This window comes from Flavobacterium notoginsengisoli (assembly GCF_042686225.1).
Lineage (GTDB): Bacteria > Bacteroidota > Bacteroidia > Flavobacteriales > Flavobacteriaceae > Flavobacterium > Flavobacterium notoginsengisoli.
Window position 1 is genome coordinate 1095179 of sequence record NZ_JBHUOT010000001.1, and the last position, 57671, is coordinate 1152849.

Annotated in this window: 48 protein-coding genes (2 of these 48 running past the window's edge); 35 read left to right on the plus strand and 13 right to left on the minus strand. The window is 33.8% G+C overall.

Annotated elements, in window-relative coordinates; genetic code table 11:
- Positions 1–579, plus strand: partial view of a hypothetical protein gene (locus tag ACFS3A_RS04650; protein ID WP_379824205.1) — the 3' end only. It extends 588 nt beyond the left edge of the window; the window shows 579 of its 1167 coding nt (coding positions 589–1167); its start codon lies beyond the left edge, outside the window; its stop codon occupies positions 577–579.
- Between the two features lie 372 nt (positions 580–951).
- Here ACFS3A_RS04650 and ytxJ read toward each other — a convergent pair whose 3' ends face one another.
- Positions 952–1341: a bacillithiol system redox-active protein YtxJ gene (gene ytxJ / locus ACFS3A_RS04655; RefSeq protein WP_379824206.1), complete on the minus strand. Its 390-nt coding sequence runs from the start codon at positions 1339–1341 to the stop codon at positions 952–954.
- 205 nt (positions 1342–1546) lie between these two features.
- Here ytxJ and clpB point away from each other — a divergent pair, with 205 nt between their 5' ends.
- From clpB to ACFS3A_RS04680, 5 genes are all read left to right on the plus strand, one after another.
- Positions 1547–4144, plus strand: a complete 2598-nt coding sequence (clpB, locus tag ACFS3A_RS04660; protein ID WP_379824207.1) for an ATP-dependent chaperone ClpB — start codon at positions 1547–1549, stop codon at positions 4142–4144.
- Between the two features lie 398 nt (positions 4145–4542).
- A complete protein-coding gene (locus ACFS3A_RS04665; RefSeq protein WP_379824208.1) occupies positions 4543–5427 on the plus strand; it encodes a DUF808 domain-containing protein in 885 nt (294 codons plus the stop codon).
- 364 nt (positions 5428–5791) lie between these two features.
- Entirely contained in the window at positions 5792–6202 is a 411-nt protein-coding gene (locus tag ACFS3A_RS04670) for a hypothetical protein (protein WP_379824209.1), read from the plus strand.
- Positions 6203–6414: 212 nt separating this feature from the next.
- Positions 6415–9675: a YCF48-related protein gene (locus ACFS3A_RS04675; protein WP_379824210.1), complete on the plus strand. Its 3261-nt coding sequence runs from the start codon at positions 6415–6417 to the stop codon at positions 9673–9675.
- A gap of 78 nt (positions 9676–9753) precedes the next feature.
- Positions 9754–10644, plus strand: coding sequence for a carbon-nitrogen hydrolase (locus ACFS3A_RS04680; protein ID WP_379824211.1), 891 nt, complete (start codon positions 9754–9756; stop codon positions 10642–10644).
- A gap of 342 nt (positions 10645–10986) precedes the next feature.
- Here the strand turns inward: ACFS3A_RS04680 and ACFS3A_RS04685 are convergent, their stop codons facing one another.
- Together ACFS3A_RS04685 and ACFS3A_RS04690 are read right to left on the minus strand one after the other, a co-directional pair.
- Entirely contained in the window at positions 10987–12246 is a 1260-nt protein-coding gene (locus ACFS3A_RS04685) for an OmpA family protein (protein WP_379824212.1), read from the minus strand.
- Between the two features lie 201 nt (positions 12247–12447).
- Entirely contained in the window at positions 12448–13962 is a 1515-nt protein-coding gene (locus tag ACFS3A_RS04690) for a choice-of-anchor I family protein (protein WP_379824213.1), read from the minus strand.
- 184 nt (positions 13963–14146) lie between these two features.
- On the opposite strand from ACFS3A_RS04690, the gene ACFS3A_RS04695 reads away from it, so the two are divergent.
- A complete protein-coding gene (locus ACFS3A_RS04695) occupies positions 14147–15187 on the plus strand; it encodes an agmatine deiminase family protein (protein ID WP_091496906.1) in 1041 nt (346 codons plus the stop codon).
- Between the two features lie 214 nt (positions 15188–15401).
- A complete protein-coding gene (locus ACFS3A_RS04700) occupies positions 15402–16586 on the plus strand; it encodes an endonuclease/exonuclease/phosphatase family protein (protein ID WP_379824214.1) in 1185 nt (394 codons plus the stop codon).
- A 104-nt stretch (positions 16587–16690) separates the two neighbouring features.
- On the opposite strand, the gene fahA is transcribed toward ACFS3A_RS04700, so the two are convergent.
- Complete coding sequence (fahA, locus tag ACFS3A_RS04705) at positions 16691–17974, minus strand: fumarylacetoacetase (RefSeq protein WP_379824215.1); 1284 nt, start codon at positions 17972–17974, stop codon at positions 16691–16693.
- Between the two features lie 109 nt (positions 17975–18083).
- Here fahA and glyA point away from each other — a divergent pair, with 109 nt between their 5' ends.
- The 4 genes from glyA to ACFS3A_RS04725 all read left to right on the plus strand — a co-directional run bounded on the left by glyA (position 18084) and on the right by ACFS3A_RS04725 (position 21853).
- The gene (gene glyA / locus ACFS3A_RS04710) at positions 18084–19358 is read left to right on the plus strand and encodes a serine hydroxymethyltransferase (protein WP_379824216.1); all 1275 of its coding nucleotides are present in this window, start codon (positions 18084–18086) and stop codon (positions 19356–19358) included.
- A 136-nt stretch (positions 19359–19494) separates the two neighbouring features.
- Entirely contained in the window at positions 19495–20088 is a 594-nt protein-coding gene (gene miaE, locus ACFS3A_RS04715; RefSeq protein ID WP_379824217.1) for a tRNA-(ms[2]io[6]A)-hydroxylase, read from the plus strand.
- A gap of 225 nt (positions 20089–20313) precedes the next feature.
- Positions 20314–21354, plus strand: coding sequence for a GMP reductase (locus tag ACFS3A_RS04720; RefSeq protein WP_379824218.1), 1041 nt, complete (start codon positions 20314–20316; stop codon positions 21352–21354).
- 1 nt (position 21355) lies between these two features.
- Positions 21356–21853 carry a GNAT family N-acetyltransferase gene (locus ACFS3A_RS04725; protein WP_379824220.1) on the plus strand — a complete coding sequence of 166 codons (498 nt, stop codon included), beginning with the start codon at positions 21356–21358 and terminating at the stop codon, positions 21851–21853.
- Positions 21854–21993: 140 nt separating this feature from the next.
- On the opposite strand, the gene ACFS3A_RS04730 is transcribed toward ACFS3A_RS04725, so the two are convergent.
- A complete protein-coding gene (locus ACFS3A_RS04730) occupies positions 21994–22572 on the minus strand; it encodes a pentapeptide repeat-containing protein (protein ID WP_379824222.1) in 579 nt (192 codons plus the stop codon).
- 156 nt (positions 22573–22728) lie between these two features.
- Here ACFS3A_RS04730 and aspA point away from each other — a divergent pair, with 156 nt between their 5' ends.
- From aspA to ACFS3A_RS04765, 7 genes are all read left to right on the plus strand, one after another.
- The gene (aspA, locus tag ACFS3A_RS04735; protein WP_379824224.1) at positions 22729–24138 is read left to right on the plus strand and encodes an aspartate ammonia-lyase; all 1410 of its coding nucleotides are present in this window, start codon (positions 22729–22731) and stop codon (positions 24136–24138) included.
- A gap of 241 nt (positions 24139–24379) precedes the next feature.
- A complete protein-coding gene (locus tag ACFS3A_RS04740) occupies positions 24380–25552 on the plus strand; it encodes a BamA/TamA family outer membrane protein (protein ID WP_379824225.1) in 1173 nt (390 codons plus the stop codon).
- Between the two features lie 111 nt (positions 25553–25663).
- Positions 25664–26281, plus strand: coding sequence for an outer membrane beta-barrel protein (locus tag ACFS3A_RS04745; protein WP_379824226.1), 618 nt, complete (start codon positions 25664–25666; stop codon positions 26279–26281).
- Positions 26282–26444: 163 nt separating this feature from the next.
- Positions 26445–27119 (plus strand): response regulator transcription factor, encoded by a 675-nt coding sequence (locus ACFS3A_RS04750; RefSeq protein WP_379824227.1) that lies wholly within the window; start codon positions 26445–26447, stop codon positions 27117–27119.
- Between the two features lies 1 nt (position 27120).
- Positions 27121–28503, plus strand: a complete 1383-nt coding sequence (locus ACFS3A_RS04755) for a HAMP domain-containing sensor histidine kinase (RefSeq protein WP_379824229.1) — start codon at positions 27121–27123, stop codon at positions 28501–28503.
- 83 nt (positions 28504–28586) lie between these two features.
- A complete protein-coding gene (locus ACFS3A_RS04760) occupies positions 28587–29309 on the plus strand; it encodes a hypothetical protein (protein WP_091496877.1) in 723 nt (240 codons plus the stop codon).
- Between the two features lie 114 nt (positions 29310–29423).
- Positions 29424–30371: a bestrophin family protein gene (locus ACFS3A_RS04765; RefSeq protein ID WP_379824231.1), complete on the plus strand. Its 948-nt coding sequence runs from the start codon at positions 29424–29426 to the stop codon at positions 30369–30371.
- Between the two features lie 207 nt (positions 30372–30578).
- On the opposite strand, the gene ACFS3A_RS04770 is transcribed toward ACFS3A_RS04765, so the two are convergent.
- Positions 30579–32000, minus strand: a complete 1422-nt coding sequence (locus ACFS3A_RS04770) for an aminotransferase-like domain-containing protein (RefSeq protein WP_379824232.1) — start codon at positions 31998–32000, stop codon at positions 30579–30581.
- 108 nt (positions 32001–32108) lie between these two features.
- Here ACFS3A_RS04770 and ACFS3A_RS04775 point away from each other — a divergent pair, with 108 nt between their 5' ends.
- The 6 genes from ACFS3A_RS04775 (at position 32109) to ACFS3A_RS04800 (ending at position 41865) form a co-directional block, all read left to right on the plus strand.
- Positions 32109–33023 (plus strand): EamA family transporter, encoded by a 915-nt coding sequence (locus ACFS3A_RS04775; protein WP_379824233.1) that lies wholly within the window; start codon positions 32109–32111, stop codon positions 33021–33023.
- Positions 33024–33341: 318 nt separating this feature from the next.
- Entirely contained in the window at positions 33342–35606 is a 2265-nt protein-coding gene (locus tag ACFS3A_RS04780; RefSeq protein ID WP_379824234.1) for an acyl-CoA dehydrogenase family protein, read from the plus strand.
- A gap of 209 nt (positions 35607–35815) precedes the next feature.
- Positions 35816–37462, plus strand: coding sequence for a DUF6377 domain-containing protein (locus ACFS3A_RS04785; protein WP_379824235.1), 1647 nt, complete (start codon positions 35816–35818; stop codon positions 37460–37462).
- Between the two features lie 211 nt (positions 37463–37673).
- Positions 37674–39890, plus strand: coding sequence for a glycoside hydrolase family 3 C-terminal domain-containing protein (locus tag ACFS3A_RS04790; protein ID WP_379824237.1), 2217 nt, complete (start codon positions 37674–37676; stop codon positions 39888–39890).
- Between the two features lie 139 nt (positions 39891–40029).
- Positions 40030–40677 (plus strand): DUF1349 domain-containing protein, encoded by a 648-nt coding sequence (locus tag ACFS3A_RS04795; RefSeq protein WP_379824238.1) that lies wholly within the window; start codon positions 40030–40032, stop codon positions 40675–40677.
- Positions 40678–40731: 54 nt separating this feature from the next.
- Positions 40732–41865 carry an acyltransferase family protein gene (locus ACFS3A_RS04800; RefSeq protein WP_379824239.1) on the plus strand — a complete coding sequence of 378 codons (1134 nt, stop codon included), beginning with the start codon at positions 40732–40734 and terminating at the stop codon, positions 41863–41865.
- A gap of 214 nt (positions 41866–42079) precedes the next feature.
- Here ACFS3A_RS04800 and tyrS read toward each other — a convergent pair whose 3' ends face one another.
- From tyrS to ACFS3A_RS04815, 3 genes are all read right to left on the minus strand, one after another.
- Entirely contained in the window at positions 42080–43282 is a 1203-nt protein-coding gene (gene tyrS, locus ACFS3A_RS04805) for a tyrosine--tRNA ligase (RefSeq protein WP_379824240.1), read from the minus strand.
- A gap of 264 nt (positions 43283–43546) precedes the next feature.
- On the minus strand, positions 43547–44653 hold the full coding sequence (locus ACFS3A_RS04810; RefSeq protein ID WP_379824242.1) for an NADH:flavin oxidoreductase: 1107 nt from the start codon (positions 44651–44653) through the stop codon (positions 43547–43549).
- A gap of 7 nt (positions 44654–44660) precedes the next feature.
- Positions 44661–44963 (minus strand): ArsR/SmtB family transcription factor, encoded by a 303-nt coding sequence (locus tag ACFS3A_RS04815; protein ID WP_091496855.1) that lies wholly within the window; start codon positions 44961–44963, stop codon positions 44661–44663.
- A gap of 224 nt (positions 44964–45187) precedes the next feature.
- On the opposite strand from ACFS3A_RS04815, the gene ACFS3A_RS04820 reads away from it, so the two are divergent.
- Positions 45188–45679 (plus strand): TlpA family protein disulfide reductase, encoded by a 492-nt coding sequence (locus tag ACFS3A_RS04820; protein WP_379824243.1) that lies wholly within the window; start codon positions 45188–45190, stop codon positions 45677–45679.
- A 523-nt stretch (positions 45680–46202) separates the two neighbouring features.
- Here ACFS3A_RS04820 and ACFS3A_RS04825 read toward each other — a convergent pair.
- Genes ACFS3A_RS04825 through ACFS3A_RS04835 form a run of 3 tightly spaced genes read right to left on the minus strand, consistent with a single transcriptional unit; the run spans position 46203 to position 48031 of the window.
- Positions 46203–46703, minus strand: a complete 501-nt coding sequence (locus tag ACFS3A_RS04825) for a hypothetical protein (protein WP_379824246.1) — start codon at positions 46701–46703, stop codon at positions 46203–46205.
- A gap of 59 nt (positions 46704–46762) precedes the next feature.
- On the minus strand, positions 46763–47629 hold the full coding sequence (locus tag ACFS3A_RS04830) for a chromate resistance protein ChrB domain-containing protein (RefSeq protein WP_379824247.1): 867 nt from the start codon (positions 47627–47629) through the stop codon (positions 46763–46765).
- Positions 47630–47647: 18 nt separating this feature from the next.
- Positions 47648–48031 carry a hypothetical protein gene (locus ACFS3A_RS04835; RefSeq protein WP_379824248.1) on the minus strand — a complete coding sequence of 128 codons (384 nt, stop codon included), beginning with the start codon at positions 48029–48031 and terminating at the stop codon, positions 47648–47650.
- A gap of 212 nt (positions 48032–48243) precedes the next feature.
- On the opposite strand from ACFS3A_RS04835, the gene galA reads away from it, so the two are divergent.
- From galA to ACFS3A_RS04860, 5 genes are all read left to right on the plus strand, one after another.
- On the plus strand, positions 48244–51063 hold the full coding sequence (gene galA, locus ACFS3A_RS04840; protein ID WP_379824250.1) for a beta-galactosidase GalA: 2820 nt from the start codon (positions 48244–48246) through the stop codon (positions 51061–51063).
- 120 nt (positions 51064–51183) lie between these two features.
- Complete coding sequence (locus tag ACFS3A_RS04845; protein WP_379824251.1) at positions 51184–52053, plus strand: helix-turn-helix domain-containing protein; 870 nt, start codon at positions 51184–51186, stop codon at positions 52051–52053.
- A 229-nt stretch (positions 52054–52282) separates the two neighbouring features.
- Positions 52283–52690, plus strand: a complete 408-nt coding sequence (locus ACFS3A_RS04850; RefSeq protein WP_379824252.1) for a cupin domain-containing protein — start codon at positions 52283–52285, stop codon at positions 52688–52690.
- A gap of 130 nt (positions 52691–52820) precedes the next feature.
- Entirely contained in the window at positions 52821–53804 is a 984-nt protein-coding gene (locus tag ACFS3A_RS04855; RefSeq protein ID WP_379824253.1) for an aldo/keto reductase, read from the plus strand.
- 63 nt (positions 53805–53867) lie between these two features.
- Positions 53868–54920, plus strand: coding sequence for an NAD(P)-dependent alcohol dehydrogenase (locus ACFS3A_RS04860; RefSeq protein WP_379824254.1), 1053 nt, complete (start codon positions 53868–53870; stop codon positions 54918–54920).
- A gap of 171 nt (positions 54921–55091) precedes the next feature.
- Here ACFS3A_RS04860 and ACFS3A_RS04865 read toward each other — a convergent pair whose 3' ends face one another.
- Positions 55092–55679, minus strand: a complete 588-nt coding sequence (locus ACFS3A_RS04865; protein WP_379824255.1) for a DUF4142 domain-containing protein — start codon at positions 55677–55679, stop codon at positions 55092–55094.
- A 165-nt stretch (positions 55680–55844) separates the two neighbouring features.
- On the opposite strand from ACFS3A_RS04865, the gene ACFS3A_RS04870 reads away from it, so the two are divergent.
- The 4 genes from ACFS3A_RS04870 to ACFS3A_RS04885 form a co-directional block, all read left to right on the plus strand.
- Positions 55845–56432: a hypothetical protein gene (locus ACFS3A_RS04870; RefSeq protein ID WP_379824257.1), complete on the plus strand. Its 588-nt coding sequence runs from the start codon at positions 55845–55847 to the stop codon at positions 56430–56432.
- Positions 56433–56440: 8 nt separating this feature from the next.
- Complete coding sequence (locus ACFS3A_RS04875) at positions 56441–57169, plus strand: hypothetical protein (RefSeq protein WP_379824258.1); 729 nt, start codon at positions 56441–56443, stop codon at positions 57167–57169.
- A 188-nt stretch (positions 57170–57357) separates the two neighbouring features.
- On the plus strand, positions 57358–57597 hold the full coding sequence (locus ACFS3A_RS04880) for a DUF7218 family protein (RefSeq protein ID WP_379824259.1): 240 nt from the start codon (positions 57358–57360) through the stop codon (positions 57595–57597).
- Between the two features lie 41 nt (positions 57598–57638).
- Positions 57639–57671: the 5' end (the start) of a DNA topoisomerase IB gene (locus ACFS3A_RS04885; RefSeq protein ID WP_379824260.1), read on the plus strand. Its footprint extends 1065 nt past the window's final position; 33 of the gene's 1098 nt are visible here — the first part of the coding sequence; the start codon lies at positions 57639–57641; its stop codon lies off the right edge, out of view.

Below are 57671 nucleotides of genomic sequence, written 5' to 3' on the forward strand. Positions count from 1 at the left end.
GTGACAAAGAAATTAATTGATAAACTAAACAAGAGTTACTATTATAACGGATTTTTATTAGCCAACAGCTTTTGCCTGGTTTTGTTTTACCTTTCTTGTAATTATATGGTTGTGAGAGAGCTTTCAGAAGAACTTTTAGGTACTGAAGTAAAACCAGGAACAGATATTCCGTTTTCTTTTTTCTTTTATGCTTTTACTTTTATCGTTCCGGTTGTTTACTTGGTTCAGGCATTAAGAACCAAAGATAGAATTATGCTGTGGATAAGCTTTTTAGCAATTGGATTCTCAATTTATACCATTCGATTTTACTATGCAGTTCTACCGGTAGAAGTGGCTTTAACTTTGGGCGGACTTATATTATTTGCGATAGCATATTTCTCAATCAAAAAATTAAAAGAAAAAGAAAGTGGTTTGACATTTAAACCAGATAGAATCAACCATTCGGATGCTATTTTAAATGCAGAAGCTTTAGTTGTAGCTTCAACTTTTGGAATGAAACCGGAAGTAAAACCACAAGATTCTCCAATGGAATTTGGAGGAGGGGGTTTTAGTGGCGGCGGATCTGGAGAAAGTTTTTAAATTATTTTGCCACAGATTAAAGGATTAAAATGATTTTTTCAGCCACGAATTACACGAATTTTCACGAATTAATTTTTGCTTAATTATTTTTATTAAAAGCGTGTAGATAAAGATTTGAAATCTTTTTAATCCATTTAATTAGGTATAACTTTTTTGGAAACTTTAAATAATTAGTGCAAAATTTTCTCAAAAATATTCGATATAGCCCGTGGTTTCAACCACGGGAAACGCATTGTATTAATATAATATATCCCTGCGGTTGAAACCGCAGGCTATGTTTTTTATGTGGATTATTTGTAAGATTTTTTCTCAATTTAGCAACTCTTTGTAAAAGTAGCAAACCACTTTCTTTAAATCTTTGGCAGAAGAAAACTATACTTTGCTTTTTAATGCTGTAGCATCAATATCACTATGCGAAACATCATAAACTGCTTTTCCATTTTTGATTAAAATCAATTGAGGAGATTCATGATAAACATCAAATCTACTTGCGATTTCATTTGAAATATCGCGGTGTGCAATCAAATCAAGGAAATAGGCGTCAACAACATCTTCGAGATCAAATTCTCTTTCAAATTGTTTTAAAGCCATTCGACTAATGCTGCATCTTGTACTATGTTTAAAAATAACGACTGGTTTTTCTTTTGAGATAGCTTCAATTTCCATTAATTGAAGAATATCGGTTAATTCTGTCCAGTTTACTTTACTTTTTGGAGCTTCTGAGTTCTCTGAACTTCCGAAGATTGAATTAAAAAAACTCATATTTGACTTGTTTTGTGACTTTTTGACATTTAAAAATGATAAAAATCAATTTTTTAATGCCGTTTTGTCTGTTTTTTTGATGTGGAATATAATTTGTCTATTCGAATACAAAGTTAGATTATTTGAGTTAAAAATGTACTTCAATAAATCGTAACTTTAATCTTATAGAATATTAAACAAATAAAATCAATCAAATCATAAAAATATGAACATAAATAAATTTACTATTAAATCGCAGGAAGCCATTCAGTTGTCCCAGCAATTAGCGCAACGAAATGGCCAGCAGCAAATTGAAAATGAACACATTTTCAAAGCTATTTTTGAAGTGGATGAAAACGTGGCGCCGTTTATTTTGAAAAAATTAAATGTAAATGTGCCTTTGTTTTTACAAATTTTAGACAGTACAATTCAGAGTTTTCCAAAAGTTTCCGGAGGAGATGTAATGCTTTCCAGAGACGCAAATAAAGCTTTGAATGAAGCTGAAATTATTGCACAAAAAATGAACGATGAATACGTTTCGATCGAGCATTTAATCCTTGCTATTTTTGATTCAAAAAGTAAAGTTTCTCAAATTTTAAAAGATCAGGGAGTTACTGGAAAAGGTTTGAAAGCAGCAATCGAGGAATTGCGTAAAGGAGAAAGAGTTACATCAGCTTCAGCAGAAGAGACGTATAATTCTTTAAATAAATACGCTAAAAACTTAAACGAATTAGCAAGAACAGGAAAGTTAGATCCAGTTATCGGGCGTGATGAAGAAATCCGTCGTGTATTGCAGATTCTGACTCGTAGAACAAAAAATAATCCAATGTTAATTGGTGAACCAGGAGTTGGTAAAACGGCAATTGCAGAAGGTTTAGCGCATAGAATTGTAGACGGAGACGTTCCGGAAAACTTAAAAGATAAAATCGTTTTCTCTTTAGATATGGGAGCTTTGATTGCAGGAGCGAAATACAAAGGAGAATTTGAAGAACGTTTGAAATCGGTTGTAAAAGAAGTTACAGCTGCAGATGGAGATATCGTTTTGTTTATTGACGAGATTCATACGCTTGTAGGAGCAGGTGGAGGAGAAGGCGCGATGGATGCGGCTAATATCCTGAAACCAGCTTTGGCTCGTGGAGAGTTAAGAGCAATTGGAGCAACAACTTTGGATGAATATCAAAAATACTTCGAAAAAGACAAAGCGCTTGAAAGACGTTTCCAAAAAGTATTAATCGATGAGCCAGATACAGAAAGTGCAATTTCGATTTTACGTGGAATCAAAGAGAAATACGAAACGCATCATAAAGTTCAAATTAAAGACGAAGCAATTATTGCAGCCGTAGAACTTTCTCAGCGTTATATTACCAATCGTTTCTTGCCAGATAAAGCGATTGACTTAATGGATGAAGCAGCTTCTAAACTGCGTATGGAAATCAATTCAAAGCCTGAGGAATTAGATGTTTTGGATCGTAAAATCATGCAGTTGGAAATCGAAATCGAAGCCATCAAACGCGAAAAAGAAGAAAGCAAGCTGAAAATTTTAGGAATGGAATTGGCCAACCTAAAAGAAGAACGCAACGAAATCTATGCAAAATGGAAACAGGAAAAAGATATCGTTGACGGAATTCAGGCGGTAAAACACGAAATAGAAGACTTTAAATACGAAGCAGAACGCGCAGAACGCGACGGTGATTACGGAAAAGTAGCTGAAATTCGTTACGGAAAAATAAAAGAAGCCCAGGAACGTCAGGAATCTTTGCAAAAACAATTGTTAGAATTCCAATCTGGAAATTCTTTGATCAAAGAAGAAGTAACCAGAGAAGATATTGCAGAAGTTGTAGCAAAATGGACAGGAATTCCGGTAACCAAAATGCTTCAAACAGAGAGAGAAAAATTATTGCATCTGGAAGACGAATTGCACAAACGTGTAGTAGGTCAGGAAGAAGCGATAGAAGCGGTGAGTGATGCAGTTCGTAGAAGCCGCGCCGGTTTGCAGGATATGAAAAAACCTGTTGGATCGTTCTTGTTCTTAGGAACAACCGGAGTTGGTAAAACAGAGTTGGCAAAAGCCTTAGCAGAATATCTTTTTGATGATGAAAATGCGATGACGCGTATAGATATGAGTGAGTATCAGGAACGCCACAGTGTGAGCCGTTTAGTTGGTGCACCTCCGGGATATGTAGGATATGATGAAGGTGGTCAATTGACCGAAGCCGTTCGTAGAAAACCATATTCTGTTGTATTGTTAGATGAGATCGAAAAAGCGCATCCGGATACGTTCAATATTTTGTTACAGGTTCTGGATGAAGGACGTTTGACTGACAACAAAGGACGTTTGGCAGATTTCAGAAATACGATTATTATTATGACCTCAAATATGGGAAGTACTATTATTCAGGAAAAATTTGAAAACCTAAAAGGTGGAGTAGAAGCAGCAACAGAAGCAGCTAAAAACGAAGTTTTAGGATTATTAAAACAAACTGTTCGTCCTGAATTTATTAACCGTATTGACGAAATTGTAATGTTTACACCGCTTACAGTAGAGAATATTTCAAGAATTGTAAGTCTACAGTTAAAAAGTGTTACTAAAATGCTGGCTTTACAAGGCATTACGATGGATGCAACTCCGGAAGCAATTGCTTATCTGGCAGACAAAGGTTACGATCCTCATTTTGGTGCAAGACCGGTGAAACGTGTGGTTCAGAGAGAAGTTTTAAACCAATTGTCAAAAGAAATTCTGGCAGGAAATATCACAACAGATAGTATCATATTACTTGATGCTTTCGATGGTCAATTGGTCTTTAGAAACCAGACAGCTAAATAATTTTTTCATGTTAATCTTATGAAAAGCATCAGTTTGTAACTGGTGCTTTTTTTTATCCGTGAATTCTGAAACTTTTTACTCAATTCTTATAACAACAAATTTTGAAGAAATAATCAATTTTAAGCTTATATAAAAATCAGCAAATTATTAATTAAAAAATCAAAATCATGAACAATATTTTCAGAGGATTACTGGCAGGATACGGTGCTAAAAAGTTAGGAGGCGGATGTTTCGGAACTATCATTGTTTTTATTATTCTGTGGGTTCTGTTAGGACAATGCAGCTAAAAAATGTAATACAGAAAAATACGAATAAAAAGCGCAAATTTTGATGCCTGATTATTGGGCAGATTAAGGCAAATTGTCTAGATTCGCATCACTAAAAATAAATTTAAAAAAATGGGTTCAGGTTTTTTCGCCTTATTAGACGATATAGCTGCAATTATGGATGATGTTGCAGTAATGAGTAAAGTTGCTGCAAAGAAAACAGCTGGAATTCTTGGTGATGACTTAGCTGTAAATGCAGAAAAAGCTTCTGGATTTGCATCTTCAAGAGAGTTGCCGGTTTTATGGGCAATTAGTAAAGGTTCTTTGTTGAATAAAATTATTATTCTTCCAATTGCATTTTTATTAAGTGCATTTTTTCCGATAGCTATTATAATAATTTTAGTTTTAGGAGGACTTTTTTTAGCTTATGAAGGAGCCGAAAAGATTTACGAATTTATTTTTCCTCACAATCATGAAGAATCTGAAGGAATCACCGATGAGGTTTTGACTGAAGAACAAATTTTATTAATCGAAAAAGACAAAGTAAAATCAGCCATTGTAACCGATTTCATTCTTTCGGTTGAAATCGTAATTATCGCATTAGGTACTGTAATGGAAGAACCACTAATACAGAAGATAATTGTAACTTCGATAATCGCGTTAGTGGCAACAATCGGAGTTTACGGAATTGTGGCACTTATCGTTAGGATGGATGAAGCAGGTTTTAAGCTTATAAAACATAGTAAAAGCGAAAAAAGCATTTCAAGATTTATTGGAAATTTATTAGTAAAAGCTCTTCCGTTAGTAATAAAAGGTTTGACAGTAATTGGTACAATTGCATTACTTTTAGTCGCTGGAGGAATCTTTGTGCACTATATTCCTTATTTCCATCATTTATCAGAAGAAATTAAGATCCCAGCTATTATCAAAGAATTTACAATCGGTTTAGTTCTCGGATTTATTGTTTTACTTTTTGTAAATCTCTTCAAAAAGATTTTTAAAAAGAAAGCAGCTTAATAAAACATCAAAATATATTTCAAGAAACATCAGTTAACGCTGGTGTTTTTTTGTTTTTAGGAGCAGATCAAATCGTTTTCAAAAGAACCTTTTGTCCCGCTATCCACTAAATTCCCGATTAACAAAAACTACGGCTGAAAAAGCCTTGTTTTTCTAAATCGGGAGATACCGTTCCTATCGGGGCTAAGCTACAACTTTTTTATTTTCATAAGAAATAACGGTATTTTTTAAATATTTTTTTATCAAATAAGGTGTTGATTTATAATTGTTTAATCTTTATTTGAAACTTTTTAACATTTTTTCTAAGCAACCATTGTAACCAAGGCACGTCTTCATAGTAATTAACAATTAATTATTATTTTGTATGAAAAGTTTTAGATTAAAATCAGTTTTGGTAGTATTATTTTTATCAATTGCATTTGTTTCATGCAGTAATGACGACGATGAAAAAACACCAACTCCAACTACAAAAGCTGCTTTAGTAACAGAAATCAAAGGACCGGCAACCGGAAAAGTAAATGACGAATTGAGTTATGATGTAACTTACACGGTTGATAACGCTTGTGCACAATTCGATAAAATCTCAGAAGTAACAATTGGAGATGTAAAAGGTTTACAAGTAATTGCAAAATATCCATCAGAAGTTTGTACTCAACAAGTACCGGAACCTCAAAAAACAGTTTATAAATTCAAAGCAACTGCAAAAGGAACTATTGAAATCAAATTCAAAAAATCAGAAACTGAATTCTTAATTCAGAAAGTTGTAATCGAATAGCAACTACTTTAGTTGATATTTTTTTAGGTTGATAAGCCATTTTACAGAGGTTTTGTTTTAAACTGATGTGAAATGGTTTTTTCTTTAAGGCACTGTTTCTATTTTTTAAGTAGTTGTAAAAAAATAATTCAAGTTTAAATTAACAAAGTTTTTCTGCATGTAATAAAATCTTATTTTTGAAATTATTATTTAAATCTGCTTAAACTATTTATATGGTAAAAACTTTACACTGTTGGTCGCTAACATTAATTTTATTTTTTGGATTTAGTTTAAATATATTTTCACAGCAAAATTGGGAATTATTAAATCCTACACCTACATTCAAAACGGGCAAAAATGTGCAGTTTGTATCCAATAATACAGGGTACATAATAACTGATACCGAAATACTCGAAACGACAGATTCCGGCGCTTCATGGACGAAAAAACAGAATATCGTTAGCGGTAACGATTTGAAATTTTATAATAATATTGGATTTATAGTGGGAAATTCAGGCTATGTATTAAAATCTGTTGATTCAGGAGCTTCCTGGAAACAAATAAATACAGGCTTTTATGATCACATTAATACCGTAAATGTTATCAATACGAATACAATTATAATTTCAGGCTCAAATAGTTTAATTAAATCTCAGGATGGAGGAACTACTTGGAATCGTTTAGAAATATCAAAAGGAACTGTTGTAAAAACATTTTTCACGAGTGATTTGACAGGTCATGCCGCTTGTAAAAACGGAACAATGCTAAAAACTACAGATGGTGGAGTCAGTTGGTATGCTACTATGACTTCAAATTCTAGTCCGTCTGATTTTTATACAATTCATTTTATTAGTGAAAAGATTGGTTTTGCTACAAGAGAACATGATAATTTATATAAAACAATAGATGGAGGTGAAACCTGGACTCCGATTAATAATATAGGTGATGCATTTTTTTCATTTTCTTTTTTGAACGAAAATGTAGGTTATGCAGCAGGTGAACATGGAGTTATCTTTAAAACTATTGACGGAGGATTAACCTGGAATTGGGTAAGTTTTCAAAATGGGAGAATTGCGGATACTCATATGTACGGAATACATTTTTTAGATCAAAATACAGGATTTGCAACGGGTCAAAGAGGTAGAATTGTAAAAACTACGGATGGTGGGAAAACCTGGACCGAAAATTCGCCTACCTACAATAGTATAAATAAGCTCGATTTTTTAACTAAAGATATTGGCTATGCACAAGTTGGTAATTCATTTTATAAAACGACAAATGCCGGTAAAAAATGGAATTTTGTAGGAGAGATTAACGAACAAAGCTTTTACACTGTAAGGACTTATAAATTTATCGATGAAAATAATGGTTACGCCGCAACCGGAGGAAGTTACGGAGGACAGTTTTTTAAAACAACAAATGGAGGAGCTACCTGGGTGATGTTAAAAGATGTTATTGATGAAGGAATTAATACAATGACTGTAATAAATCCTCAAACAATTTATATAAGCGGAGGCTTTAATCAGCCGAAAGTTATGAAAAGTACAGATGGAGGAAATACATGGGAAGAACGCTCCAGATATAGTTTTTATAACATGAAGTTTTTAAATGAAAATGTAGCGTATGCTCATAATCTTTATGATAAAAAAGTATATAAAACAATTAACGGAGGTTACAATTGGTCTGTTGTTTTTACGGGTGATGAAAATGTGCAGTCAATTGATTTTACAGATATCAATAACGGATATATTGTGGGGTCAAATGCATTAATTTATAAAACAAAAAATGGTGGTTTAAACTGGGAAAAGCTTAGTATTCCTTATGAATATTATAATTACGTAAAGTTTTTTTCTACTAGCGTTGGTTATATTCTGGATGAAGAAGGTCAGTTGTTTAAAACAGATAACGGAGGAAAAACCTGGGAAAAGAATATCAATTTTATAACAGGTTTTACTAATCTTCAGAGTATTTACATTATTGATAAAGATATTTATTTAGCGGGGCTTAATGGTAAAATAATGAAAAGTCAGATTGATTTTAAACCGTATTATCTGCAATTAGATCCTGCGGTTGATGTAAAAAACAGATTTGCTAATTTGCCGGGAAGTATTATAGCAAATGATGGAGACATTGAGAATATTAGAATAGAGGTTTTACAAAATAATTCTATTATAAAAACAGTGGAATTAGAACCGAATAAAGTAAATTCAAACTCAACATTAGATTTTAAGATTCCAGTTTGGGATTTAACCCCAAATACATATTACCAATATAGAATAATTGGCGTTCGTAATAATAGTACGATTTATAGTGAATCTTCCTATTTTACAACCTCACCAAATTATGAAATTACGATAAATCCAATAAGTGATTTTACGGCTTCGAGCGGAGTTGCTTCTGGTTCAGTATTATCTTATGAAGGCGATATTTCAAATATTGAATTCGAGTACAGCACCAAACTGGATTTTTCAGAACTTAGTTTAAAAAACAGTACAATTGTTAAAGCGAATACAACAGAAAGTATTTCTGGAGTTTTGTCGGATTTGAAGCCAAAAACACTTTATTATGTTAGAATAAAAGCAGTTCAGAATGGGAATAACATCTATAGTGATTTCGTCTCTTTTACTACAAAATCAGACTATGAGATATCTCTGTATTATCCAAATGAAACTTTAAACGGAGCTGTTCTGAATGCTTATATTATTGCAAATGATAAAAATATTTCGAATATTACTTTCGAATATGGGCTAGCAAATTTTGAAAAAAGTATACCGGCTACAGTAAGTGAAGTTTTAGTTGGAAATGGAAGTTTTGTTGCTGCAGAATTAACGAATTTAGATAAAACCAAAATATATTTTTACAGAATAAAAGCATTACATGGAGATAAGGTAATTTATAGTAATACAGAAGTATTGAATTATTCGCGAAAGATAGTTTTAATTCCTGAAAAAGTAAATGATAGTCAAAATAATGCTGTTGAATTAAAAGGTATTGTAAATCCGGCCAATAATTTTTTGACCAATGTAGTATTTGAGTATGGAACAACGGAAAATTTTGGATTATCTGTGCCGGTAAATTCATCGTATTTTTATGGAACTAGTACTTCATCTGTTAATGTAAAAATTGAAAATCTTCTGCCTAATCAAAAATATTATTATAGAATAAAAGCCTCTAGCGGAAGTACTTTTGTATATTCAGATGTTTTATCATTTATGACAGGAAATTTAGGTACCGATGATTTTAATTATGAAAAAGATGTTTTATTGTATCCAAATCCAACTCACGGAACTGTAAATGTTCAGTTAAATGAAAACAACAAAATAATCTCTTTGCAAATTATAGATCAATCAGGAAGGGTGATTTCTCATAAAAAAAATGTCAAATTAGAAGATTCGAAGCTATTGGATCTTTCAAATAACCCTACAGGAGTTTATTACCTGCAATTCATTTTAGATAATAATGCAATAATCAATAAAAAAGTCATTCTTAAATAGAAAAAATACGAAGAGTCATTTATATAAATTCTAAAATTCCTTTAAAAAGTATTATTTTTGCACTCTAAATTTTATGTCATGCCGAAAAGAAAATATAAAATATCAGTAATTCAGTTAAATCTGAATGATGTTGCTGAAAATAATCTTAAGAAATGTATCAGCTGGGTAAGAGATGCTGCAAGTCAGGGAGCAGAGGTAATCTTACTTCCGGAACTATATAGCAGTCATTATTTCTGCCAAAGCGAAGATGTAGATAATTTTGCATTAGCAGAACCATTGTACAGTACTTCTTTTGTTGCTTTTAGCGAATTGGCAAAAGAATTAGGAGTAGTAATTATTGTTCCTTTCTTCGAGAAAAGAATGGCGGGAATTTATCATAATAGTGCTTATATCATCGATACAGATGGTACAGAAGCAGGTTTGTATCGTAAAATGCACATTCCGGACGATCCTCATTTCTACGAAAAATTCTATTTTACACCAGGAGATTTAGGTTTTCAGGCAATCGAAACTAAAAAGGGAACTATTGGAACTTTAATCTGTTGGGATCAATGGTATCCGGAAGCGGCTCGTATTACAGCACTTAAAGGAGCAGAAGTTTTATTTTATCCAACTGCAATTGGATGGCATCCAAAAGAAAAAGAGCAATACGGAGAAAATCAATATGGTGCCTGGATGAATGTAATGAAAGGTCATGCCGTAGCAAACGGTGTTTTTGTTGCAGCTGCCAACCGAATTGGTTTAGAAAAATACATTGAAGGAACCGAAGGAATCCAATTCTGGGGAGCATCATTTATTGCTGGACCACAAGGAGAGATTTTAGCTCAGGCTTCTCATGATAAAGAAGAAATCTTAATTGCTGAGGTTGATTTAGATCTTCAGGAAAATGTTCGTCAAAACTGGCCATTTTTCAGAGACAGAAGAATTGATGCTTTTGGAGATATTACAAAAAGAGCAATCGATAAATAATTTGATTGAAATGATATAGGGAAGAGCTGTCTGAAAAGACAGCTCTTTTTTTTTGCAAGCTTCGGAGAAGCGATATATTTATAGAATTTCAATTAAGCAAAGAAAAATAGCTCCAGCGGAGCGACATAAATTAGATTGCAAAAATATGTCGCTCCGCTGGAGCTTTATCTTGTAAATGTATTTTCATGGCTATAAATATATCGTTTCTCCGAAGCTTTATGTCAATTGCGCATTAATCAACAATTATTTCTTATAAATTTTTTTTAGGCAGTTCTATTTTAAACAAAAAAGAGCTGTTTCAAAATGAAACAGCTCTTTTTCTCGTTTTTAGCTTTATAGGTATTACTTCACCTGGAAAGTAACTCTTCTCACGATCTGACGTGCCTCTTTAGAATTTTTGTTAACAGAAGTATCTTCTCCGTTAGCAATTACATTCAATCTTGAAGCGTCTATTCCTGCATTTACTGCTACTTTTTTCACAGCTTCCGCTCTTTTTCTAGACAATTCAACATTGTAATTTGTGTTTCCAATTTCATCAGCATAACCAATAATATCAGCAGATTTTCCTGGATTATTTTTTAGATATTTCACTAAGAAATCAACACCAGATAAAGAAGCGTTTGTTGGTTTAGACGAATTGAAGTCGAAATAAACATTTACATAACCTCCATTGATTAATTCTTCAACAGTATTGTTTGTAGCAGTTCCGCTTCCTTTCTTTTCGTACGTTTTATCTAAATAGCTTTCTAACTCATCCGGTACACCGTTTTGATTGGTATCAATAGATTGTCCTTTTGTGTTAACAGCAACTCCGGCAATACTGTTTGGTTCTAAATCGTATAAATCAGCAACTCCGTCTTTGTCTGAATCGATAAGACCAGTTTCGATTAAATCCACTCTTTTTTCCAATTCACCAATTCTGTCTTCTTCGCCAACCCAGTCAGCATGTCTTTCATGTTTACCTAAGTAGAACGTTAAACCAACAGAAGCATTCAGTAAAACTCCATCGAAAGAACCGGTTGTGGTATTACCCATTCCGTCAAAGTTCCAGTTTTGTCTTCCGTTCACAATTCCGGTAAGGTCTCCAGTTAATGCTACTCTGTTACTTAATCTAATTTGACCAGTTAAACCAGCAATTCCGTGCGCCATGTAGTCTTGTCCACCAAAACCTGTTTCAGTACTAATTTGCGAAACTCCAAAACCACCATGTGCCAAAAGACCAATTGTGTTTGTCCAGGTTTCAAAATTTAAAGCGCGTCCAACATTTACAACCCCTTGTAAACTTGCTCTTACGTAACGACTTTCAAAATCAGGAGTGTTTTTTTTCTCTTTAAACTGATCATATCCAACGTCTAGCTTTAAACCAAATTTTGGACTAAACATATATCTTACACCTAAATCTCCGTGAAAGAAATTTGCAGATTCTGTAGTATAACCAGGAGTCATTGTTCTCGTTGGTTTGTTTACACCTCCGTTAAGTTCTATCGACCATTTGTTGAATTCCTGATCTACAGTTGGTTTGGTAGAAGTGGTAGCCATATTTTGTGCGCCAGCGGCAAAGGATAGTAATAATAAAGAGGCTGATACTAATTTCTTTTTCATGATATCAAAAATTAAATTGTTTTTATTTTAAACTCATGAACAAAATTAGAGGTCGAATTTTAGAATGTGTTGTATATGCTGTTACATAATTTCCATCTTTTGGCTTTTAATTATGTAAATCCGTTAAAATAAGCCTAATAGAAACCAAAAAAAAAGAACAAAATTCACATTTTGTTCTTTTAAGGATTTGTTAAAATGGTATTATTTCAAATCTGGTTGGTAAATTTTAACAGTTCCGTCTCCTTCACTGCTTACTACTAATAAGCTTCTTTTTGTTGGACTTTTAGAAGCTGGGATAAATAATAGTCCTTCAGGTGCATCTCCGGTTTTTACAGTTTGTAAATATTGTGGAGCATTTGGATTTGTCACATCATAAGTTAAAAATGCATCTGCTCTTTCAAGACCAACAAACAAAATGTTTTGATTTCCCATTTTAGCTACATAAACTGCTTCTGGTTCAGAACCTTTGTCATCACTTCTTTTATCGTCGTAAAGTCCCATTGCATTAGCCTTTTTGTCAAGGTCATTTTTGCTATCGTAAACAATTTTTCCTGTATTTCCGTTCCAGATAGAGAAAGATCTTGCACCAAAACTTACTAATTCGTCCAAATCTCCATCACCGTCAGTATCTCCCATATCAGTAACAAGATTTAATCTTCCTAAATTGACATCTAGTTTTAAAGTAGCATCAGGAAAAGCCGTTGCATCAAGTTTTACACTTTTCATTCTTTTAATATCAGTGTAAGCATTGTATTCTCTGGCATCTCCTTCATTAGCAGTAACAAAATAAGGAACATTGTTAGCTGAAAAATGACTGATAGCATCTGGCATAAATAATCCTTTTACTTTCCAAGGATTAAAAGCAATTTTATCGTCAAGATCGCTTACATCAATAGCGTTTTCTGCTGTATTATAATCTTTTAGACCTAAAGGATAAATAGCGGTTATAGTTTTAGAAGTTAAATCTACTTTTGCTACACCATTGTTTTCTTGTAAAGTAACCCAGGCAGTTTTAGAATCATCAGAAATAGTAATGTATTCTGGTTCAATATCCTGAGCAAAACTCTTAGCGAATTTAGAAATTCTGAATCCATCTTTTGCTAATGCTGCCGCCTGACTTGCAAAAGAAGTGAAATCTAAAGTTGTTACAGTATAAGTACTTGTTTCAATAATAGAGATTGTTCCGTTTGGATCCTGTGAATAATCAGTGTTTGGCTCCCCTTCGTTAGCCGTCATAATGTATTTTCCATCAGGAGAAAATGTTACCATATCTGGTAAAGCTCCAACGGTTACTTGTTTAATTAAGCTGTAATCTGAAGTGTTAAAAACAACCACTTTTCCATTTCCTTGTTTGTTTGCAGTAGATTCTAAAGCAACGGCTAATTTTCCGTCAAAAACGGAAACGCTGTTTGCAGCACCTTCGTAAGCAGCTAAATCTATTTTTCCAATTTTCATTGGTTTTGTTGGATCTGTGATATCAATAACGTCAATTTGATTAACACCACTATTATTTACTGTAAATAATCTTTTTGTTTTTTCGCAGTAAGCAGAAATTTCCGCAGCAGCTTCTCCGCCAATTGTGATAGAGCCAATTTCTTTAAAAGTTGCCGGATTTTCGTTAACAACAACTTCAGGTTCGTTGTTGGAATTTTCGTCATTATTACAGCTCGCCATAATAAAAAGAGCAGCTAATAAAGAGATAGATAATTTTTTCATGTGTTAGTTTTTAGTTTCGGCAAAAGTAATTACAGCGTTTTTGTTAAATATTAAGAACATATTATATAATCTTTAACTTAAATTTTGCAGGATATTTATTGTGAAATTATATAGGAATTTTAATAGAATGTTTTATAATCCTAACGAATGCTTATCTTTGCACTTTCTAAATTAGAACCTATTTATGTCAACAAATAATAGAAGATTTCCAGCAGAATGGGAAAAACAGCAAGGAATTGTATTGTGTTTTCCACATAATGGCAACGATTGGCCGGGAAAATACGAAGCTGTTCAATGGGCTTTTGTAGAATTTATAAAAAAGGTAGCCACTTTTGAAACCGTTTTCTTAGTAGTAGCTGATGAAAAACTGAAAGAAAAAGTTGCCGATATGCTTGAAAGAGCTCGTGTAAATCTTGAAAACGTTTCTTATATCATTCATAAAACCAACAGAAGCTGGATGCGAGATTCTGGGCCAATTATTGTAAAAAATGGTTCGAAAAGAGAAGCCTTAAATTTCAATTTCAATGGATGGGCGAAATATAAAAACTATCAGTTGGATAAATTCGTTCCGGGAAAAGTAGCCGATTTTATTGATGTTCCGTTAACACAGGTAATGTACAAAGGAAAACCAGTAATTGTAGAAGGCGGAGCAATTGATGTAAATGGAAAAGGAACTTTACTGACTTCTGAAGAATGTTTGATGCATCCAACAATTCAGGTTCGTAATGCTGGTTTTACAAAAGAAGATTACGAAGCTGTTTTTAAAGAATATTTAGGAGTAACTAATGTAATCTGGCTTGGAGATGGAATAGAAGGTGATGATACGCATGGTCATATCGACGATTTATGCCGATTTGTAAATGAAGATACGATTGTAACGATTGTAGAAACAGATAAAAACGATTCAAATTATAAGCCATTGCAGGATAATTTAAAACGTCTGCAAAATGCAAAATTAGAAAATGGAAAATCGCCTGTTATTGTAGCGCTTCCAATGCCAAAACGTGTAGATTTCGAAGATTTAAGATTGCCAGCAAGTTATGCTAATTTCTTAATTCTGAATAACTGCGTTTTAGTACCGACGTTTAATGACAGTAATGATCGTGTTGCATTGAATATTTTGGCAGAATGTTTCCCGGACAGAGAAGTAATCGGAATCAGCTGTATTGATTTCATCTGGGGATTTGGAACTTTGCATTGTTTAAGTCAGCAGATTCCTGCATAAAAATAGTAGCTACAGATTATAAAGTAATAGTTTTGATTTTTTTAATCTGTGATGGAATTGTCAGATATCCAGAGACTTTCTTATATTATTTAAGCTGTCACCAAAAGTGGCAGCTTTTTTTTGTTGTATATTTAACAGACAGATTTATCGTGTGTCCAGACAACCTTCTTATATTCGTATGTTCAATAATGCAGAAATGCAGATTTAATTTTAAATGAAGAAAATATTTTTTATCCTTTCCGTGCTTTCTTCCGGAGTTCTTTTTTCACAGTCTGATTCGCAAGAAAAAATTGAACTTACATTTGCGACCTACAATGTAAGTATGGAATCGGATAATTATTCTCCAAAAGGCGCAATGGGAAAATCGGAGCAGATGTTGATTAATCAACTTAATTCAGGGCATAATGCTCAAATTAAAAATATTGCCCAGATTATTCAAACTGTTAGGCCAGACATTATTTTGCTAAACGAATTTGATTATATTAAAGATCCTGAAATTGGTGTAAAAGCATTTATTAAAAATTATTTGAATGTTAGCCAAGGTGGAGCAGCTGCTATTGATTATCCTTATTACTATTATTCAACAGTGAATACTGGACAGCCAAGTCCTTACGATTTGAACAATGATGGAAAGTTCGATAATTTTGGAAATGATGCATGGGCGTTTGGTATGTATCCTGGGCAATATGGAATGATGCTTTTGTCTAAATATCCTATTGATGTTAAGGCGGTTCGTACTTTTCAGAATTTTAAATGGAAAGATATGCCAGGAGCGTTGCTTACTAAAAAAGCAGATGGATCAGATTGGTATAACAAGAAAGCGTGGAAGGAATTTCCTTTATCTTCAAAATCTCATTGGGATGTTCCTGTTCAGATTGACAATGAAACAGTTCATATTTTAGCCAGTCATCCAACTCCTCCTACTTTTGATGGTACTGAGGATCGTAACGGGAAAAGAAATCATGATGAAATCCGATTCTGGAAAGACTATATTTCAGACAATTCTGCTTCGTATATTTATGATGATAAAGGTGTAAAAGGTGGTTTGTCTCCGAATTCTCGATTCGTTATTTTGGGCGATCAAAACGCTTCGGCAGTTGAGGGCGACGCTATTAGAGAAGGTATAAAGTCTTTAGTAGATGATCCGAAAATTAATAGTGACTTTACACCTGCAAGTAAAGGTGGTGCTGAATTTAGCCCTAAAAATCCTTTTGGAATTAATCATACTGCCTTTTGGAGAATGCGTGCTGATTATGTATTACCATCAAAATTTGGTTTTAAGGTTGTTAACAGTGGAGTGTTCTGGCCTGCTAAAGGTGAGCCAATGTCAGAATTAGTTGAAAAACGTGAATCAAGTTCTGATCATCGTTTGGTTTGGGTAAAGGCGATTCTGGAATAAACAATTTTTTCTTTCAGTTTTGAGATTTATAGAAAAAAGAAAACCTTGGCGAGAACCAAGGTTTTTGTTTTTTATATGTGTTCAGATGATTCTTTATCTGCTCTTCATTGTCTAATAAATGGAGGTAATAATTGACTTGAAACTTCTCCAAATCCAATTCTTACTTCTGCATTTTCACAGAAACCTCTAATGATTACCGTATCATTATCTTCTATAAATTTACGTTCACCTCCGCCATTTAATTTCAACGGATTTTTACCTCCCCAAGTCAATTCCAGCATAGAACCGAAACTGTCAGGAGTTGGCCCTGAAATAGTTCCGGAACCCATCATGTCACCAGAATTTACGCGACATCCGTTTGAAGTATGATGTGCCAATTGCTGACTCATTGACCAGTATAAATATTTGAAATTAGATTTAGAAACGATGGTTTCTTCTTGATCTTCAGGTTTTAAAGAAACTTCTAAATGAATGTCAAAAGCTTTTTTTCCTTTGGTTTGTAAGTAAGGAAGCGGAGTTGGATCTTGTTTAGGCCCTTTAGTTCTAAAAGGTTCTAAAGCATCCATAGTTACAATCCATGGTGAAATTGAAGTTGCAAAGTTTTTAGCTAAGAATGGTCCAAGTGGCACATATTCCCATTTCTGAATGTCACGTGCACTCCAGTCATTCAATAAAACCATTCCGAAAATATAATCCTCAGCTTCGTAAGTTGGGATGTTTTCTCCCATTACATTCACATCAGTTGTAATAAAAGCGGTTTCCAATTCAAAATCTACCAAACGTGAAGCGCCAAAAACAGGAGTGTCATGTCCGGCAGGCAAAGTTTGTCCCATTGGTCTGTGAACTGGAATTCCCGAAGGCACAATTGTAGAACTTCTACCATGATATCCAACCGGAATATGGAGCCAGTTTGGCAACAAGGCATTTTCTGGATCACGGAACATTTTACCTACATTTGTAGCATGTTCTTTACTCGAATAAAAATCAGTGTAATCACCAATTAAAACGGGTAATTGCATCTCTACATCTTCGATTTTAAATATAACAATATCTCGGTGTTTTGTTGAATCTCTAAGCTGCGGATTGTTCTCGTCAAAAATATCAGCGATACGATTTCGAACCAGACGCCATGTTTTTTTTCCGTCAGAAATAAAATCATTCAGCGTATCCTGCATAAACATATCATCGGTTAAATCTATTCCTTCAAAATAGTTTAATTGTTGTAAAGCCCCTAAATCTATAGCATAATCGCCAATTCTTGTTCCTACTGTAACGACATTTTCTTTGGTAAGAAACACGCCAAAAGGGATATTCTGAATAGGGAAGTCGCTATTGTCTGGTACTTCTAACCATGATTTTCTACTGGTATCGTTGGCGGTTATAGGCATGTTTAATGTTAATTATTTGTTGAAAAATTACTTGTCAAATATATCATAATCTAGCAGTTTGACAAACGTTTTTTTGTATTTTTGCGTGAAATTAACGAAAAACATAGAAATGCAACGCGACGAACAAATTTTTGATCTTATCCAGGAGGAAAAAGAAAGACAAATTCACGGACTAGAGCTTATCGCTTCGGAGAATTTTGTAAGTGATGAAGTAATGGAAGCAGCCGGGTCTGTTTTAACAAATAAATATGCTGAGGGATATCCTGGCAAAAGATACTACGGCGGTTGCGAAGTAGTTGACGTTATTGAGCAAATTGCTATTGACAGAGCTAAAGAATTGTTCGGAGCAGAATATGCAAACGTACAACCTCACTCTGGTTCTCAGGCAAACACAGCGGTTTACCATGCTTGTTTGAATCCTGGTGATACTATTTTAGGTTTTGACTTATCTCACGGAGGTCACTTAACTCATGGTTCTCCTGTAAACTTTTCTGGTCGTTTGTACCGTCCGGTTTTTTACGGTGTAGATGCTGAAACAGGTCGTTTAGATTATGATAAAATTCAGGAAATTGCAACTAAAGAACAGCCAAAATTAATCATCGCTGGAGCTTCGGCTTATTCTCGTGATATGGATTTTGCTCGTTTCAGACAAATTGCTGACAGCGTAGGAGCGATCTTATTTGCTGATATTTCGCATCCAGCTGGTCTTATTGCAAAAGGGTTGTTAAGTGATCCAATTCCACATTGCCATATTGTTTCTACAACAACACACAAAACATTAAGAGGACCACGTGGAGGTCTAATCTTAATGGGGAAAGATTTTCCAAATCCACAGGGATTAACAACTCCAAAAGGAGAAATCAGAATGATGTCTTCATTATTAGATTTAGCTGTTTTCCCTGGAAACCAAGGTGGACCTTTAATGCACATCATTGCTGCTAAAGCAGTTGCATTTGGTGAAGCGCTTAAAGATGAGTTTTTTACTTATGCAATGCAATTGCAAAAAAATGCAAATGCAATGGCTGATGCTTTCGTAAAAAGAGGTTATAACATTATCTCTGGCGGAACTGACAACCACATGATGCTTATTGACTTAAGAAATAAAAATATTTCTGGTAAAGAAGCTGAAAATGCATTAGTAAAAGCTGAAATTACAGTAAACAAAAACATGGTTCCTTTTGACGATAAATCTCCATTTATCACTTCTGGAATTCGTGTTGGAACAGCTGCAATCACAACTCGTGGTTTAGTTGAAAAAGATATGGAAACTATCGTAGCTTTAATCGATAAAGTGCTTACAGATCATACAAATGAAGATCTTATCGAAGAAGTTGCTGAAGAAGTAAACGAATTAATGAGCGAAAGACCGATTTTTGCGTATTAATTAGTTTAAAGTTTAAGGTTTCAAGTTTAAAGTTTTGTAATGCGAAAATAAACGTATTATGAAACTTTAAACTTTTTTCGTTTAGAATAGAAAACTTGAAACCTGAAACAAAATAAACCTGAAACAAATTTAAGAAATGGGCGTATTAAGATTACAATTGCCAACTGACCCAAGATGGGTAAATATTGTGGAGAAAAATATAGAAGAAATTCTAACCGATCACGCTTGGTGCGAGCAGAAAGCAGCAACCAACGCGATAACAATTATTACCAATAATTCGGAACATCAAGATTTAGTCAAAGATTTATTGGCTTTAGCCAAAGAAGAAATCGATCATTTTGAACAGGTTCACAATATCATTATCAAAAGGGGATTAAAATTAGGACGTGAACGTAAAGATGATTATGTAAACGAACTATATCAATACATGAAAAGAAGCGGAGACGGAAGTCGTGTTTCCGGTCTTGTAGAAAGATTATTATTTTCTGCGATGATCGAAGCCAGAAGCTGTGAACGTTTTAAAGTACTTTCTGAAAATATCCAAGACGAAGAACTAGCTGTTTTTTATAGAGAATTAATGGAAAGTGAAGCAGGGCATTATACAACATTTATCACATACGCAAGAAAATACGGAACAGGAATCGACGTAGAAAAACGCTGGAGAGAATGGCTGGCTTTTGAAGAATCTATTATTACCAATTACGGAAAAGGAGAAACTATTCACGGATAAGTTTTTGAGTGTTCAGTATTCAGTAGCAGTTTTCAGTTTTTACATTTGTCAGGCTGAGCGAAGTCGAAGCCCAAGCAAAGTACAGAAAAAAAATCCGTTTTAAATCCGCGTCTTCGCGAAAGCGAATCCGTTTAATCCGCGTTCAATATTTTAAGTTTTTATAATCTAAATCTGCAATCTAAATTCTAAAATCCTTACATTTGAGAGTAACCAAAATCTCGAACGATGAGAATAGAAATGGACCTAAAATTAGGGTTTAAAGATGTAATGTTTAGACCAAAAAGATCAACGCTTAAAAGCAGATCAGAAGTTTCCTTAGAACAAAATTTCAAGTTTTTGCACAGCACTGCTAATTGGACAGGAATTCCAATTATGGGTGCGAATATGGATACGGTTGGAACATTTGAAATGGCGCAGGTTTTGGCAAAAGAAAAGCTTTTTACGGCCATTCATAAACACTATACTTTAGAAGAATGGAATAGTTTTCTGCAAAATGTAAGTCCTGATTTCTACAATTATATTGCTGTAAGTACAGGAACAGGAAAAGAAGATTTTGAAAAGGTTGAAAAAATAATCACTGCAAATCCGTTATTAAAATTTATCTGCATTGATGTCGCGAATGGTTATTCAGAACATTTTGTCCAGTTTTTAAAGAAAACCCGAAAACAATATCCTGACAAAATAATTATCGCTGGAAATGTAGTTACAGGCGAAATGACCGAAGAACTATTATTGGCTGGTGCTGATATTGTGAAAGTCGGAATTGGCCCAGGTTCTGTTTGTACCACACGAGTAAAAACAGGTGTTGGTTATCCACAATTATCTGCAATTATTGAATGTGCTGACGCTGCGCACGGTTTGGGTGGACATATTATCAGTGATGGAGGCTGTACAACTCCGGGCGACGTTGCAAAAGCTTTTGGAGCAGGAGCCGATTTCGTAATGTTAGGCGGAATGCTCGCTGGACATACTGAAAGCGGAGGAGAATTGATAGAAGTAAAAGGCGAAAAATTCAAGCAGTTTTACGGAATGAGTTCTAAAACTGCAATGGACAAACATTCTGGCGGAGTTGCAGAATACAGGGCAAGCGAAGGAAAAACAGTTCAGGTTCCTTTTAAAGGAGATGTGATTCATACTGTTTTAGATATTTTAGGTGGCATTAGAAGCACTTGTACTTATGTTGGTGCTTCAAGATTAAAAGAATTAACAAAAAGAACGACTTTCATCCGCGTAAGCGAGCAGGAAAATCAAGTTTTTAAAAAATAATATGATTAAAATTACCGAAGCATCTATTGATAATATTGTTAAAATTCAAGAGATTGCACATATAACTTGGCCAATTACATATGGCGAAATTTTGACTTCAGAACAATTAGAGTATATGTTGGATCTCATTTATTCTAATGAAGCGCTTTCAAAACAAATTCAGAATAAAGAACAATTATTTTATTTGGTTTCAGATTCTGAATCAGTAATTGGTTTTATCGGAATTGAGCACAATTATAAAAATGAAGCTGTAACCAAAATTCATAAAATATATCTTCTGCCAGAAACCCAAGGAAAAGGTTGCGGAAAAATAGTTTTTGAATCAATCGAAAAAATGGCTTTAGAAAATAATTCAAACCAACTTTTATTAAACGTAAACCGATTTAATACTGCTTTGAATTTCTATAAAAAACTCGGTTTTGAAATTAAAGAAACAGTTGATATAGAAATTGGAAACGGGTATTTAATGGAGGATTATGTAATGGGGAAACAAATTTAGGAGTAATTTTTAGTATTTTTTGTCATTCTGAGGAAAGAAGAATCACACTCGAAACTCGACAAAGATTGGCGATTTTCTTTGCGGAAATACTTGTGTGATCCTTCGTTCCTCAGGATGACAAACTGAATGTATTTCTTTATTTAACTCACCACCACATCATGCTTAAACAATAACCCTTTCACTTCCTTCAAAGAAAAAACAGCTTTCTTCAGTTTCGTTTTAGACGGATCAATAGTATAATTATAACTTGTTTTAAAATCGGTTTTGTTGGCGATGGCTTTGTTGAATTCGGAACGGTATAAATCGCAATTGTCAAATAAAACACCAGTTAAATCAGCTGCCATAAAATCTACGGCTATTAAACTGCAATTCGTAAATGGAGTTCCTTTTAATTTTAAAGTATAAAATTTAGAGAAATCCAAAATACAGTCATTAAAGCGAACTTCAAAAATAAGTTTATCGCACATAGCGAAATTTACCTCTTTAATTTCGCATCGATTAAAAGTGACTGTTCTCAAAGCGACGTAATTAATCTTCGCTTCACTAAAAATACAATCATTAAAAATACAGTCGATAAAAGTAACGGCTAGAAAAGTGCAGGCAGAGAAGTTGCAATTATTAAATACGCAGCCTTCAAAGTCCTTAAAATTAAGATCGTCTTTGGCGTAAATAATTGTATTGTATTCTTTATCAAGAAAATATTCGCTCTCTTTTTTCAACTCTTTTCGGTAATTATTTGAGGGTGAAAAGGTAGTAATTTACCATAAAATAAATAGAACTAATCCTAAATCATTTTGATTCTAATTCTATTTTTAATGCTTAAAATGCTGTAGCTTTACGCTTATTTTTAAGTTAAAACAGATCAATTTTATTATATGGAATCAACAAGAAAGGAACATGATTTTTTAGGAGAATTAGAAATTCCGAATCATTTATACTACGGAATCCAGACTTTTAGAGCTGTAGAAAATTTTAATATTACCGGAATTCCCATTTCAAAAGAACCTTTGTTTATCAAAGCTTTGGGTTATGTAAAAAAAGCCGCGGCAATGGCAAATAAAGACTGCGGTGCAATCGATCCTAAAATTGCAGAAGCAATCTGTTACGGAAGTGATCAGGTTATTGCAGGTAAATTTGATCAGGAATTTGTGAGCGATTTAATTCAGGGCGGAGCAGGAACTTCAGTAAATATGAATGCTAACGAAGTTATCGCGAATATTGGACTGGAATATTTAGGTCATAAAAAAGGCGAATACAATTTTCTTCACCCAAATAATCATGTAAACTGTTCACAATCTACAAACGATGCTTATCCATCGGCTTTTAGAATTGCTTTGTATTTGAAAATGGAAAGTTTTATTAAAACTTTTGCAGGTTTAGAAGTTGCTTTCGCTAAAAAAGGAGAAGAATTTAAGGATGTCCTGAAAATGGGAAGAACACAGTTGCAAGATGCTGTTCCGATGACTTTAGGACAAGAATTTAAAGCTTATGCCACTACAATTGGAGAAGATATTCAGCGTTTAAAAAATGCGCAGGAATTATTATTGGAAATCAATATGGGTGCAACGGCAATTGGAACAAAAGTAAATGCACCGGAAGGATATCCTGAAATCTGCGTTAAATATTTGGCAGATGAGGTTGGAATTCCATTAACACTTTCTCCGGATTTAATTGAAGCAACGGTCGATACAGGAGCCTATGTTCAGATTATGGGAACTTTAAAACGTTCTGCGGTTAAGATTTCTAAAATCTGTAACGATTTACGATTGTTGAGTTCAGGACCAAGAACAGGTTTTAATGAAATCAATCTTCCGGCGCGTCAGCCTGGTTCTTCTATCATGCCTGGGAAAGTAAATCCGGTAATTCCGGAAGTAGTAAATCAAACTTGTTTTTATGTTATTGGTCAGGATTTAACGGTTACAATGGCAGCAGAAGCAGGACAATTGCAATTGAATGTAATGGAACCAGTTATTGCTTTTGCTATGTTTACCTCACTGGATTATCTTTCAAATGCCATTCAAACTTTGATTGATAAATGCATTGTTGGGATCACTGCAAACGTTGATCACTGTTATAATATGGTAATGAACAGCATTGGAATTGTAACGCAATTAAACCCAATTATTGGCTACGAAGAAAGCGCGAGTATTGCCGGAGAAGCTTTAAAAACAGGTAAAAGTGTGCATCAAATTGCTGTTTTAGAACGAAAATTAATTACGCAGGAAAAATGGGATGAGATTTATTCTTTAGAGAATTTAATTCATCCAAAGTTTATTACAAAATAGATCATTCTTCAATCATATCAAAAGCCGTTAATTATTTTAGCGGCTTTTTGTTTTGTAATTAGTAAAGTTAATTGTGTAAGATGTTGAAAATTAGAAGTATATTTACGTTAGGTTGCTGGTTTTTAATAAAATAAACTCTTATTAAATGGTGGATTTTTTAAAAAATAATACCTTTTTATATCAATATAAAATCTTAGGGTTGTTGTTTTTTATTTCATTTAATATTTTTTCTCAAGAAGAAATGAAGAATGAATTAATTTGCCCACCTAGAACTATATTTGAGATTTTCAAAAAACAAGATGATGTTTTAGTAGTCAAACCCACAAAAAATAATTTCTTTTTACTAATTCCAGCTATCGGATCTCAGCCGGCAACTGGATTTTTTTTTGGCGCCGTTGCACAATATACTTTCAAAGGAAAAGAAGAAAAAGCGAAGTATTCGATTGCTAATGTGGGAATAACATATACTTTGAAAGAGCAATGGCTTGTGAATATCAAAAACAATATTCTTTTAAAAAATAACAAAATCTTTTTGAGTGGCGATTACCGGCTTTATCTTTTTTCACAACCCAATTACGGTTTAGGAACAGATATAATTCCAAATCGAAGTAAAAGAGAAAATTTCAGCATAGATTCGATCGCTCAGGATATGGATTATAATTATTTCAAGTTTCATCAGACAGTTTCTTTTGAGGTTAAAAAGAACTTTTATGTAGGAGGAGGCATCAACATAGATTGGTATTCGAGCATTAATGACAAGGAATTGGATGTTGAAAATGGAAATCTTACTTACCATTATAATTACAGTCAGAAATATGGATTTAACAATTTAGAGTATTTCCTCAATGGAGTAAGTCTAAATTTAGTTTATGATTCCCGAGATAATCAGGTAAATGCTTCGCGAGGCTGGTTCGCTAATATTAATTACCGATTTAATCCGGTTTTGTTTAATAATCAGGATTATAGCAATGTTTTGTTTGCTGAATACCGGCATTTTATTCCGCTTTCCTATAAAAATCCGAGCTACATTTTAGGAATTTGGACTTACGGACAGTTTGTGACTCGGGGAAAAGTGCCTTACTTAAATCTTCCCGCAATTGGCTGGGATCAGCGAAGCAGGAGTGGAGAAGGTTATACACAAGGATTGTTTAGAGGAAACGGATTAATTTATTTATCAACTGAATTTAGGTTTCCAATTACCTGTAATCAACTGTTGAGCGGGACTGTTTTTACCAACTTTGTTACGGCGAGTAATTCTGATGTTAATCTTTCTCTTTTTAAATCAATTCAGCCTGCTGCAGGAATTGGATTGAGGCTTTTAATTGATAAAGCAACCAAAACCAATTTGATTTTAGACTATGCCTGGGGTAATAATTCAAAAGGATTTTATTTGAATGCAGGAGAAACTTTTTGAAATTATAATTTTGTTTTGTTGTTAAGTGTTTGATTTTATGTATTTTATCGTTTTGTTTACAAGAAAAAACTTAAATTTGATAATCCATTTAACAAACAAAAATCCAAAATTATGAAAAAGTACAGTTTATTATTAGTTGTATTTCTGTCGACGATAGGAATGCAGGCTCAGGATGCCAGGTCATTTTCACTTAATTTGTATGGAGGTTATAATTTTTCAGATAAGCTGGATTATGACGGTTATTCTGCTACAATTGAAGATGGTTTTCAATATGGAGCAGGATTTGAATATTTCTTTTCAACAAATAACTCCGTTGAGTTAAAGTATTTAAGGTCAGATGTAAAAATACCTTTTTATGGTCCTGCTGGAAATCAGTTAAATACGAATGATAAAGGAGCCTTTAATTTCATTCTAGCAGATTTCACCCATTATTTTGATACGGGATCAAATCTTTTACCTTATTTGGGTGCCGGTGCGGGAGTTGGTATTGTAGAATCACCTCAGGGTGGAAGCGGCACTTATTTTGCCTGGGATGTAAAAGGTGGTGTGAAAATTAAAACAGCGTCATCAGTCTCTGTTAACATTAATGCCTATTTACAATCAATGTCGGCTGCAGTAGGAGAAAGCTATTATTGGTCGTATTGGGTTGGACCAGTTGCTGTTGAAGATTATATTTCTACTTTCCAATTTGGGTTGGGGGCAGTATTGAGTTTCAATTTCAAGAATTAGGATTAGAAACTTTAAAAAACATAAATAAATAAGAAAAAGCAGGCTATTTAGTCTGCTTTTTATATTTTGGCTTGAAATGTTCATAATTAAATCATAATTTCTATCCGTAATAAGTACTATTTTTGAAACTCAATCCTTATTTTTGTTGTATATACAAATTACTATGAAGTTACTAATAGTCGAAGACGAACCAAATCTATTATCCATTCTGCGTAAAGGATTTGCCGAAAATAATAATGAAGTTAGTGTAGCTCTTGACGGTAAAACCGCTTTGGAGATGATTCATAATTATACTTTTGACGTTGTAGTTTTAGATGTGATGCTTCCGGATATTAACGGAATTGAAATTTGCAGAAGACTTCGGGCCAGTAAAAATTTTGTCCCAATTTTATTACTGACTGCTTTAGGAACTTCAGAAAACATTGTAACTGGCCTAAATGCCGGTGCCGATGATTATTTGGTAAAGCCTTTTAAATTTGGAGAATTAGATGCCCGAGTAAATGCGCTTTACAGAAGATCACATCAGGAAACAGAAAAAATTGACACTATTGTAATTGGTGATTTAGAAATAAACGGACGAGCAAAATCTGTAAAAAGAGGAAGTGAAAACATTATTTTGACTGCTAAAGAATTCAAACTTTTATATTATCTGGCAAAAAATACAGGACGTATCGTTTCCCGCGATCAGATTTTAGATAATGTCTGGGATATTAATTTTGACATGAATACCAATGTTGTAGATGTGTATATAACCTATTTAAGAAGAAAGATTGATAAGCCTTTTGATACCAAACTAATTCATACCATGAAAGGTTTGGGATATGTTATAAAGCCATAAAATGGATATTAGAAAAAAAATCACTTTTAATTATGTTGCCCTTTCTACCTTTAGTACTTCGCTATTGTGTATCATTGTGTTTTTCTTATTCAGGGAAAACAATCGATATCACTTTTTAAAGCGTTTAGATGACAGGTCTAAAATTGTAGCGTCTATTCATTTTCAAAAAGATCCGGAGAAAATCAAATACTATAAAAATCTTCAAAAAAACGGTCTTGAAGAACTAATTGAGGAGGAAGAATATGTATTAAAAATCAACAGTCATAATTCTTTTGATTATAATACAAATCTAAATCTTCCGAATACTTTTTACACCAACATTTTAAGTACAGGAAAAGATTCTTACGAAAAAGATAATAAATATTATCTGGGCCAGATTTTTCAGGAAAACGGACAAAGATATATTGTCATTGTTGGAGCCAGGGACCGTAAAGGAAAAGATACGACTGTTTATATTGTCAAAATCATGCTTTTTGGCGGAATTGGTTTTGTAATTCTGGCTTTCCTTTTAGGGCGTTTTCTGGCAAAACGTGTTATTAATCCTGTTGCCCGAATTACAAAAGAAGTAAAAAGAATTAGTGCTTCTAACCTTCATAATCGTCTCCCGGAAGTTAAAAATTCGGATGAAATCTCCGATTTGACCAATACATTTAATAATATGCTGGATCGATTGGAAACCTCTTTCGAAATTCAGGCCAATTTTATTAATAATGCTTCACATGAATTAAAAACGCCGATTACTACAATTATTGCCGAGGCAGAAATCATGCTTTTAAAAGAACGGGAAGTAAATGAATATAAGGAATCTCTGGAAAACATATACAGTCAGGCTTCTCGATTAGGAAATCTAACTGAAAGTTTGTTGAAACTTACGCAGACAGGTTACGACGGACAAAAACAAGTTTCGGATGTTGCTAGAATAGACGAACTGTTATTGGATGTAAAATCGGATTTGGACAAAATTTATCCGGACAATCGTGTAAGTATTATAATTAATATTGCTCCTAAAGACTCTAATTTACTCTTACTTCCATGCAACAAACCTTTATTAGAATTAGCGATTAATAATATAATTACAAACGGCGTAAAATATTCAGATAACAACGAAGTATTTGTAAATCTTTCAGCAAATGATGAAATGATCAAAATTACGATCAACGATATTGGTATCGGAATTCCGCCGGAAGATATTCCGCATTTATACGAACCTTTCTTTAGAGGTAAAATCGCAACCAGATATATAGGTTATGGTTTAGGTCTTCCTCTGGCTTCAAAAATTATCAGAATGCATGAAGGAGAATTACAGGTTCAATCCGAACAAAATAAAGGTACAATCGTAACGATTATCTTCACAAAACGAAACATTAAAAAATCTAATGTTTAATCTTAGGAAATTCTAATTTTAGCTTAAGAAGAGTCTAATTCGTTGATTGTTAATTTGTAAGTATAAACTAAACGATTATACTTATGAAAAACTTTCTTATACCTACGACTTTAAAAGATGATACAATTTCGGCTGTTAAATCTGCGGTGAATCAGTCAAAAGATACTGAATCAGAAATTATATTAGTATTAGTTTCAGAAGCACCAGATACATTTTCATCTTCCAGTTTTTTGCGCGAAATGAGATCAGGACTTACTAAAAGTCAGGAAGAAGTTCTGGAAACCTGCAGATATATTATCGACCATACTCCAAACGCAAAATTGAAAGTTCACAACCAATACGGACTTTCGGCACCTATTTTAAAACGCCTTATAGAAGCTTTTTCTGTAAAGCTGGTTATCCTTACCCATTCCTATAAACAGGAAACCAAAAAAATCCATCAATATTTTGTGCAGCTGGCAGGAAATCAAAAATGTCCAATTCTGCATTTAAGCACAGAAATCAACAAAGAAGTTTTCAGTAAAGCACTTTATGTAGAGAATTCAACGGCCAATATTCACGTAAAAGATGTACAGCAATATTTGAGCGAAAATTTCTCTTTTGAAATTGTGAGCCAGACGGCCAATTTTGAAGATAATTATGAGAATGTAGCGCCATTTTTATCAGAAGCCATTTCAAAACATAATATAGACATGCTTGTTGAAACCAGAAAAGGCGAAAAAATCAAATTTAAGAAAGTAAAAAAAGAAAATGTCAATGAGAAATTGGGACTTCCGGTGCTCTCATTGTACGAAGAGATAGTTTAGTAAATAGTTCTTAGTACCCAGTCCTTAGTGAATATTAATTAAGTATAAAGACAAATAACTAGGTACTAAGAACTAATTACTAAACAGCTGCAATATTAATTTAAAACCGAAAATATGTTATTAAGGAAAAGAATACCAATGAAGTACGTTCTCGGGAAAATTAAAGTAGAAATTGCTTTAGTATTGGCTTATACCGTACTATTTGAAATATTTCATCACTATTTTATAAACCTTCCCGTAGATATTCCAATTGCGATTCCAACGATGATTGGAACTATTATTTCCCTATTATTAGCGTTTAAGTCCAATCAGGCTTATGACAGGTGGTGGGAAGCCAGAATTGTCTGGGGAGCTGTTGTAAACGATTCCAGAACTTTAATTCGTCAGGTTTTGACGTTTTATAAAGATCCTGATTTTTCTGTTGAAGCCAGCGAATTCAAAGAGAATTTTGCGAAAAGACAGATTGCGTGGTGTTATAGTTTAGGAGAATCTCTTAGAAACAGAAACGCCATAAAACCGCTAGAAGGTTTGATGAGTGAAGAAGAAATTAAATACATCAAAAACCATCAAAACGTTCCGAATGCTATTTTGATGCTGCATGCAAGAGATTTGCGAAATGCAAAAAACGAAAAGAAAATCAATATGTATCAGCAGGTCGAAATCGATAATACGTTGTCCAGACTTTGTGATGAAATGGGGAAGTGTGAGAGAATTAAAAATACCATTTTTCCAACAACTTACAGTATGTATATCAGATTGACTTTATGTTTATTTATTTTGTTATTGCCTTTTGGATTAACAAGTGTGTTAAGCTGGTTTGCGATTCCGTTAATTACAGCAATTGGTGCCGCTTTCTTTTTGATCGAAAGAATGGCAATTCATTTGCAGGATCCATTTGAAAACAGAGCAACCGATACACCAGTTACGGCTATTGCAAATACTATTGAAAAAAATATCAAGCAAATGCTAAACGAATATCAAAGCGAATTTGATATTCTGAATGAATTTCACTTAGTAGACGAACCTAAGAAAGTCGAGAAAGACGCTTATTTTGTCTTATAACTATTTAATTTTGGTCTTCTTTTAATTGTTGGCTGGACAGTGTGTAGTTGCGCTGTCCAGCTTTTTTTGTTTGATTGCTAAATTCACAAGCATTTTAAACCTAGCCAGTGGTTTCAGCCACTGGAACGCAATAAATATCAAAATCTTCTATATGTCCTCGCGGTTAAAACCACGGGTTATGTTAAAACGAAATGTTTGTTTGTGTATTTACAATTGTTTCGCTAATCTTCCCAAAGTTTGGATAGCAGTTCTCAATTCATTCGACCAAGGCAATCCAAAACTCAATCGCATACAGTTTGAAAATTGATCCTGAAGCGAAAAAATCCTTCCCGGTGCAATGCTGATATTGTGTTTTAAAGCCAAATGATAAAAGGCAGCAGTATCTATTTTTTTATCCATTTCAACCCAAAGAAAAAAACCGCCTTGTGGCTGACTTACTTTTGTTCCCGCCGGAAAAGATTCTAAAACAGTATTGATATAATTGGTGCAGTTTCGATTTAAAATCTGACGAATTTTGCGAAGATGGTTTTCATAACGGCCGTTTTTCAAAAAATCTCCCACCACTTCATGAGTGATAGTTGTATTGGAAATAGTATGATATAATTTGGTTCGCAGAATTTCTTTTTTGAATTTCCCTGGAGAAACCCATCCTACACGATAACCAGGAGCCAAAGATTTAGAAACAGAACTACAGCAAAGTACAATCCCGCTTTCGTCGTAGGTTTTACAATTGGTTGGACGGCTTGTGCCAAAGTACAAATCACCGTGAATATCATCTTCTATTAAAGGAACATTGTAAAATTCCATTAAGCGGACAATTTCTATTTTATGTTCATTCGGCATCATACTGCCAGACGGATTGCTGAAATTACTCATTAAAACACAGGCTTTTACTTTATTGGAAGCCAGTGTCTTTTTAACTGCTTCGAGTTCAATTCCTGTTGTCATATTGGTTGGAAGTTCCATCACATACAACCCTAGAGATCTTGCCAACTGTAAAATTCCAAAATAAACAGGACTTTCTGTAATAATAGTGTCTCCGGGTTTTGTCAAAGTCAGTAAACAGTCTGAAATCGCAGAAATACAGCCGGGAGTTGTAATAATATCGTCTTCGGTCAAAGAACCACCCCAGGTAAACGACCAGCGGGCAATTTCTTTGCGTAAATTGCTATTTCCCTGAATTTCCTCATAACTCGTTCCGCTATTTGGAAGTTGTCGCATCGCCTGAACCATTCCTTTATTCAGTTTTGCAATTGGCAGTAATTCATTTGACGGAAAACCAAGTGAAAGCATCGTAAGGTCTTTTTTACGCATATCGCCATAAACTAAATCTACTAAGTCTTCTCGTTCTATGTTTTCCAACGTTAAAATAGGCGTACTTGCCGATGGTTCGGTAATGGTTCGTGCCGAAATATTACTAACATAATAACCGGATTGAGGACGGGACTCAATCAAAGAACGACTTTCTACTTCATAATACGCTTTACTCACTGTGCTCATGCTGTAGCCCGTTTCGGCACAAACTTCCCGTATGGACGGCAGTTTGTCACCAACATTCAGTAAACCGGATTTGATCTGTTTTTCGATACGATCTGCAAATTGAAGATATAAGTAATTGGAATTTTTCATAAAAAACAAAACTGTTATGGTGCAATTTACAAAAACTGTATCTGTATTGCTGTTTTATTTTTTAGAAATTTGCGTCGTCAAAAGAAAACAATTCAAAACAACGTTTTTGTGAAAACAACAAAGTATTATATAGCGGCTATAATTGCCTTTACTACATGGGGACTTTTCAGTTTGGTCTTAAGACCAATTCATGAATATCCGTCGCTGGATATTTTGTTTTATCGCGTTTTCAGCTGTAGTATTTTGATGCTTTTGATCGCTCTTTTGTTTAAAAGAAAAAAAATAAAAGAGACAGTTGCAATTTTTAAAGCTTTACCAAAAGCTGAAAAAAGAAAATCGGTTTTATTAAATATTGGCGGAAGTGCTTTTTTAATGGGAAACTGGTTTACTTATATTTATGTAATGAATCATGTCAGTGTTAAAGCAACTTCTCTGGCATATCTGGTATGCCCGATTTTGACAACATTATTGGCCTATTTCATATTAAGAGAAAAACTGTCTAAAACACAGTGGATTTCAGTCGGATTAAGTATTTCCGGTTGTATGTTGTTGTCTTATGCTGCCATTATGGATATGGTTTTCAGTATAATTATTGGATTAACATATGCCGCTTATTTAGTAAGTCAGCGTGCTAATAAAGGTTTTGATAAATTTATTGTACTAACTTTTCATATTACCTTGGCAGGATTAGTATTATTACCTTTTTATCCGGTTTTTGGGGGACCGGTACCAACGGAATTTAAGTTTTATCTCTGCATTGAGACCATTGCAATTATGTTTACGATAATTCCGTTGTTTTTAAATTTATATGCGCTTTCCGGAATCAATTCTTCAACGGTTGGTATGCTTTTAAACATCAATCCGATGATTGCATTTGGACTGGCTGCCTTTTTTTTCAAAGAAAATATTACCGCGCTGCAGATTACGGCTTATGGAATCATTTTTACCGCAGTGTTAGTTTTTAATTCACATCATATTTTTGCCATCAGGCAAAAAATGACCGCAATATCCAAAGGTTCATAATCTGAGTTTTCATATTTTTTATTGGTTTAAAATCGAAAATTACAAGAATCTTAACAGGATGTTTAAACAGGAATGAGTATTTTTCATTCCTGTTTTTTTATGCGATAAAGTGTAATAAAAAGATAGCCACGAATTCACGAATTAATGGGATTAAAAATTGTCGCCACAAATTACACGAATTTGCACGAATTATTTTTTTAAGAATAGAGAATTAAATTTGTGAAAATTCGTGGAATTCGTGGCGGACAAAAAAATCTTTTAAATCCTTTTAATCTGTGGCTAAAAAAAATAATACAAACCGAATCCTAATATATTGATATGAAAGCTACCAAACTTCAAGCCTTTACTCCGTTATTTTATTTAGTGTGGTCAGATGATTTACTGACACAGAAAGAATTTTCGACACTAAAAGAGTTTATTAATTCGCTAACTGTTTTATCAGAAGAAGAGAAAGGATATTTATTATCTAAAGTAGATATTTCAAATCCGCCTTCGCGAAATGAACTTACAGAATGGAAATCGGATATTGAAAAAAGCATTCAGGATACTTCTTCTATAAAGTCGATTTTTGATATTGCAAAAGCACTTTCAGGAAACGATTTGGATTTGTCACCAATAGAATCAGATTTTGTAAAGCTGGAAAATGATTTAGGAATTTTAGGAGAAGAAGCACTTCAAAACTTTAAAACCAAAGCAGGCTCCTTTACCGCAGATTCACATACCAACGCCTCTTTCGATATTCAGAAAATTACTAAAATCTTAAACGGAAAAGAAGCGGCAATAATCGAAAAAGTAAAATCGGTCATTTCGAGACCTGAATTTGCTTATGAAACTTCTACAGATATTAATGTCTTCAGACAGACGGTTTATAAATGGTGTAAAATATTAGCCGATGAAAATCTCGGAAATATGGCCTATCCAAAGCAATATGGAGGAGGGGAAAATATAGCCGATTATTTTGCGATTATGGAAACACTGAGTTACCACGATTTAAGTTTGGTAATTAAATTTGGTGTTCAGTTTGGATTGTGGGGAATGAGCGTACAATCTTTAGGAACCGAAAAACACTATGCTAAATATTTAAAAGATATTGGTTCGCTGAAACTTCCGGGTTGTTTTGCTATGACAGAGACACATCACGGATCAAATGTAAAAGGTTTAGAAACTACAGCAACTTACAATCATAACGATCAAACTTTCACTATTCACACACCAAATAAAAATGCTCAAAAAGAATATATCGGTAATGCAGCAGTTCATGGACAAAAGGCCACTGTATTCGCAAAACTGATTATTGATGGACATGATTATGGAGTAAATCCATTTGTTGTGCCATTACGCGATCCAGACGGAAATGTTGTAAAAGGCGTAACAATTGGAGATTGTGGTCATAAAATGGGATTAAACGGAGTAGATAACGGAACGATTAGTTTCGATAATGTGGTGATTCCGAAAGACGATATGCTGGATCGTTTTGCTTCAGTAAATGAAAAGGGAGAATTCGAAAGTCCGATTCCGAGTGATAACAGAAGGTTTTTTACGATGTTAGGAACTTTGGTCGGAGGACGAATCGGAATTCCGCGTTCGGCTTTAGCAGCAGCCAAATCCGGATTGACAGTTGCAATTCGCTACAGCGATCAAAGAAGACAGTTTGGGCCGGAAGGAGGATCAGAAGTTCCGATTTTAAATTATAGAATGCATCAGCGCAGATTATTACCACATTTAGCTAAAACTTATGCTATGCATTTTGCGCTTCAATATCTAACGAATAGATTTTTAAATAGAACCGAAGCCGAAATGCAGGAAATTGAAGCTTTGGCTGCCGGAATGAAATCGTATTCAACCTGGAGCACAAGAGATATTTTGCAAGAGTGCCGTGAAGCTTGCGGTGGAAAAGGTTATTTGTCTGAAAACAGAATCGATGCTTTAAAAAACGATACTGAAATTTATACCACTTTTGAAGGAGATAATACCGTTTTAATGCAATTGGTTGCTAAAAATCGTTTATCTGAATTTAGAAAATCATTTGGAGAAATGGGGTCTTTGGGAATAATCAATTACGTTTATGAAAATGCTAAAACGGCAATTACAGAAAAAAATCCAATAGCAACCAGAAGAACAGACGATGAGCATTTATTGGACGGCGAATTTCATCTTCAGGCTTTTGTTCACAGAGAAAAAACAATTCTGGCTTCGGCTGCAAGACGTATTAAAAAACTGGTTGATGGCGGTTTAGAAGCTTATGACGCCTTTAACGTTGTACAACACCAAATGATTGATGTGGCTCAGGCTTATTTGGAAAGAATAGTTTTAGAGCAATTTCAAACAGCAATTAAAGCAATTGAAGATGAAGAATCAAAAGCGATTTTGACGAAGCAGTGTCAATTATATGCACTTTCGCAAATAGAAAAAAATAAAGCCTGGTATTTGGAAGATGGTTATATGGAAGCCGTGAAAACAAAAGCAGTCCGAAAAATGGTCAATCAGCTTTGTTGGGACATTCGCCCGGATGCAGTGGCTTTGGTAAATTCTTTTGATATTCCTGAAAGTTGTTTGGCAGCGCCAATTGCAGTACATAATTAACTTTAATATAATAAGACATATAAATGATTTCGAGTTTGATTTTGATCAATTCGAAATCATTTTATTTATATCAATTTTGGTTTTTGATTGTTTTATTTATATCAAAATCTAAATCACCCCCATTTTTAGTACATTTTAACCATAGTCAAATAATTCAATTTTTATATTTTCGCTTTGTTATATTTGTAATTCCTTTATATTAAATCAGCTTGAAAAATTATTACTTATTTCTGTTTCTTTTTATTGTTAGTTTTCCGGTGTTTGCATTGGAAAGCAGTGATGTTATTTTAAAACAATTAAATGAAGCAATAAAAAACAAACAGCATTACGTAAAAATAAAGGAAGAAAGAATTCTTAATTTCAAGAAGATAAAATCGGATAATCTAACCAAAGAGCAGGAGTATAATTATAATAGAACGCTGTATCTTGAATATCAGAAGTTGAACTCAGATTCGGCTATTCAATATGTAAAGAAGAATATTAGAATTGCTGAAGAGCTTCAAAATAAAGAACTTTTAAATTTAGCTCAACTTCAATTGGTTACACTTTATTCGTCATCCGGAAAATATCGTGAATCTGAAGCTATTTTAAAAAGTATCAATAAAAAGAATCTGGCTTCATCATTATTGCCTCATTATTACATTTCGTATCGGGAATTTTTCGAACATTATGCTGCCAATAGCGATAATAAAGAATATAGAATACAGATTGGAAAATATCGTGATTCTTTGCTGAATATTTTAGATCCGAATACATTAGAATATCAAATTAACAGAATTCAACAAGATATTTTCATTCATAGAAAATACAAAGAGCCGGAAAAGCAATTACTTTCTTTATTAAACAAAACAAAAGAAGAAAGTCCAAATTATGCTATGATTACCTATTTATTGGGTAAAATTGCAGAGGCAACCCATCAGTTAGAAGACAGAAAAAAATACTATGCTCTTTCTGCCACATCAGATATAAAAAACGCGAATAAAGACAATGCTTCACTTCAGGAATTAGCTTTGGTTTTTTATGAAATTGGTGATGTTGATATGGCATATAAATTAACACAGTCTGCAATTGAAGATGCCTTGTATTGTAATGTTCAGTTTCGAACTTTGTTAATGTCAGAAGTTTATTCGATTATCAATACCGTTTATTTAGAACGGGAAAAACAACGAAAAAGCGAATTGCAGATTTATTTGCTTTGTATCAGTTTGTTGTCTCTTTTTTTATTGGTAGCCATTATTTACGTCTACAAACAGATGAAAAAAGTTTCCCGAATTCGATCAAAATTGTATGAAACCAGTCAGAAACTGGCAGAATTAAATAAAGATATTACTGAAACCAATAGTCAGTTACAGCAAAGTAATCTGCAATTGTCTGAATCTAATTTGGTTAAAGAAGAATACATTGCACATTTTTTCAATTTATGCTCGACTTATATTAATAAATTAGAAAACTACCGTATTATTCTAAACAAAAAAGCAACAGCAAAACAGTTTGATGAAATTTATAAAATTCTGAAGTCAACAACTTTAGTAGATAATGAGTTAGAAGAATTGTACAAAAACTTTGATATTATCTTTTTAAATTTATACCCAACATTTGTAAAAGATTTCAATGCTTTATTAATTCCGGAAGAACAGATTGTTCTCAAACAAAATGAATTGCTGAATACAGAACTTCGAATTTTTGCATTAATCAGACTCGGAATTACAGACAGTGTCAAAATAGCGGCATTTTTACGTTACTCTTTAAGTACAATTTACAACTATAGAACCCGGGCTAGAAATAAGGCGGTAGTTTCCCGAAATGATTTCGAAGAAATGGTCATGAAAATCGGTTCAATAGCTTTGAAAGTATAAATATTTATTTTAAATCTACTACTTTTTTTACTGGTTTATTTTTGTTAAATGTTTGTAAATCAGTTTTTTGTATTTTTAAGCCACTACTTTTTTTAATCTAAAAATGCAACGTGTACGATAACGTTTTAGTTTTACATTATGATAAAAAAGTTCTTTTAGAAGAAACCACATATTATACTATAATAACCTAATGCTTTAATAAATTATTATTATGTTGAAAAACGTTAAAACAGTTGTTGTTTTACTTTTGCTAAGTTCTTTGGGAATGAATGCCCAAAATAAAGTTCCAGTTTATCTTGATGATAAAAAGCCAATTGATGAAAGAGTAGAGGATGCACTTTCGCGAATGACAACAGAAGAAAAGATTGCCATGATTCACGCGCAGTCAAAATTTAGTTCTCCAGGTGTAAAGCGTCTGGGAATTCCGGAAAACTGGATGACAGACGGACCACACGGAATTCGTACAGAGGTAAAATGGGACGAATGGGATCAGGCAGGATGGACAAATGATTCTTGTATCGCTTTCCCGGCACTTACTGCACTTTCGGCAACATGGAACAAAGAATTAGCTTCTTTATATGGTAAATCAATTGGAGAAGAAGCACGTTTTCGTAACAAAAATGTATTATTAGGACCAGGGGTTAATATTTACAGAAGCCCATTAAACGGACGTAACTTCGAATATATGGGAGAAGATCCGTTTTTAACTTCAAAAATGGTAGTTCCATATATTAAAGGTGTTCAGGCAAATGGAGTAGCAGCTTGTGTAAAACATTTCGCTTTAAACAATCAGGAAACCAATCGTAACTCTGTAAACGTAGTAGTTGATGATCGTGCTTTGTACGAAATCTATCTTCCTGCTTTTAAAGCTGCGGTTCAGGACGGAGATGCCTGGGCAATTATGGGGTCTTACAACAAATACAAAGGTCAGCAATGCTGCCACAATGAATATTTATTGAATGATATACTTCGTGGAGAATGGGGCTTCAAAGGAGTTGTAGTTTCTGACTGGGGTGGAGTTCACGATACAAAACAAGCTATTCACAATGGTTTAGATATGGAATTCGGTTCATGGACAAACGGATTATCATGGGGAACAAGTAATGCCTACGATAACTATTATTTGGCAAAACCATATTCTGAAATGATCAGAAAAGGTGAAGTAGGAACAAAAGAATTAGACGAAAAAGTACGTCGTATTTTACGTTTGTCTTTCCTGACGACTATGGACAGAAATCGTCCTTTCGGATCTTTTGGAACAGAGGAACATGCTTTGGCTGGTCGTAAAATTGCAGAAGAAGGAATTGTTTTACTTCAAAACAAAAACAACATATTACCTATCAATCTTTCTAAAACTAAAAAGATTGCTGTAATTGGAGAAAATGCGATTAAAATGATGACAGTTGGTGGAGGAAGTTCTTCACTAAAAGCAAGATACGAAATTACACCGCTTGAAGGTTTAAAGAAAAGAATCGGAAACCAGGCTGAAATTGTATACGCAAGAGGTTATGTTGGTGATCCAACAAGTAATTATAATGGAGTTGTAGCTAAAGTTAGTTTAGAAGATAAACGTTCTCCGGCAGAATTATCTGCAGAAGCTTTAAAAGTAGCTAAAGATGCTGATATCGTTCTTTTTATTGGAGGTTTAAACAAAAGTGACAATCAGGATGCTGAAGGGCATGATCGTAAAGAATTGAACCTTTCTTATGGTCAGGACAAATTAATTGCCGATTTGGCTAAAGTGAACAAAAACATCGTTTTTGTAAATATTTCAGGAAATGCTGTTGCAATGCCGTGGGTTAATGAAGTTCCGGGAATTGTTCAAGGCTGGTTTTTAGGTACAGAAGCAGGAAATGCATTAGCAAATGTTTTAGTTGGAGATGTAAATCCATCAGGGAAATTATCTTTCACTTTCCCTGTAAAATTAGCGGATAACGGAGCTCACGCTTTAGGAGAGTTTCCTGGTGGAGATGAGGTAAAGTATAATGAAGGAATTTTTGTAGGATACCGTTGGGCAGACAAACATAAAATCAAACCATTGTTCTCTTTCGGACACGGTTTAAGCTACACGACTTTTGCTTATGGAAAAGTAACAGCAGATAAAAAACAAATCAATGCCGGAGATCAGATTACATTTTCTGTGAATGTTAAAAATACAGGAAGCAGAGAAGGAGCAGAGGTTGTACAATTGTATATTACAGATTCTAAATCTTCTTTACCACGTCCGGTAAAAGAGTTAAAAGGATTCGAAAAAATAGCTCTTAAAGCCGGAGAAGAAAAAACGGTGACTTTTACAATCGATAAAACAGCTTTAAGTTTCTTTGATGATAAAAAACATGACTGGGTTGCAGAACCTGGTGATTTCGAAGCAGTTATTGGTGCTTCATCAACAGACATAAAATCTAAAGTGGGATTCTCACTTAAATAAGTTTTTATTTCTAAAAATTGGTTGGTTTGTAAAGCTGCAAGTGTAAAAATTTGCAGCTTTGCTTTTGTCTTAAAAAAAGTTAAAGGTTAGGAGTAAAATGTTAGAAGTTTTACTTTTGATAAATTAAGAATCAAATAAAATGAAAAGAATATTATTTTTTACAATTGGTTTGTTTTTGTGCCAAAATATATCAGCACAAACTCTTAGTAAAATGCAATGGTTTAATGAACCTGATAAATGGGAAATTAAAAATAATGCTTTAATTATGAATGTGACGGCAAACAGTGATTACTGGAGAATTTCGCATTACGGATTTACAGTTGATGACGCCCCGTTTTATTATGCAACTTACGGAGGAGAATTTGAAGCTAAAGTAAAATTGACAGGAAATTACATTGCCCGTTTTGATCAAATGGGTTTAATGATCCGCATTGACGAAAAAAACTACATCAAAACCGGTGTTGAGTTTGTGGACGGGAAATTCAATGTAAGTACTGTTGTAACACATGATAAAAGTGATTGGAGCGTAACAACGCTGGAAAAAGCACCTCCATTTATCTGGATTAAAGCTGTACGACGATTAGATGCTGTTGAGGTATTTTATTCTTTTGATGATAAAAACTATATTATGACCAGAAATGCACCTTTGCAAGACAATACGCCTGTAATGGTTGGTTTAATGGCCGCTTCTCCTGACGGAAAAGGATTTGAAGCTAAATTTGAAAACTTCTCTGTAAAACATCTTCCAGATCAGAGAAGATCCGAATGGCTAAAAAATCATCAATAGAATTAATTCCAATATCTTACACTATACTAAAAACTTAACCAAAACTAAATATAAATGAGTTCAATTTCATCTGATATTACACCAAAAAAGCACTATGAAATTTTAGATGGTCTGCGTGGTGTTGCAGCTATTCTGGTAGTTGCTTTTCATATTTTTGAAGCTTTTGCCGGGGGAAACCGTTTCAAACAAATTATCAATCACGGATATTTAGCCGTTGATTTCTTTTTTCTTTTATCCGGATTTGTTGTCGCTTACGCGTATGATGATCGCTGGGGCAAAATGGGACAATGGGAATTTTACAAACGCCGATTGATCCGTTTACAGCCAATGGTAATTATGGGAATGATTATAGGCGCTATATTTTATTATTTTCAGGCATCAGATATATTATTTCCAATGATTGAAGGAATGGAAGTCTGGAAAGTTATTTTGACTATGGTAATCGGTTTTACTTTATTACCGATACCACCTTCATTAGAAATTAGAGGTTGGGGAGAAATGCATCCTTTAAATGGTCCGGCGTGGTCGCTTTTCTTCGAATATATTGCAAACATCTTGTATGCCGTAATCTTTAGAAAATTTTCGAATAAAGTAATGTCAGTTTTCGTATTGATATTTGCAGGACTGTTAATCAATTATACTGTTTTTGGAACAAAAGGAGATGTAATTGGGGGATGGTCTTTGAATCTGGAACAGATGAATGTTGGTTTTACACGTTTACTGTATCCATTTTTTGCCGGTGTTTTGTTATGTCGTTTAGGCAAACTGATTCATGTAAAAAATGCTTTTTGGATTTGTAGTATTTTAATCACTATCATTTTGGCTTTACCACGATTTGGAGATGAAAATAGTCTTTGGATCAATGGTTTATATGAATCTTTCTGTATTATTTTCATGTTTCCACTTATTGTTGCTATTGGTGCAGGAGGAGAAATTAAGAATGAAGTTTCTCTAAAAATCTGTAAAGCTTTGGGAGATATTTCGTATCCAATTTATATCACACATTATCCATTAATTTATTGGTTTACCGCTTGGGTTGTGGACAATAAAGTTTCAATGGCAGATGGATATTTAGAAGGAATCGGAGTTTTAATTGTAAGTATCGTATTGGCTTTTGTATGTTTAAAATTATATGATGAACCAGTTAGAAAATGGCTTGTAAATAAGTTTCAGAAAAGATCTAATTAAGGTACAAAGTAACAAAGTGACAAAGGTGCAGAGTTTTTATGCTTTGTCTCTTTGTCTCTCTGCAACTTTGTACCTCAATAAAAATATTGAATCTCTTAATTTTGTTAGTTATGATATTCAAAAAAGGGATAAATGAGTAAGTTTATCCCTTTGCTTTTAGGTAATCAAAGTAAAACCTTTGTTTCTTTGTTACTTTGCCACTTTGCATCTTAATTTAAAGTAACTCATAAAAATTCCGCTTTCCGATTTTAATTTTTGTTTCTTTTATCAGCGGAATCAATTCGTACGGATTTAAAATCTTTTCGTGATTAATTTGGACGGCGCCACTTTCAATCAGTCTTCTGTTGGCCGATTTTGTAATATCATTTTTAATTATTGCACAGAGATCAATTAAAGTCATTTCATTCAATTCATTTTTTAAAGAGGAAATCATAATCGAGGTAAAAGATTTTGCTTCTGCATTTTTATTTTGAAATTGATTTATAAAGAATTCCTCGGCATCTTCGGCACTTTTTTTATCATGGTATTGGCTAATGATATTTTTGGCAATTAGTTTTTTAATATTCATCGGATTTTCTTGTTCCAGTCTTTTCCTGATTTCTTGTTTTTCTTTTGATGAAAAATCGGTCGTTAGATCTAAAAATTCCGGAATAAGATCATCTGGAATAGACATGGTTTTACCAAACATTTCATTTGGTTCATCCGTTAAACCAATAATATTGTTCAGCGATTTGCTCATTTTTTCCTTTCCGTCCAATCCTCTTAATAAAGGCATACACATCACAATTTGTCCCGACATTTTAAAGGTTTCCTGTAATTGTCTTCCCATGGTACAATTAAAAAGCTGATCGGTACCGCCCATTTCAATGTCAGCATTAATTTTAACCGAATCAAAACCTTGTAATATTGGGTAAACCAATTCGTGCATCGCGATTGGGGAATTCTCTGTAAAACGTTTGTTGAAATCATTTCGTTGCATAAGCTGAGCAACAGTAACGTTTGACATAATCTGAATCACTTCCGAAAAAGAAAGTTGATCCAACCAATCAGAGTTAAAAACAATCTGTGCTTTTTCAACATCAATAATTTTGGATAATTGTGTAATGTAAGTTTCAGCATTATGCTGTACTTCTTCAGCTGTTAATGGTTTTCTACTTTTGTTTTTCCCTGTCGGATCGCCAATTCTGGCTGTAAAACTTCCGACTAAAATCACAATTTGATGCCCTAAATCCTGAAATTGTTTCAGTTTTTTTAAGACAACAGCATGTCCCAAATGCAAATCAGGAGCCGTTGGGTCAAAACCCAGTTTGATAATCAGTTTCCTGTTTTCTTTTGCAGCTTGATTTAGTTTTTCTTCCAAACCATTTTCTGGAAGAAAGATGGCGGTGTTTTCTTTAAGTTTTTGAATTGTTTCCATTTTTTTGAAAATAAAAAAGCCCGGACAAAATGCCCGGGCTTTAAGGTTATATAATTTTTATCTGTTTAATTTACAATCGTGAATACGTTGAATTATATGCATAGCCTTTCCGAGCAAGTATTATTGCATAATAATAAGTGCTGAAAAAAGGAAGGCGTAATATGCTGTTCAGGAATTTCATGACTGCAAAGATAAATTTTTAATTATGGTATTCAAAAAAAAAACTTAATCCCTTAGAATCTTAGTGACTTAGTATCTTGAAATTTATTCTAAAACCAATTGTCCTAAAGCTTCTTTACTGAAACCTTTCAGTTGATCTGTTTTTCCTGCTTTGATTTTAGCCACCCAATTCGGATCAGATAAAAGTGGTCTTCCAACAGCAACCAAATCAAAATCGCCTCTGTCGAAACGTCTGTTTAGTTCTTCTAAAGAAGTTGGCTCAGAGCTTTCTCCGGCAAAAGCACCAAAGAAATCACCAGAAAGTCCAACAGAACCAACTGTAATAGTTGGCGCTCCAGTTACCTTTTTAGCCCAGCCTGCAAAGTTTAAATCAGAATCTTCAAATTCTGGTTCCCAGAATCTGCGTTGTGATGCGTGTATAATATCAACTCCGGCATCCACAAGAGGAGTAAGCCAGGCTTCTAATTCCTGCGGATTTTTAGCCAGTTTATAATTGTAATCAGAAGGTTTGAATTGAGAAAAACGCATAATAACGGCAAAATCATTCCCAACTTGTTTTCTGATTTCTTTGATTACTTCGATAGCAAAACGATTACGTTCCGGCAATGTTTTACCGCCGTAAATATCTTCACGTAAATTTGTTTCAGCTCTAAAAAACTGATCGATTAAATAACCGTGTGCACCGTGAATTTCGATCGTATCAAAACCTAATCTTTTAGCATCAGCCGCCGCTTTACCAAAAGCAAGTATAGTATCTTCAATATCTTTTTCGGTCATTGCTACGCCATTTCTAAAATCAGGACGGTTTAATCCAGACGGACCTTCAAAAGGAACTGGAGGAACCCATCCGGAATGGTGGTTATCCATAATTCCCATGTGCCAGATCTGCGGTCCCATTTGCCCGCCGGCAGCGTGAACTTCGTCAATTACTTTTTTCCATCCGTTTAAGGCTAAATCGCCGTAAAAATGAGGAACATTAGCATCATTTGATGATGAAGGTCTGTCAATTACAGTTCCTTCAGATAATATTAAGCCAACCTGACCTTCGGCCCTTTTTTGGTAGTAGGCCGCTACTTCGTCAGTTGGAACTCCGTTTGGAGAAAAAGAGCGCGTCATTGGCGCCATTACGATTCTGTTTTTCAGGTTTAACGTTTTTAAGTTAAACGGAGAAAAAAGGTTGTTTGTACTCATAGTAATTTTACAAATTAGATTGAATTAATTTACTAAGTGCTTCAAAGGCACCTTCGTTGCGTTTATAGTAAGTCCATTGTCCAACACGTTTGGCTTCGATAAAACCAGCGCGTTGTAAAATAGACAGATATTCTGAAACTGTCGATTGTGTTAAACCAGCCTTGGCCTGAATCTGCCCCACACATACTCCGTGTTCAAATCCGGCATGCTCCAGCTGACCAGGAAAGTTAATTTCGGGTTCTTTTAACCACTCCAGCATTTGCAGTCTGGACTTGTTAGATAAAGCTTTAAAAATTTCTATCGTTTCCATGGTACAAATATATCGACTTTTCCCGATATACCAATTAAGGAAGATTTATTTAGGATAATTTTATGATGGAGGAGAAGGAATGATAAAGAATTTGGTAAAGAAAATTTATATTTGCTTTATGTATTAGTCTTGTAAAGACAAAGATTTATTACATATTATTGTTATCCTGAGGAACGAAGGATCACAAAACAAATAATCCCCAAACAAATTAAACTTAATCTATTATGAAAAAAACTTTACTTATTCTAGCATTCTTATGTTGTGTAATTACCAATTCAAAGGCCCAGGTTGTTGGTGTTGATGTTGGAGACATTGCTCCGGAAATTGATCTTCCAAATGCAAAAGGAGAAAACATTGCACTTTCCTCATTAAGAGGTTCTTTAGTGTTAATTGATTTTTGGGCTTCGTGGTGCGGACCATGCATTAAAGAACAGTCTTTATTGCTGAAATTAAACAATACTTATCCTGAAAAATTATCCATTTACGGTGTTTCTATGGATACCAAAAAGCCTTTATGGACGGCTGCAATTGCAAAAGGAAAATTACCTTGGACAAACGTCAGCGACTTAAAATACTGGCAGTCTCCTGCCGTTGCAGACTATAAATTACAATCTGTTCCTTTGAATTTTTTAATTGATAAAAACGGAATTATTATAGCTAAAAACATTCACGGACAGACTTTAGAAGAAAAAATCAAAAGTTTGTTAGCGCCGTGATGCTTCATAAAAAGGAATCAAATCTTTCTTTGTCGGATTTCCAGACGAGATTGCACAATAATATAGAAATGGGTTCTTTGAAAGTCAGTCTAAGCCACTTTAGGTTATTTCCTGTTTTTGGCGGCGTAAAACCTTTTTACGGACTTTTTGATGATGAAAGTTTTCGGTTAACAATAAATTCAGCAACATCTCCAACCATTTTTATTGTGAGAGGGAACTATAAGAATATTGATAATCGGGTTAATGTCAATTACGTCGTTGAAGAAAATAGCAAATTTCAACTGCTTTGGACAAAATTTTCTCCGGTAGTTTTTCTAATATTTATTAATGTATTTTTCCTTTTCTTTGGAAGAGGTCTAAGACGAGCAACTACAATTGTGAGTTTATTTCTTCTGATTGTTATTTTTTATTCCAGATGGAAAGAAGAAAGGAAAAGGAAAAAATTAGAGCAAAAATTTATTAGAATTTTTGAAATTAAATGAGTTAAAAAAAAACTCCTTTTTTAACTCCTTTTTTAAGAAATCTAAAAAGCGATTCCAAATTGAAATCCAACCGTAAAAGAGGCTGGATGATCATTTCCAAAACGAATTGGAAGAGGAACAGCTACAAAATAACTGCAATTGTCGCTTTTTATGACGGTTTTATTTAACACTGGCGTCACACCATATCTGCCGCTGCTTTCAAAAGCGGCTCTTCCTGCAAAAGTGTAGCCGTTTCCTAAAACTACTAAAACGCCGGGATGAAATAGCAAATTGGTTACTTTATCACTGTTTCCCTGAACTCTGATATTGGGTACGACTTCAAAAGAAAAACCTATTTTTTGATTTTTCCAAATATTGATTCCGGTAGGAAATCCAATGGCATAATAATCTCTGAAATTTACAGCCGTTTGTTCACTGCTAAAAGTGGCGATAGGATGAAGAATCCCGAAATATCCTGTGATTTTTGGATAAGTGGTTTGAGAAAAAATAGTAAAGCTTAAAATGAATAAAGTAATTACGTAAAAGTTTCTGAATGATTTCATTGTAGTTTTTGTTAATTAAGAAGCAAAACTATTAACAATGAAAATCTATAAATAGAACGTTATTTACCTTTTGTATCTGAATTACTTTTTAAGGTGTTTTTTCTATAAGAAGAAGGATTTTTTCCAGTTTGCAATTTGAAGATTCTGGTAAAATGACTTTGATCAGAAAAGCCCGTCATATATGCTATTTCGGTTAAAGTATAAGTAGTATTTTGAATCAAGTTGATGGCTTTTTCTATTCGAAGTTTTCGAACGTATTCTCCGAAATTTAAATCCTCAAAATATTTAGAAAATTCTCTTGACAAGTAGGAAGGATTCAATTCTAAATCATTGGAGATTTTCTTTAAATCAAAAGTAAACTGCGAATCAATTTGATCCTGAATAATGTTTTTTAATTCTTTAACCCAAGAAGGAGTTTTCTGATTTGATTTTTTCTCAATCAAAAACTTTTGATACACTTCGTGAAGTAAACTTTCAAACGGACTATTCTGCAGATGATTTTGTTTGTATAAATGTTTTGCCCAGCTATACAAAGCGTCGTATAACTTCAATCCAGTTTCGAGCAATTCGGCATCGTTTGTAATATTATGAGAAAGTCCGGCAGAAATTGCCCAAAGTCCAGCCGATTCTTTGGCAAAGTCGTGGCGGTCGGTATCGGCGCCACGAACAATTTTTGCCATAATTAAAACTGCCGGATCGTTTATTTGGTACTTTTTAATGATATAATCAAAAGTGCATTCTTCGTTATAATGCGTAAATTCTACATCTGGAATATCAAACGGAATCGCATTTAATGCTGCCGCTTTTGCTAAAACGTCATTAAAAGAAACATAAATAAATTCGGCTTCAGAGTCAACAAATTTTTTAATCAGCCACGGACAGGCAATTCTGTCAATTTTTGGTCTTTCTCTGGTGATCCACTTCATTTTACAAAGAAAAACAAATTATTCTCGATGATTTGCATTTCTTCTAACCCCGCCAAAACTCGTTTTCAGCATTTCTCTAATCTGAAACTGGGTTTTGTTCTGCGATGCATTTTTCCAATCTTTCAAATCAAAAATATGAATTTGATCTGCATAAGGATTTGTCAGAAATGAAATCCTGGAAATAGCATATTTATAGTATTTCAATTCATGAGATACATGTCGATTTGGAACGACTATCAGAATGTTTTCCCATTTCAGGAAATCCTTTGCCACATCATTTCTTTCTGTTAATCCTAAAGATTCAAAAAAAGCAACGATTTTCTGATCATTAAGTTCGTTAATCTTATGATCCAGGGTTTTAAATTTACTGTGGAGTCTATTTTCGTTTATAATAGTACTCATAATATTTGTCGCTTTTTAATGATTTTAAAGATAAAGTTACATCAAAAGAAAATTATTATTTAATCTTAAGCCATTAGATTCATTCTAAATTTTGAAATCCTTTTTAGGAGCGTTAGTATGAATGAGTTATTATGTTTTGATAAAATACTATTAATCTCATTAGGGTAAAAACCTTATTTTTATCGCTATTTGATTTACTAACAACCACACTTATGAAAACCACCTTTATCCCAAAAACTTTCCTTTCTTTTTTTCTACTATTATCTTTTCTGGTTTCAGCTCAAAAATCGAATAGAGAGTTGATTTTGATTGATAAAGACTGGCGTTTTTCATTTGGACATTTGTATGATACCAAAAAAGATTTTGGACACGCAGAAGGCTATTTTTCCTATCTGACAAAAACAGGTTTTGGAGACGGTCCTGCAGCAAAAGATTTTGATGACCGCGCCTGGAGAAAACTAGATTTGCCACATGATTGGGCGGTTGAACAGCCTTTTAGCGAAAGCGCTAGTTTCAGCCACGGATTTAAAGCGGCAGGTAAAAACTTTCCGGAAAAAAGTATTGGCTGGTACCGAAAAAAAATAACAATTCCGGAGAGCGATTTAGGAAAAATTATTTCACTCAAATTTGATGGTGTTTTTAGAAATTCAAAAGTATTTTTTAACGGATTTTATTTGGGAACAGAACAAAGCGGCTATAACGGTTTTGAATATGATATTACGGCTTACGTGAATTATGGAGGAGAAAATACAATCGTTGTCCGCGCCGATGCTTCAATGGAAGAAGGATGGTTTTATGAAGGAGCAGGGATTTACAGACATGTTTATTTACAGAAAACAAATCCAATTCATGTAGTAACTAACGGAACTTATATAACTTCTGAAATTAAAAATAATCAAGCGGAGGTTACTGCAAAAGTTGCAATTGAAAATAAAGGAAAATATAAAGGTTTTATCGAAGTTGTTCAGACTATTTTTGATGATAAGGGTAAACAAGTTGGATTTTTCTTTGAAGATGTAGATGCGCCCGAATTTTATAAAACAGCTAATTATGTCTCGAAATTGACTGTAAAAAATCCGAAATTATGGGATATTGATTCGCCGAATTTGTACCGTTTGGAAACTCAAATTAGAAAAGACGGAAAACTAATAGACGGCTATGAAACTCCGTTCGGAATCAGAACTATTGCATTTGATCCCGAAAACGGCTTTTTTCTTAACGGAAAACCTTTAAAATTAAAAGGAACAAATAATCATCAGGATCACGCCGGAATTGGAACGGCGCTTCCAGATGAAATTCAGTACTACAGAATTAAAAAACTGAAAGAAATGGGATCGAATGCTTATCGTTGTTCGCATCATCCGCCAACACCTGAATTGTTGAAAGCCTGTGATGAATTAGGAATGCTGGTTATTGACGAAACGCGTTTAATGGGTATCAATGAGTATCATTTGAATGATTTAAAGCGAATGATCGAGCGTGACCGAAATCACCCCAGTATTTTCTGCTGGTCGGTTGGAAATGAAGAATGGAATATTGAAGGTGGCATTGTGGGCGAAAGAATAACAAACGTAATGCAGGATTTTACCAAAAGCATCGATCCAACAAGACCTGTAACGGTAGGAATCAGCAGTGGCTTTAAAAGCGGTATTTCTTCTGTCGTTGAAATCATGGGCTACAATTATCTTGGCAATGGCGATATCGATGCACACAGAAATCAGTTTAAACAACAGCCCGGAATGGGAACAGAGGAAGGTTCTACTTTTGCAACCCGAGGCATTTATTTTACTGATGATGCCAAACATTACCAAAGTGCCTACGATAAAAAACCGCGTCCTACTTTTTATAGTATTGAAGAAGGATGGAAATTCTACGCTGAGCGTCCGTATTTAGCCGGAATGTTCATCTGGACAGGCTTTGATTACCGCGGTGAACCAACACCTTATGGCTGGCCGTCTGTAACTTCGTATTTTGGAATGATGGATGTTTGCGGTTTCCCGAAAGACAATGTTTTTTATCTGAAATCATGGTGGGGAAAAGAACCCGTTTTGCACTTATTGCCACATTGGAACTGGAGTGGAATGGAAGGAACATCAATTGATGTTTGGGCGTATTCCAACTGCGATGAAGTGGAACTTTTTCTGAACAAAAAAAGTTTAGGTAAAAAGAAAATGGAACAAAACGGGCATTTAGAATGGAAAGTAAATTACGCTCCAGGAACGCTGGAAGCAGTTGGATATAAAAACGGAAAAAAAATAGTAACCGATATTCAGAAAACAACGGGAAAAGCAGAAAACATAAAATTATCGTTAGATAAAGAAAATGTTCTGAAAGGAAATATTTCTGTAATAACAGTTGAAACTACTGATAAAAATGGGCTTCATATTCCCACTGCAAACGATGAAATTACGTTTTCCATCAAAGGCGGAAAGATTTTAGGTGTAGGAAATGGCGATCCAACTTCTTTAGAAAACGATCAGTTTATTGATGACATTTCGTTATCTCCTATAATTAATTTTATGGAACAAAAAGGAGCGACTGCTTCTCTGCCTCAGCAATTACCGAGTTTTGCAGAAAATGAATGGACGCAAGCGTTTAAAGATCGAGATTATAAAAAACAAGCTCCATCGTATATTTATAAAGGAGAATTTGAATTGAAAAATAATAATGCTGAAAATAAGATAAACTTCTTCTACAAAAAAATAGGAATGGAGACAATAGTTTTCGTTAACGGAAGTAAAGTCGAACCAAGTGCAGAAGATCCTCAAAAATATATTTTGAACACCGCGATTTTAAAACAAGGAAAAAATGAAATTCATATCGCAGCAACGCCTTTGCAGAAAATAAAAGACTGGGATGTTATGAATACCGATCCAGGAATTATTCAAATAATAACTCCAGCAAAACCTTGGAAAAGAAAGCTTTTTAATGGTTACGCTCAAATCATTATTCAAAAAGAAGACGATGCTAAAGAAGTTGTTTTGTCTGCTTCTGCGAAAGGATTACGAGCTGGAAATTTGATTTTAAAATAGTTTATTTGTTTCTAAGTTTCAAACCCGACAGGTTTTTAAAACCTGTCGGGTTTTACTTTGCGAGAAACCTGAAACAAAAAATAACAAAATAATATTGTTTGATTTTCATAACTTTGCAAAATGAATAATCAGACAGAAACTCAGAATTGTGATTTTACTTCAGATTTAAAACTGAAGGGATTTAAAGTATATCAGATAAACGGAGATCAAAGTAAGATTCCCGTTTACAGCCGCAGGGATTTTTATAAAATCTGCATCAATACCAGCAAAAGTCTTATACAATATGCTGACCGCGGTATAGAAACTGACGGAACAATTCTGTTTTTTGGTAATCCGATTATTCCCTATTCCTGGGAAACCGTTTCAGAGAGTTATGAAGGTTATGCGTGCGTTTTTACAGAAGAATTTCTAAGAGCAAAAGACCGTTCGGAAACACTTCATGAATCGCCTTTATTTAAAATAGGAGGAACACCAATTTTTTCTTTAAATGCTGAGCAAAAGCTATTTATAGATTCCTTGTTTCAAAAAATGATCAAAGAGTACGAAACGGATTATGTTTTTAAAGATGATTTGATGCGCAGTTATGTCAACCTGATTATTCACGAATCGATGAAAATGCAGCCTTCGGATAATTTCTTCAAACATAAAAACGCCTCTTCCAGAATTACTTCTTTATTCTTAGAATTATTAGAAAGACAATTTCCGATAGAAACTAAAAACGAACCATTAGCTTTAAAAACACCGCAGGATTATGCGCAAAGCCTTGCTGTACATGTAAACCACTTAAACCGTTCGGTAAAAGAAGTGACAGGAAAACCCACAACCGCTCATATTACAGAACGAATTATAGGAGAAGCAAAAGCTTTATTACAGCACACTGACTGGAGTATTTCGGATATTGGATATTCACTTGGATTTGAATATCCGAGCTATTTTAATAATTATTTTAAAAGACTTACAGGAACAGTTCCAAAATCACTTCGAATGTAAATTGTTTCAATTTCATAATTTTTTGTTTGAATATTGTTATTTTCAGAAAGTCAAGTTGACCTAATTTTGCCTTGAAATTACAACACTGAAATAATTTATCAGTTTTGGAAAAACTAAATTACTACTTCATAAAGCGGATTCTAGCTTTTTAAAATTTAGTTTATAATTCTGATAATGAATTAGATAAGTTGTTTTTGATTTAGTCAATCTCAAAAAAATAAGTAAATTTATGTCAACAAATTATTCAACCGTTATTGAAGAAGGAAAAGTCCCGAATACATTTATGACAGGTGACGTTTCCTATAAAAAACAAACCAGTGATATCCATCCTGAAAACACTGTTATTAAGGAAGTTACTTTTGAACCTTGTGCAAGAAGTAATTGGCATAGTAACGCTGGTCTTCAAATGCTGATTGCAAAAGAAGGAGCAGGTTACTATCAGGAAAGAGGAAGCGCAGTGAGAAGGCTTCAAAAAGATGAAGTAGTTACAATTTTACCTGGAATAGAGCATTGGTACGGAGCAACTCCATTTGATAAATTCTCTTACGTTGCCATCATCACAGAAGTAGATAAAGGTCATGGAGTCTGGTTAGAAAAAGTAACCGACGGAGAGTATTTTCTTTTGAGTAGTCTTTAAATAAAAGACGCTAAGGTACTAAGGTTCTGAGATTTTAGATACTGACAAATATTCTTTGCGTAAACTTAATGTCTTTGCGGTTAAACCTGAACCCTGAAGCAAAAAATTAACCCTGAAACAAAGCAAAAAAATGAAAAAACGTATTTTAGGAAATAGTGGTCTTGAAGTCTCTGCATTAGGACTTGGCTGCATGGGAATGAGTTTTGGCTATGGTCCGGCTCATGACAAAAAAGAAATGATTGCCTTAATTCGCTCTGCGTATGAAAAAGGAATAACTTTTTTTGACACAGCAGAATGTTACGGTCCATTTTTAAATGAAGCCCTTTTAGGAGAAGCTTTAGCTCCATTTCGCGATAAAGTTGTAATTGCAACTAAATTTGGTTTTTTAGAAGGTGATTCTAAAAAAGGACTGGACAGCCGTCCTGAATGGATTAGAAAAAGCGTTGAAGGTTCCTTAAAAAGATTGGATACAGAGGTGATAGATTTGTATTATCAGCATCGTGTTGATCCAAATGTTCCAATGGAAGAAGTTGCGGGAACAATTAAAGACTTAATTCAGGAGGGAAAAGTAAAACATTTTGGACTTTCAGAAGCCGGAGTAGAAAGCATTCGTCAGGCACATGCAGTTCAGCCTGTTACAGCGCTTCAGAGCGAATATTCACTTTGGTGGAGAACTCCGGAAGAAGAGATTTTTCCAGTTTTAGAAGAATTAGGAATTGGGTTTGTGCCTTTTAGCCCGTTAGGAAGAGGTTTTCTAACGGCAAAAATTGATGAAAATACCCAATTTGACAGTTCCGATTTTAGAAATTCATTGCCTCGTTTTGCTCCTGAGGCGAGAAAAGCAAATCAGGCTTTTGTCGATTTATTAGGAAAAATAGCTTCAGAGAGAGGAGTAACCAATGCACAAATTGCATTGGCTTGGAATCTAGCTCAAAAACCATGGATCGTACCAATTCCTGGAACTACAAAACTACATCGTTTAGAAGAAAATCTGGGAGCGATAGATTTAGAACTTTCTTTACAAGAAATTGTAGCAATTGAAACAGCAATAGCACAAATTAAAATAGAAGGATCTCGTTATCCGGTACATTTAGAGAAGCAGGCAGGAAAGTAAAATTAGATAATTGAATTTGAAAACTGAAACAAAAAAACAAACCTGAAACAAATTATAAAAAAAATGGAAACGAAAAACATAAAAGCTTTTGGTACACAAGCAGCTGAAGCACCATTACAAACTTTAGACATTCAACGCCGCGCGGTACAGGCACATGATGTTGAAATCGAAATTTTATATTGCGGAATCTGTCACTCCGATTTACATTCGGCTCGGAACGAATGGCACGGAACGATGTATCCAATCGTTCCGGGACACGAAATTGTGGGCAGAGTAGTAAAAGTAGGTGATCATGTAAAAAACTTTACGGTTGGTCAATTGGCCGGAGTAGGCTGTATGGTGGATTCTTGCAGAGAATGTGATCATTGTAAAAATGATTTAGAGCAATATTGCGACGAAGGAAATATTCTAACATTCAATTCACCGGACAAACATCTGGGCGGACATACTTTTGGAGGATATTCTCAAAGTATAGTGGTCGACGAAAATTATGTATTGCATATTTCAGATAAACTCGATCTTGCCGGAGTTGCACCTTTATTGTGTGCTGGAATCACTACTTATTCTCCGTTAAAACACTGGAAAGTTGGTCCTGGACAAAAAGTAGGAATCGTTGGAATTGGCGGTTTAGGGCATATGGGAATCAAATTGGCAAAAGCAATGGGGGCTCATGTTGTTGTTTTTACAACCTCTTTATCAAAATTTGATGCGGCAAAAGAACTGGGAGCTGATGAAGTGGTTTTATCTACAGATGAAACACAAATGGCAAAACACGCCAAAAGTTTAAACTTTATTTTAGACTGTGTTTCAGCTGAACATAATATCGATGCCTATTTGAATTTACTAAAAGTAGATGGAACATTAACGCTTGTTGGTGCTCCGATGGAACCACTTCCTGTAACTTCATTTAGTCTTATTTTAGGAAGAAGAAGCTTCGCCGGTTCTGCTATTGGAGGAATCGCCGAAACTCAGGAAATGCTTGATTTCTGTGCAGAACACAACATCACGGCAGACATCGAATTAATCGGTGTAAACGATGTAAATAACGCTTACGAAAGGTTATTAAAAGGAGATATCAAATACCGTTTTGTAATTGATATGGCTTCTTTGAAATAGTTTTTCATAAAGATTCAATGATTAATAAAGGTCTGACCTTTAAAAAAAACAAACCCCTCAAGCAATTCAACTCTTGAGGGGTTTTTAGCAAAGATTTGAGGTTCTTAGATACTTACTTAGAATCTCAGAATCTTGGCGTCTAAAAATAAATAATAACCAATTAAATTTATTTTACTTTTTGTCCAGGTTTTGTTTCAACAATTTAGCATGTTCTAAATGTGCTGTTAAACCTGCAATATTATTAGATGCCCAAGTTCTTACATCAGCATCTGTGGCATTTTTAGAGGCATCCTGAAGTTTGTTAATCGCTTTTTCGTGACCGTCAATCATCATATCTGCGAATTTTTTATCAAAATCTACACCTGATTTCTCATTTAGCTTTTTATATTCTTCCTGACCTTCTTCTGTTAGAGAAGTTGGTAAAGTAAAGTTTTTTGCTTTTGCTAAAGCACTTACTTCTGAAGCCGATTTAGTATGCTCATCAACCAGCATTTTACCAAATTTTTTCACTTCTGCGTTAGTACTTTTGCTTTGTGCCAGTTTTCCTATTTCGATTTCAGCTAAATTGATTTCTGCCTGGTCTACCAAAAATTCAGAATCATCTTCTTTACTGTCGATAGAATCAAATTTAGCCTCATTTGCATCTTCCGCTACTTCTTTTGGATCTTCTTGTTTGGTTTCGTTTTTACAAGACTGAAGAAATAAAATAATTAATCCTGCTCCTAAAATGGCTTTACCGGCTAATAATAACTTTTTCATGATTTTAATAGTTTAAATGTTATGATGTAAAATTATGCAGAAGCTGTAAGAAAATTTTACAGGATTTTTAGAGATTGTTATAGGATTTTTATCTATTCAATTCTAATAAAATGTATGTTTGTAATTAGTCGGATTAATTTATATTAATTTTTTAACCAATGTCGAATGAAAATAATTAAGATGATTTTGATATTTCTTTCACTTCTAATGCTTTCCTGCAAACCTAAATCAGAGTTTAAAGCTATCGATTTTGTCGATTTTGAAATAACGGTTCCGCAGGACTGGAATGAATTAGAATTTAAAGGTATTGATAGTTATGTAGGTGGAATAATTACTCCGGAAAAAGATTCTTTAATTTTTGATATTGGCAGATATTCCAGTGATATAACTAAAAATGATTTTCCATTGGTTTTTGATAAGAGCAGTTATGCAGAACTAACTAAAAAGCAAAAACAGCTTTTAAAAAAGACAAAACATCTGTTAGTTGATTCTTTATCAGGTGATATTGATTTTGGTAAGTATAAAAAGCACAAGTTTGTTTTTTACAAGATAGATTGTTTTAAAGCAAAAATAATTACACCAACAAATAGCGAATTTGGCACAACTGGAATTTACATTGATAGTTTAAGCGGAAATTCTAAAGATTTTAGTAAAACTGGTATGTGTTTTTATGGTTATGATTTAAAAAAGAAAACTCAAAAAGATTTTATTGAGGCACTAAAGACAATTAGATTAAAAAAATATTGTAAATGATTTAGACTATGAGTTTGTTAAAAAAGATTATAACATATTTTGAGCAGCAAAAAATTAATCGAGAAATTTATGATGATATAGGAAATTTCAACGAGGTTTTATTAGCGAAAAGACTGGAGATATTTGAAGAAAAAGTAACTCCAAAACTTGCAGAAATAGGACTTAAGAATTGGAATGGAAAATATACCTGGTTTAGCGATTTTAATGAGCAAGGAATAAAGCATGTTGTAGAATACAATCTTTATAAAGGTTTCTCAGGATCATTTACATATGGAAACTGTTTTGATTTTATATCAACTATTTCAAACGAAAAGTGGATAAACCATAAAACAGATAAGTCAACAAAGATCTTATTTTTTAATAGGCTGGAAGGCTCACAGAAGACTTTAGACCGCGGTAGTTTAATAGATCCAGACAGAATTAGTACTGTAAATGAAGAAAAATTTAATTCTGGTTTAGATAAAGTGCTAAGGACTAATTTGCCAAAACTGAAGCAATGGTTTTCAGTAAATGAAACTATCGAACAAAATATCCAAAGTTTAATTTCTTTAACAAAGAATCCGCCATATGAGATAGGGCAGCGAATAATTTCATTTGAATACTTATTGGCCTTTTTATATGCGCATCAAAATGATTTAAATGAAGCGGAAAATTGGATTCATAAACATTTTGAAAAGAAATTGAATGATGCACCTGAAATGAAAATGATGATTTTGAAGAGATTGAGAAATATGTGATATAAATAATAAGAATAGAAAAATCCTAATTCCACAAGAGTTGGGATTTTTTTTTATATCCTGCATTTCATAATTCCCATCCCACAAATATGAAAATTCCACAAAAAATTCTATAACAGAAACGCCTTACTTTTTGAGGAACTTTGACTTATGAGATTTTAAAATTATAAACCATAAAATTTAAAGTCATGCCAGATCCAAGAATTAAAAATGAAGCACAATATCAAGCTCTCGTAAAAAAGGGATACAGCAAAGAAAAATCGGCTCGAATTGCCAATACGCCTGATGCAGGAAAGAAAGGCGGAAAAGCAAAGCCTTATGAAGAATGGACAAAAGAAGAACTTCAAAAACAAGCCAGTAAAGTGGGGATAAAAGGAAGATCTTATATGAATAAACAGAGCCTAATTGACTCTTTAAGAAATAACTAAAAAATGATCAGAACCATCTCAGTAATAAAATAACAAATATCATGAATGCAGCAGCCAGAAAAGAAGTCTTAATG

Excerpts from the sequence above, each read along its gene's own strand:
- ACFS3A_RS04680 (WP_379824211.1), top strand. The coding sequence starts at position 9,754 with ATGCCGAAAAGAAAATATAAAATATCAGTAATTCAGTTAAATCTGAAT.
- ACFS3A_RS04825 (WP_379824246.1), bottom strand. The coding sequence starts at position 46,703 with ATGAAATCATTCAGAAACTTTTACGTAATTACTTTATTCATTTTAAGC.
- ACFS3A_RS04765 (WP_379824231.1), top strand. The coding sequence starts at position 29,424 with ATGTTATTAAGGAAAAGAATACCAATGAAGTACGTTCTCGGGAAAATT.
- ACFS3A_RS04860 (WP_379824254.1), top strand. The coding sequence starts at position 53,868 with ATGGAAACGAAAAACATAAAAGCTTTTGGTACACAAGCAGCTGAAGCA.
- ACFS3A_RS04685 (WP_379824212.1), bottom strand. The coding sequence starts at position 12,246 with ATGAAAAAGAAATTAGTATCAGCCTCTTTATTATTACTATCCTTTGCC.
- ACFS3A_RS04800 (WP_379824239.1), top strand. The coding sequence starts at position 40,732 with ATGAGTTCAATTTCATCTGATATTACACCAAAAAAGCACTATGAAATT.
- ACFS3A_RS04815 (WP_091496855.1), bottom strand. The coding sequence starts at position 44,963 with ATGGAAACGATAGAAATTTTTAAAGCTTTATCTAACAAGTCCAGACTG.
- ACFS3A_RS04725 (WP_379824220.1), top strand. The coding sequence starts at position 21,356 with ATGATTAAAATTACCGAAGCATCTATTGATAATATTGTTAAAATTCAA.
- ytxJ (WP_379824206.1), bottom strand. The coding sequence starts at position 1,341 with ATGAGTTTTTTTAATTCAATCTTCGGAAGTTCAGAGAACTCAGAAGCT.
- glyA (WP_379824216.1), top strand. The coding sequence starts at position 18,084 with ATGCAACGCGACGAACAAATTTTTGATCTTATCCAGGAGGAAAAAGAA.
- aspA (WP_379824224.1), top strand. The coding sequence starts at position 22,729 with ATGGAATCAACAAGAAAGGAACATGATTTTTTAGGAGAATTAGAAATT.
- ACFS3A_RS04700 (WP_379824214.1), top strand. The coding sequence starts at position 15,402 with ATGAAGAAAATATTTTTTATCCTTTCCGTGCTTTCTTCCGGAGTTCTT.
- ACFS3A_RS04795 (WP_379824238.1), top strand. The coding sequence starts at position 40,030 with ATGAAAAGAATATTATTTTTTACAATTGGTTTGTTTTTGTGCCAAAAT.
- ACFS3A_RS04790 (WP_379824237.1), top strand. The coding sequence starts at position 37,674 with ATGTTGAAAAACGTTAAAACAGTTGTTGTTTTACTTTTGCTAAGTTCT.
- ACFS3A_RS04850 (WP_379824252.1), top strand. The coding sequence starts at position 52,283 with ATGTCAACAAATTATTCAACCGTTATTGAAGAAGGAAAAGTCCCGAAT.
- ACFS3A_RS04810 (WP_379824242.1), bottom strand. The coding sequence starts at position 44,653 with ATGAGTACAAACAACCTTTTTTCTCCGTTTAACTTAAAAACGTTAAAC.
- ACFS3A_RS04665 (WP_379824208.1), top strand. The coding sequence starts at position 4,543 with ATGGGTTCAGGTTTTTTCGCCTTATTAGACGATATAGCTGCAATTATG.
- ACFS3A_RS04755 (WP_379824229.1), top strand. The coding sequence starts at position 27,121 with ATGGATATTAGAAAAAAAATCACTTTTAATTATGTTGCCCTTTCTACC.
- ACFS3A_RS04690 (WP_379824213.1), bottom strand. The coding sequence starts at position 13,962 with ATGAAAAAATTATCTATCTCTTTATTAGCTGCTCTTTTTATTATGGCG.
- ACFS3A_RS04780 (WP_379824234.1), top strand. The coding sequence starts at position 33,342 with ATGAAAGCTACCAAACTTCAAGCCTTTACTCCGTTATTTTATTTAGTG.
- ACFS3A_RS04750 (WP_379824227.1), top strand. The coding sequence starts at position 26,445 with ATGAAGTTACTAATAGTCGAAGACGAACCAAATCTATTATCCATTCTG.
- clpB (WP_379824207.1), top strand. The coding sequence starts at position 1,547 with ATGAACATAAATAAATTTACTATTAAATCGCAGGAAGCCATTCAGTTG.
- ACFS3A_RS04835 (WP_379824248.1), bottom strand. The coding sequence starts at position 48,031 with ATGAGTACTATTATAAACGAAAATAGACTCCACAGTAAATTTAAAACC.
- ACFS3A_RS04855 (WP_379824253.1), top strand. The coding sequence starts at position 52,821 with ATGAAAAAACGTATTTTAGGAAATAGTGGTCTTGAAGTCTCTGCATTA.
- tyrS (WP_379824240.1), bottom strand. The coding sequence starts at position 43,282 with ATGGAAACAATTCAAAAACTTAAAGAAAACACCGCCATCTTTCTTCCA.
- ACFS3A_RS04820 (WP_379824243.1), top strand. The coding sequence starts at position 45,188 with ATGAAAAAAACTTTACTTATTCTAGCATTCTTATGTTGTGTAATTACC.
- ACFS3A_RS04740 (WP_379824225.1), top strand. The coding sequence starts at position 24,380 with ATGAAGAATGAATTAATTTGCCCACCTAGAACTATATTTGAGATTTTC.
- ACFS3A_RS04675 (WP_379824210.1), top strand. The coding sequence starts at position 6,415 with ATGGTAAAAACTTTACACTGTTGGTCGCTAACATTAATTTTATTTTTT.
- ACFS3A_RS04830 (WP_379824247.1), bottom strand. The coding sequence starts at position 47,629 with ATGAAGTGGATCACCAGAGAAAGACCAAAAATTGACAGAATTGCCTGT.
- ACFS3A_RS04880 (WP_379824259.1), top strand. The coding sequence starts at position 57,358 with ATGCCAGATCCAAGAATTAAAAATGAAGCACAATATCAAGCTCTCGTA.
- ACFS3A_RS04865 (WP_379824255.1), bottom strand. The coding sequence starts at position 55,679 with ATGAAAAAGTTATTATTAGCCGGTAAAGCCATTTTAGGAGCAGGATTA.
- ACFS3A_RS04875 (WP_379824258.1), top strand. The coding sequence starts at position 56,441 with ATGAGTTTGTTAAAAAAGATTATAACATATTTTGAGCAGCAAAAAATT.
- galA (WP_379824250.1), top strand. The coding sequence starts at position 48,244 with ATGAAAACCACCTTTATCCCAAAAACTTTCCTTTCTTTTTTTCTACTA.
- ACFS3A_RS04745 (WP_379824226.1), top strand. The coding sequence starts at position 25,664 with ATGAAAAAGTACAGTTTATTATTAGTTGTATTTCTGTCGACGATAGGA.
- ACFS3A_RS04870 (WP_379824257.1), top strand. The coding sequence starts at position 55,845 with ATGAAAATAATTAAGATGATTTTGATATTTCTTTCACTTCTAATGCTT.
- ACFS3A_RS04720 (WP_379824218.1), top strand. The coding sequence starts at position 20,314 with ATGAGAATAGAAATGGACCTAAAATTAGGGTTTAAAGATGTAATGTTT.
- ACFS3A_RS04670 (WP_379824209.1), top strand. The coding sequence starts at position 5,792 with ATGAAAAGTTTTAGATTAAAATCAGTTTTGGTAGTATTATTTTTATCA.
- ACFS3A_RS04845 (WP_379824251.1), top strand. The coding sequence starts at position 51,184 with ATGAATAATCAGACAGAAACTCAGAATTGTGATTTTACTTCAGATTTA.
- miaE (WP_379824217.1), top strand. The coding sequence starts at position 19,495 with ATGGGCGTATTAAGATTACAATTGCCAACTGACCCAAGATGGGTAAAT.
- ACFS3A_RS04695 (WP_091496906.1), top strand. The coding sequence starts at position 14,147 with ATGTCAACAAATAATAGAAGATTTCCAGCAGAATGGGAAAAACAGCAA.
- fahA (WP_379824215.1), bottom strand. The coding sequence starts at position 17,974 with ATGCCTATAACCGCCAACGATACCAGTAGAAAATCATGGTTAGAAGTA.
- ACFS3A_RS04770 (WP_379824232.1), bottom strand. The coding sequence starts at position 32,000 with ATGAAAAATTCCAATTACTTATATCTTCAATTTGCAGATCGTATCGAA.
- ACFS3A_RS04760 (WP_091496877.1), top strand. The coding sequence starts at position 28,587 with ATGAAAAACTTTCTTATACCTACGACTTTAAAAGATGATACAATTTCG.